Below are 56746 nucleotides of genomic sequence, written 5' to 3'. Positions count from 1 at the left end.
TCCTTCTTTAACTTGAACATTACTTGTCCTACTAATAGTTTCACAATATGCTCAAACATTTCTTTCCGATCAATTAACCCATCCGTAAAAATTCCAATGGCTCCTTGATGATGACGAATATTTTCGGTATTTGTATAGACGTCCATGATAGGACCAAGTTCCATTCCCACTCGAAGTTGCTGTGCAATTACTTCTGGTAATGCAAATTGTGCACCAGAGCTCGAAATGACTGTACCATCTTTTAAAGCGACAGCTCCCCAATTACAGCAATACATTGTTCCATTAATTTCATCAACACCCCCTTCTAACCCAAAAGTTAAGTCGGCATTTGTTTTCACTAATGTATTCCGTGCACGATTAATTGCACCTTGTCGCGTTTCCTCGTTGGAAAATGGCTGCACTGAAACATCTGAAGCAACTTCAATACTTTCGATTTCAGCATTTGGAAAGTAATGCAATACAATTGCTTCAACCGCGCCAACTTTCGCTTTATTCTTTGTGCCAATTGCAATTTTCATATATCCATCTCCATTAGTTTTCTAAAAAAAATACAAGAATGCGGGATTTCCACATCCTTGTATTATATTATAAATTCAATAATCTTTATACGTTTGCTCGAATAGATTCAATCGTTGAACGGTCTGCAGATTGAATTAATTTCACTAATAATTCTTTTGCAGCCGCATAATCATCCACGTGAATAATTGATGCAGATGTATGAATGTAACGTGAACAAATTCCAATAACCGCTGATGGAATACCGTCATTTTGTGTATGTACACGGCCTGCGTCTGTTCCACCTGGTGATACGAAATATTGATAAGGAATGTTATTTGCTTCAGCTGTATCTAATACGAATTCACGCATCCCTCGGTGTGTCACCATTGACCGGTCAAATATACGTAATAATGGACCTTTACCTAACTGACCAAACTCATTTTTGTCACCAGATGTATCATTTGCAGGTGATGCATCTAGCGCGAAGAAAAGATCTGGCTCAATCATATTTGCTGATACTGCAGCACCACGAAGACCTACCTCTTCCATTACGTTAGCACCTGAATAAATATGACTCTTTACTTCTTGCCCTTGTAATTCTTTTAATAATTCGATTGCTAATCCACAACCATAACGGTTGTCCCATGCCTTGGCCATAATCTTCTTTGGATTTGCCATCGGTGTGAATGGGCAAACAGGAATAATCGATTGCCCCGGACGAATTCCTAAGTTTATTGCATCCTCTTTTGAATCTGCACCGATATCAATTAACATGTTTTTAATATCCATTGGTTTTGAACGCTCTGCATCTGTTAATAGATGGGGTGGGATGGATGCAATAACACCCGGAATTTTACCATTTTTTGCATAAACCGTCACCCGTTGGGCAAGCATTACTTGGTTCCACCATCCACCAAGTGTTTGGAAGCGGAGCATACCATTTTCCGTAATGGACGTAACCATAAATGCTACTTCATCCATATGGCCAGCTACTAAAATTTTTGGTGCATTTTCATCTTGTGCTTTACGTACACCAAAAATCCCACCTAAGTTGTCTTGAATAATTTCATCTGCGTATTTTTCTAGTTGCGTGCGCATAAAATTACGTACTGCACGTTCATTACCTGGTGCACCAGGTAACTCTGTTAATGTTTTAAATAGCTCAAGTGTATCTTGATTCATATTTAACACCTCATAAATTTTTAGATTATTTTCATTATAGCATATATATGGGGAAACTATTTCGTAAATCGAATCTTTATTTTTTGTACAGTGAATTCAGAGTATGATAAAGTGATAGTAGTCATTATTTCGAGGAGGTATTTTATAATGAATATGAAAGATTTCGCTTTAGGTGTAGTGACAGGTATTGCAGCAGCGATTGTCGTAAAAGAAATGAGTGATCGCGTTTCACCATACGCTTCTCCAAACGATATTTTAGATAACATTAAAAATGAGTTTAAAAAACAAGCACCAATTGATGGTTCTTGGATTTTCATGAAAACTGAACAATTTAATAACGGTTTTATGGAAACACCGGCGTATCGCGGCGGCATTACACGTACGTTAAATGGCGAAGTAGAAAGCTATGAATTTGTGGCTGATGCTCGTTCGGGATCCATTTTAGATATTAACCAAGTATAAAAAAGATTCGGAATATACGAAACTGCTTATGTAATTAAAAAGAGCTATAAGAAAAGCAAAATGCTTCTCTTATAGCTCTTTTGTCGTTTATCGAATTAACGCCTCGTTTGTGCGCTTTAAGTCGTCAATAATTTCTTTTCCGGAAGCATCCCACTGAATCATACGGTAATAAGCATCATGGTAGAAAATAAAGCGATAATTATTTTCTAACGCCTCTTTTAATAGCTTTTCTTTCGCAAAAACACTTGTCATTGGATAATCGTCATAGGCTAATACCCATAGTGGATTTTGATGAGCATGAGTTGGCATAATATCTGCCATATGCAATGCAACTTCGTCATTTTGTTCTAGACGAATAATAGCATGTCCTTCACTATGACCACCTGTATGAATCATTTTAAGTCCTGGAGCTACTTCTAGCTCACCTTCAAAGGTTTTCACTAAATGCTGTACAGGCTCCCAGTTCTCTTTCCAATACGTATTTTTCGAGCGAATATTAGGCTCCCGCATTTCATTCCATTCAATTTGCGTCGTGTAAATAACTGCATTCGGGAACACAGGTACTAACTCGTTATCTGACCACTTTGTTAAGCCACCTGCGTGGTCAAAATGTAGATGTGTCATTAAAATGGCATCAATGTCATCTGGTTTCATGTCGAGTTCTGCCAGACTTTGCTCAATTGTCGATTGCTCCGATACACCGAAATTTCGAAGTTGCTTGTCATTTAACTTTCCAGCACCAACACCAGAGTCAATTAAATAATTTTTCCCCTCATATTGAATCAAAATAGGTTCGCATGCTAATTCAATTTGGTTGTTCTCATTTACTGGATATTTGCGCGACCATAGTGCTTTTGGCACTACCCCAAACATAGCCCCGCCATCTAGTGCTGTGACACCACCATTTAACCAAGTAAGTGTCATTTCATGAAATACGTAACGATCCATTCATTCTCCCCCTTATCCCAATTACTTTGTCTTAAATTGACATTCTAATCGATAAATCGGTTGACCTAATGACGAGAACTTCTCTTCATATTCCGTCATAATATTATCTTCTGGCATATTTGCATGTAAATCAAGTGATACGTAGTTTAATGCCATACCATACTCATTCATACTTACTAAAGAATATTCAAAAAGACCTCGGTTATCCGTTTTAAAGTGGATTTCACCGTTATCGACTAAAACATTTTCATAGATTTTTAAGAAGCCGCCATGTGTTAATCGACGCTTCGCATGACGAGTTTTCGGCCATGGATCTGAGAAGTTTAAATAGACGCGGTTAACATCGCCTTTTGCGAAATATTCTTCTAATTTCGCACCATTAATTTTTAATAGGCGTAAATTAGATGGCTTATTTGCCGCTTCTACTTTTTCTAATGCACAAACAATCACACTGTCAAACAATTCGATACCAATGTAGTTAATATCAGGATTTTGTAGTGCCATTCCTAAAACGAATTGACCTTTACCTGTACCGACTTCAATATGAATTGGATTGTTGTTACCGAAAACTTCATGCCATTTCCCTTTATAATTTTCTGGGTTTGGAATAATAACATCTGGATGTGCCTCTATATATTCTACTGCCCATGGTTTATGTCTTAATCTCACTTACTTATCCTCTTTTCTATATTGTACATGCCTCATATTATAGCTTAATATGTGATGTTTTGCTTTCATTTTGCTAATTTCCAGGCATTTCTTTGTACCCTGACCTGAATTTCACTAACCTCTTCGTTTAACAGCTGTTTTTCCCCATCAGCATGGGCAAGTAATGGCCCACTAACTTTCAAAATAATAGTACGACAGGAAAATTGATTAACTTCTTTCAACTTTGTATGCTTCGCTACAAAAACACTACCAAACAGAAATAATAGTTTCCATTTTGAAAGATTCGAAACAATCGTCACTTCAAGCTGACCATCTGAGGGATTAGAAGTAGGTGATAAATTCATCCCCCCTCCAAAATATGGCTGATTACTTACTGTTGCAAACCAGACATTGTCAACAATCGTTTCATTTCGATTATGTATAACAGTTATTGTAAAAGGCTTAAATGTAAATAAAGCATGTATGACAAAATAAGGATAGCTTAGTTTTCCGAGTCGCAAACGATTTAACACTTTTTTTAGCTTTGATTCATTCGCAATATTGGCTACTAGCGCATCAAAACCAATCCCAAAGTTATTCATGAAGTATTTCTGTTGATTATTAAACGTAACGATGCCGTAATCATAGGAGTACGCTTTACGATTGTTTAAGAATTGCTCAACTTGCTGCGCATGCTCAAATGTTACATAGCCCCTTGCAAAATCATTACCCGAGCCTGCCGATATAGCACCAATATATACATGTTCAAAATTTCCAGCACCATTTAAAACTTCATGAATCGTTCCATCGCCTCCAATTGCAATAATACATACAGGATTTTCTTTATTTGATTGTGCGCCAATTTGCTGTGCAATTTTTAAAGTGTGCCCTGCATATTGTGTCCAATATGTTTCATAAGGTACCGTTAATTGGTTTTCAAAACTTCGCCAAATCTTTTCCCCACGACCATTCCCTGCTGATGGGTTAATAATAAAATATAGTCGCAAAACTAATCTTCCTTTTGCTCAGTATTCCAAATATCTCGATGGAAGGACGTCGTTTGAACCGAACTTAATACTGCTTGTGCAGCACGAATTTGCATATGCTTCATCGGCGATACGGAATGCTTTAATCCTTGCATCCATTCAGGGAACTTTCGTTTATCTACAAATTGATTCCCATACATATTACCTGGATAATCAATATAGCCATTACGTGTTAATAGCACCTTTCGAATCGGCATTTCGATATTACTTTGTACAAATAGTTGCTCTAGTATTTTCTCCATTCGATTTAATTGAATAAGTGGGCTTAACACTTTCTTATCGGTTTTACCTACTTTTTTAACCCAAAAACGTTCACTGCTTGCTATATAGACGGCTTGATCTTCCTGATCGAGCACTGTAATACATATACAATCTGTTGGTGTCATAATGATAATATCTAATTCAACCGGGGCTTTTTTCACTCGGATTATCGGATAATAAAATATTAAATAATTATCAGGTAATGTTTGAAGGAATGAACGAAGTAGCGTATCACGCATATACTTTGGATCAACATACGATTTTTCACGCAATGTTGAACTCGCCCATTTCATTTGAAAATGAAAAAATTGATCAGTAAACATTTTCTTTAATTCATCTATTGTGTTTGGTGTGTAAACCATGTTCGGTTCAAATAGTAATGTCGTTTCTTCTTCTGGAATGGCATCTTCATCAATTGCCCATTCATCTGAAATTTTTACTTGTTCGATGTCTATATCTGCCTCAACTTCTTTTTCTTTTTTAAATGGGAATATTTTTTGAAGTAAAGATGTCCTTTTTTCTTCAGGCACCTCTTCCTCCAATTGCTCCCATTGCTCAATGACCTCACCTGTTTGCCATTGATGCTTTACTCGTTCCCATTGATTTTGTTTTAATCGAATAAACTGTGTTGGGTAGCGTGCTAAATCTATTTCATAACGCGAAATATAATCTTGAATTTTTACTAATTGAGCCATTTTTATCTACTCTCCAAATCATTCCTAGTTGTCATTAGCTTTTATTTTACAGGTTATTGCCAAAAAAAAATAGAGAAGGAATTCCTAGGTAATTTTCAAGCAACTTTACTTTTAAAAGGCAACAAATTCTTAAAAGTGCAAAAAGAGTGTATCATAGGAAAATAATCCACGATACACTCTTTGCTATTATTTATTAGTTATCCCAAACCATTATGCACGAATGCCTTTTGGGATTTTTGTTTCGAATTGTGCTTGTAATTTACGTGTCCATTCACCTGGTGTACCGCCACCAAAAACAGTACCATCAACTTCAATAATTGGTGTTACTTCAGAAGTTGTAGAAGAAACAATTACTTCGTCCATTGCTAACAATTGCTCTTTTGTCATTGCTTCTTCTTTCACTGGCATACCGATTTCAGCCGCGCATTTTAAAATCACTTGACGTGTAATACCATTTAATATGAAATTATCCGCTGGATGTGTGTACAGTACACCATCTTTTACACCATAAATATTTGAAGATGAGCCTTCTGTAATCGTTTCACCTCGGTGTAAAATCGCCTCATAGCAGCCTTTTTCGTGTGCTTCTTGCTTCGCTAAAACCGCACCTAATAAATTTAATGATTTAATATCACAACGTAACCAACGAACATCTTCTACAAATGTTGCTTTTACACCTTTTTCAAAGTTTTCGACTGGGCGTGGGTTTTCTTTTGTATTCCCTGTTAAAACAGGTTTCACATCATCACCAGGGAAAATATGATTACGAGGTCCAGCGCCACGTGTAATTTGGAAGTAAACATGTCCTGTATCCACATTATTTGCTTCTACTAATTGATGTAATAATTGATGCAATTTATCTTTCGTAAACGGAATTGTAATACGGATTTTTTCGGCACTTGCATAAAAACGGTCAACGTGCTCTTCAGCAGTAAATAGCTCACCATTATATACTTTAATTACTTCATAAACGCCATCTCCAAATTGATAACCACGGTCTTCCTTATCTACTACTACTTCCTCATTTTTTACGATTTGATCATTCCATAAGCTATAGCTCATTTTTTTCACCCTTTATTTATTATTTATTTGCTAATTTGACGATGGCTTCCGCATAAATTGCAGCAGCCTTAACTAAGTTATCTACTACAACAAATTCATCTGCCTGATGCGCTACATCTGCTTCACCAGGAAATAACATACCGAATGCTACACCTTTTTTCATTACACGTGCATACGTGCCGCCACCTGTCGATAATGGTTTTGAATCATCTCCACTATATTTACGATACACCTCAAGTAATGTACGGACAAGTTCATCTTCTTCACTTACATAGTGTGGTTTCGAATTACCTGCTACATTTAAAGTGAATGGCTTATTTTGAAGCAAGCTTTGCGCATGTGTGATTTTTTCCTCAAATGGATATGTAACAGCGTAACGCATACTTACTTCGATGCTAGCTCCATTTTTATCAAATGTTACAACCCCTGGATTTAATGTTGTTTGACCTGACATCGAATCTTCAAATTGAAGCTGTAGTGCCGAACCATAATGATCCTCATCAAATAGTTCCGTCACAAAACGAACAAACTGACTTCCAACACCTGTTGAAATAACTGTTTGTAAGTATTTTGCTAAATAAACTGCTGCATTTCGACCTTTTTCTGGCTCCATTGCATGTGCAGATTTACCTTTAACCGTTATTATAAACCCAGATTCAGACTTAATAAAAGACCCTTCTAGGCTATTTTCTGTTAAAAATTTCTGAAAATTATCAATTATCGTATCATCCACTAATTTTACTACTGCTACAGCTTCATCCGGCACCATATTTGTTCGTTTACCTGATTTAAACGAAATCAGTTGCTCTTCAGCTGTATATTTTTCCTTTGAACTAAATACTAAGTGCCCTATACCTTTTTCTGCGTTAATTAAAGGGAAATCAGCATCTGGTGCAAATCCAATTGTTGGCATTTCTTCTTTTTTAAAATAATGTTTTACACAACGGAAACCACTTTCTTCATCTGTTCCAATAATCATGCGTACACGTTTTTTTAGCTCGATTCCTTCATCTTGAATCATTTTCATGGCAAGCCAAGCAGCGATTGTTGGGCCTTTATCATCAATTGCCCCACGGCCATATAATTTTCCATCTACAATACGTCCTTCAAATGGTGGGTAAGTCCATGTTGATGGATTTCCTGCTGGCACAACGTCTACGTGACAAAGAATACCAATTAGCTCGTCTCCTTGGCCCATTTCGATATGACCGGCTTTATGATCGACGTTTTTCACCGTCATCCCTTGCGCTTCGCCTTGTGCGAGCATAAAATCTAATGCAGCTTTTGGACCATCGCCAAATGGTGTTTCCACCGTTGTTTTTTGCTCATCTAATATACTTTCAATTTGAATTAATTGCTGTAAATCAGTTAGTAATTCTTGCTGTCTTGCTTGAGCAATTTTTAACCAATCCATTAAAAAACACCTCATTTTTATAATATCGTTTATTGTACTCCTTCTAAGCAAAAATACAATATTAAATTCAGCTGTATACTTTTACTATTTCCATCATAAACATTAAGTATATGAATTTTCAGTAAAATTATTAACAATTCGGTTTCAAATATGGAATTATACTTAATTTTCCGCTATAATATATGTGTCAGAACATTCATTCTGACCAAACTTCAGAAAAGGGGATGTCTAAGGCAAACAATTAAAGCCTAAGTGCACTCCGCACATATTTGGTCGTCCGCTAGTCTTATGCCATGAGAATTTAAGATCGAAGGAGTGGTTTTTTATTATGAAACCAACTACTGATAGAATGCTTAATCGTATTAAAGACGTGTACATGTTTATCCTAAATAAAGGAGAAGTGACTACACAGGATTTAGTCGAAGAGTTCAACATCACTCCTCGCACCATTCAAAGAGATTTGAATGTGTTAGCCTTCAATGACTTGGTAATGAGTCCAAGTCGAGGTAAATGGACAACGACGAAGAAAAAAGTAAAAATGACATCTTAGAATTTTTGAAAGCGGCTGGTTCTTATTTTGTAAGAAAGGGCATGTATTTGCCCCAAACATACTATAGGGTGTCAATCAGCTACACAAATGTAATAGAGGAACAATTCATTGTCCGCCTGTTCTATATAAAGAACAAAAAGAGAATGCCCTTTTCGTCGGGGGCATTCTCTTTTATTATGTTTATTAACAATCGATTAACTTCCGTATCAGATTAAATTTTTTAATTCCTCTTCAGTAAGCTCACGGTAATCCCCTAATAGTAATTCTTCATCCAGTTTTAAGCTTCCCATTGATAATCGTTTTAAATACGTCACCTTTTTCCCTACTGCTTCAAACATACGCTTCACCTGATGGAATTTTCCTTCTTGAATCATTAATTCTATTTCAGATTGTTCTCCTGATGATAATATAACTAATTCACCTGGTTTCGTATGGTAGCCATCATCCAATGTTACACCATGCGCGAATGCTTTAACATCATCCTCTGTTACAACCCCCTCAATTCTTGCATAATACCATTTTGGAACGTGCTTTTTCGGAGAAAGTAAGTTGTGGGCTAGATTTCCATCATTCGTAATTAGTAATAGTCCTTCAGTATCTTTATCTAAACGACCTACTGGGAAAGGCTCAAAATGCTGTACATACGGGTCTAATAAATCAATGACTGTTTGATCATATTTATCTTCTGTAGCTGAAATCACTCCAGGTGGTTTATTCATCATAATATAAATGAATTCAATGTATTCGACGCGCTCCCCAAATACCGAAACATTTTGTGTTTCCGGGTTTACATGCATCGAAGCATCCTTAACAGTTTCTCCATCCACTGTTACTGCTTTTTGCTTTAATAATACCTTCACTTCTTTTCGAGAGCCGTAGCCCATGTTTGCCAATAATTTATCTAAACGCATCGTTTTCCTCCATAAATTTTCCTCCATAAATTAAAAAAGGCGCCCAGTAGACGCCTCTATTTATTTAACCAATCGCAATTTACGTGCAATTTTCGTTAGTTTATCCCCTAATAAAATTTGTGCTAATCCAAGTTTATATGATATTAAACCGTAGATGGCTACCCCAATGCCTGCACAAACAACCGCATATAATAATGCTAGAACTTTTGTTTCCGCTGGAGCAATTGCTGTTAAGACAAAATGCGTTAATAAAACGCCTACCGCCATTAATGCCGTTAACATAAAAATTAGTATAATTCGTCGTAGCACAACTTTCGCATTGTAATTAGTCACTTTATTAATAACAAAAATATTAATACCGATCGTTATAATATACCCGATTGCCGTAGCTAAAATGGCACCATCTACTGACAATATTTTAATAAGCGGTGTATTTAATACTGTTTTCACGAATAATCCCATTAATAAGCTAAAAACAACCCATTTTTGATAATCGATTCCTTGAAGGATAGCTGCTGTTACGGTAAATAACGCAAATAAAATGGCAAGTGGCGCATAATGACTTAACACTTGTGTTCCCATTTCACTATAGGAATAGAAGAAATGATATAAATCCTCAGCTAAAATCGAAATACCAATTGCCGCTGGAACCGTAATAAATAATAACACCTGATATGTTTTATCCATTGCTAAATGGACTTGTCGTAAATCCTTTTGTGTAAAATATTTCGTAACCATTGGAATGATTGCCATTGAAAAGCCTGTCGCAAGTACTACTGGAATCATAACAATTTTTTGAGTTAGTAAGTTTAGCATTGTAAAATACGTATCTGTTACTTTTGCAGAAACCCCACCAGCAATCATTGCTCGGTTAAAGGTAAGTAAGTCAACCATTTGAAATAATGAACTTCCCAAGCCTACAAAAACAACTGGAATTGAATACTTGAAAATTTCTTTATACATTGCTGAATACGGGATTTGATATTCTTTTGGCGCAACAACTTGTGTCGCCTTTATCTCTGGACGAAGCTTCTTCCAAAAATAAAATAAAGTAAGCAACCCACCAATTGAACCGATAAATGCCGCAAAAACTGAAAAATTAACAGCTGTAAGTGGATCACCACCAAATATATTTACCACTATAAATGCGCTACCAAGTAAAAATACAATACGTACTATTTGTTCAACAAGCTGTGATACCGAGGTCGGTAAAAAATGACCATACCCTTGTAAGTAACCACGAACTAAGCTCATAAATGGAACGATAATTAATGCATAACTAACCCATTTAATAACCGTCGAAACTTGTTCAACAGTAAATGCCTGCTCATCATCAGCAATAACAATATTGGCAATTGGTGTAGCAAGTAAATACATTACAATAAATGACACGATTCCCGTCAAGGTCATAAATAACGCACCGGTCTTAACTAACCGACGACCAGCATCAAAATCTCCTAATGCATTATATTTCGAAACAAATTTTGAAATGGCAATTGGCAAGCCGGCAATCGCAATCGATAACATAATATTGTATGGGATATAGGCATAGTTATAGAGCCCAATATTTTCTTCACCAACAATCGCATAAAATGGGAAAATATAAATTAACCCTAGTAATTTCGATAAAAACAATCCAATTGTTAATATCGCTGTTCCCTTCATCAATGAAGACATGAAATATCCTTCCGTTCCATTTTTAAATTCATTGTTATTCTATATCACTTTTTAATTGAACGGTCTCCTTTAAAAGGAAGTTCCCGCACATTTCCTTTTACAAGTTTACATGTGAAAGACCATTTACTCAAATAGTTTCTTCATTTCATGTATAATAGGTCATAGAAAATGAACGAATACATGAAAATTTTTGTAAAAGAAAGTGAGAAAGTAACGAATGTTTGATGTTATTGTAATCGGCGGTGGACCGTCTGGCTTAATGGCAGCAATTGCAGCTGCTGAGCAAAAAAAGAAAGTTTTATTATTGGAAAAGGGCTCTAAGCTTGGAAAAAAATTAGCCATTTCGGGTGGAGGGCGTTGTAATGTTACGAACCGCTTATCTGCTGAAGAAATTATTAAGCATATACCTGGCAATGGTCGTTTTTTATATAGCCCATTTACCGTTTATAACAATGAAAATATTATTGAGTTTTTCGAAGGACTTGGTGTCGCATTAAAGGAAGAAGACCATGGACGAATGTTTCCTGTCTCAAATCGCGCCCAAGATGTAGTAGATGCTCTTGAAAAGGAATTAAAACGTCTAAAAGTTGATGTTCGACTTCACACTGCTGTCAATAAATTATTAATGGATGATGAACGTATATATGGCATTCGCCTTGAAAGCGGCGAGGAAATCCGTGCCAATGCTGTCGTAGTAGCTGTTGGAGGTAAAGCTGTTCCTCAAACTGGTTCTACAGGAGACGGCTATCCATGGGCAGAGCGAGCTGGTCATACAGTAACAACTCTTTTCCCAACAGAAGTTCCTGTTACATCAAAAGAGCCTTTTATTCAATCCCGTGAGTTACAAGGCTTAGCATTAAGAGATGTAGCTGTATCCGTACTGAATAAAAAGGGGAAAGTGCTTGTAACCCATCAAATGGATATGTTATTTACACATTTTGGTTTGAGTGGTCCAGCTATTTTACGCTGTAGTCAATATATTGTGAAAGAACAATTAAAAACTGGTAGTGCTCCTGTGCAAGTTCGCATTCAATCTTTAACAGACTACAATGAAGAGACTTGCTTCCAAATGTTAAATAAAACAATTAAGGAAGAGCCAAAAAAAGCAGTTAAAAATTTATGGAAATCATTAGTTCCTGAACGTTGGCTAATATTCTTAATGGAGCGTGCACAAATTGATCCAGCACTAACTGCTATTGATTTATCCCAAGAAAAAATCCGTAATCTTGCCCGTGAGCTCGTCACTTTTACAATGGATGTTCATGGAACACAATCAATTGAAAAAGCCTTTGTTACTGGAGGCGGTGTTTCCGTAAAGGAAATCGAACCAAAAACAATGGCCTCAAAAAAGATGCTCGGTTTATATTTCTGTGGAGAAATTTTAGATATTCACGGTTATACAGGTGGCTATAATATCACATCTGCGTTAGTTACAGGACGCATTGCTGGAATGAGTGCAGGTCAATTTCAAGTATAAAATTTGCGATTGAAAGGCACTAGCACTTCCAATACCTTCCCAGTATCATATGATATATGAAAAATCAGGAGGCTTCCGACACCATGCATCATAATGGAAATAAACAAACTATGCTCTTTTTAGCGTCGGATGAACTTATGCAAACACATCTGTCTTGTACAAAAATAAAAGACAGTAACATTGAAGATATTGTTTTTACGATAAGAGCATTTTGCTACGCTTTAGAGGATGACCTTTTTGCGAAAAGTACAATTTTAAATTTAATTCTTGGTTTAAATAAAGATGGCTTAGGCATGTCACTTGCAATCGATTTAACAAATATTCCAAATGTGAATCCGATACAGTTAAGAAAAATTGTTGAACATCTTCAAAAAAGCCCGGTATTATTACAGGTAGTGTCAAATAAATTAGATGCCATTGCTGCTTCAGGCGATTTTGAAACCGCTACACAGGCGAAACGAGCAAAGCAGTTTTTTGTTGAAAACTCGCCAAAAGGAATTACTGCGTTTTCAACAAATCGACAAGCAAATCAGCTCTACTGGCTTAACCACAATAATCAAATTATCACCAATATAACTCCCTTTACAGTAGATGAAAAAGGCGGACATATTGCTTTTACAATAAGAGTTGGCTTTAAACATGATTTTATAATGCAATGCTACGAAGTGGAATGTTTGATGCACTTGTTCAATGAAGGAGATAAACTAGGTTACTATTTTGAGCTTTACTTAGATCAAGAGGATTATCATCATCAATTGCTTTATGAGGAAATGCCGGATCAATTTATGAGGAATAAAGCATTTTTACGTCAAATTTTAGAGCAAATGAAAAAATGCAATACTGTACATTATGATGAATACTTACAAGAATTAATTGAAAAATTTACAGCAAGCATATAAAAAGAGCGAATTCCACTCCAAAGAGGAATTCGCTCTTTCACTTTAAACATATAAATAAATCGCTAAAAACATTGCCGCGCTTCCTGCCATTACAAATACATGCCAAATTGCATGATTGTATGGAATCCGATCATTTTTATAAAAATAAGTACCAATTGTATAAAATAACCCACCTGATAATAGCGTTAAAAATCCTGCCCAAGTTATACTCACTACTAATGGCTTTGCAACAAAAATAATAATCCAGCCCATACCAATATATACAAGTACCGAAAGCATTTTCGAACCATTAACGTAAAATTGCTTTAATATAATCCCGATCGCTGCTAGAATCCATTGAATAGCAAATATCGTCCATCCTAGCTTTCCACCAATAGATACTAAAACAATAGGCGTATACGTACCAGCAATTAATAAAAAGATAGAGCTATGATCTAATTTTTTTAAAAACTTTTTATGGGTTGGCCAACTATGATACATCGTTGAGGCAAAATAGAGGCAAAACATTGAAATACCAAAGATAATATAGCTGACTAACTCAATCGTCGATCCGTTTTCTTGAGCTTTAGCAACTAACAGGAACGTTGCAGGAATTGTTAATAATGCAGCAACTCCATGGGTTAAACTGTTCCACATTTCTTCTTTTGCGCTATAACTATTTTGTTCCATCATGATTTGTGTCATATACACCCACCTCTTTCTTACACTAATTATAAAATATTAAATGAGTTTCCATATGCGAAGATGTCATGATTTGCCTATGATATTTATCATGTATGAAAGAAAAACCCATTAGAATTATTAGTTCTAATGAGCAACTTAATTATGCTTGGATTGTGCGTCCGATTTTTTCAGTTAAGCGTGTTACGACTTTTGGTAATAATACTTTAATCGCCGGTGTTAATACAGCCCCTGCAATACCACCCGCATTTACTTCTACAGTGCCTGTCATATATGTACCACCATCTTTTGGCTCTGCTATAAATTCGCCAGCACCAGAGAAATTATCAGATAAACCTTTAATTTCAAACTTTATTTGATTTGGCTCGTTCATCTCTACAATTTTAATTTCTAGCTCAACCTTTTTTGTTAAGCCTTTGAAATTCCCCTCAAATGTCCAAATGGATGTTTGCGCATCCACTTCCTTATGTGCTTTATACGCGGGTACTAATACTGCCCACTTTTCGATTTTACTTACGAAGCCCCATACTTTACCTTGGCTTACTGGAATTTGTACTGAATGTGATGCTTGTGCCATCCGTTTTACACTTCTTTCTGCTAATTATCTCGGTTGTTAAATGAATGCATCATTTACTACTCTAGTATTACATACATATAGATACTTTTTAATAGTTAATTATGTCTGTCGTGGCTCGATTTAGATGGAATCTGTGTCAAGTTACTAGAAATACATAATTGGAATAATAAATCGTATCCATTCAATAAGAAATTAATGGTGATGGTCGTGTTGATCATGCCCCTCTACTTTGCATAACAGACTATCTTCATGAGAATGCTTAACTGTTTCTAATTGGATCGTTACATGATGAATACCATGATGTAGCAGTTCATGCTCGATTTTCTTTAACAATCCTTCACTTTCAACAACTGTCATTTTTTCATTAACAACTAAGTGGCATGTAAGAGCATTTAAACCACTTGTTATTGTCCAAATATGTAAATCATGTAACGACAAAACTTGTGGATTTTTTGTCATTGCCTTCACAATTTCATCCACCTGAATATTAACTGGTGCCCCTTCCATTAAAATATGAATCGATGCTTTTGTAATGCTATACCCACTACGCAATACGAGTAATGCCACAATCATACTGGCTAATGGGTCTGCCCATAAAAAACCGAAACCCATTATAAGTAATGCCGCAATAATTGCCCCAATTGAACCTAACATATCACCAATTACATGCATAAAAGCACTGCGCATATTTAAATTTTCTTTCGTATCTGCCCCACGCATCATAATCCATGCGACAATTATGTTCACAATAAGTCCAGTTACACTTATTACTAACATGCCAAGCGTTGCTACTTCTAGTGGCTCCATAAACCGACCTATTGCTTCATAGCAAATAACAACGGCAATAATTATTAATGTAAGACCATTAAATGCTGCAGCCAGAACTTCAAAGCGCTTGTATCCGAAAGTTTTTTGCTTCGTTACAGCTCGCTCACTTAACATAAATGCAATTAATGCAATACATAAGGAAATTGCATCACTTAACATATGACCTGCATCCGAAAGTAGTGCTAAGCTATTTGTCAATAATCCTCCAATCGCTTCAACGATCATGAATGTTGTAATTATTATAAATGAAATGGCCAACACTTTTTTATTATTAGTATGGTGATGGTGATGTTCTGCCATATGAACGTCTCTCCTCTTCTATTTCATTAAATTTCCTGCATTAACCTATTACTAAATACTCACTCTCAAACCCGACAATTTCTAGATTTTAAAATTTTAATATAACTTTTGCAGATTAATACAGGTATTTTTTAGTAATTAATATCGAAAAATCCAAAAAATGTTCCCAATTTTATGTAGAATTAACATATAATATAACAAAATAATAAATATAAACGAGGTGTATTCATTGTCAAAAATAGAACAAATTCTACTCAAAGATGTCTCCCCTGGTGACATTCTTGCTAATGATCTTTTCGTAAATCGACAATTACTTATGAAAAAAGATAGTACGCTCACGGAAAAAGGAATTGAACTTTTAAGAAAAAAAGGTGTTCAATTCGTCACGGTTTACTACCAAGAAAAAATGCATGAATCAAATGACACAACGCAACACTATCTTTTAAGTAACGAGCTTTCTAAAAATGATATCGTTTTTAATTTCTCTAATATCCCGGGTAGTATACATTCAACTGATGATATCGCCTTAAATTTTTACTCTTTACTAGCTGAGCTAGATATGGATATTCGGTATGGACAAATTTTAAAAGATGCATCCGCAATTGATTATTTACAAAATTTATTAGAAGCTATTTTAAGTAATGATGTATATAAAAACTACTTAGATCAATTAAAAGCATGGGATTATACTTCTTATTTACATAGTATTGATGCTTTTATTCTTGGTACATTATTTGCCAGAAAATTAAAACTTGAACAACTTGAACAAATTGCTATTGGCTATCTATTACACGATATCGGAAAACTAAACATCCCTAAAGCAATCCTTCAAAAACCAGGTCGTCTAAATGCAAAAGAATTTGACCTAATGAAGTCTCACACTCTCGAAGGAGAAGCAATTTTCAATGAAATTGGATTGTCACAATGGGCATATTTAGCGAAATCACATCACGAACGTAGAAATGGTGAAGGCTACCCTGGAAATAGCACTACAACCTTTACAATCGAATTGGAGATTTTACAAATTATTGATGTTTATTCAGCTATAACAATGAAACGAACTTATCGAGATGCTATGCGAGCTGCAGACGCCTTTAGTCTTTTATATCGTGACCAGGTTTTATTTAATGAGCTGCTACTAACCCAGTTTGTTGATTTTATTGGGATTTATCCAGAAAATTCAATCGTTTTATTATCAGATAATTTTCATGCAATTGTGGAAAAAGCTAACCCAAAGTTTCCTACTTCCCCACGTGTTAAATGTATAGAAACAGGTATTTCATTCCACATTTCCGTAAATAACGAAATAACGATTACTAAGATGATCTCTCATCAATCAGAAAGTAAAGCGGCGCTACTTAATACATTTTACAATGAGCTTGTTAGTGCAAATGTCGAAAATGCTAAAAAGACATACTTAAAGTTGGTTGATAACTTCAATGTTTCGGAGTACTTTACTAAAATATTCATTCCTGTTTATCAAATCTTAAATTTATTAAAGAGACAGCAAACGATATATGACTCAAAATATGCTCAAGTCGTACAATATATGGAACAATTGATGGAACAAAAAATTGAAGAGCAAATTGATAACGATCACTACGAAAAAAATGTTTTATTTTTAGTAGAATCTAATTTTAAAAACGATTATCTTTTTAAAGCATTTTTAGGGTTAGTTCATAATGAACATATCTTCCCGCACGTGTTAACGATTGATTCGAGCTTAGATTCGATTTTAATGACGATCGACACTGCTCACATTAGTGAAACTTGCGTTATTACTGATACCTCTGCCGATACATTATTGCTCTCTTATTTACCGAATACAGTTGAACTATCAACCAATAGGATAGAACGCTATTTGTTAAGTTTAATCGGTGAAACGCAAGACGTATTCCATTTTGATACATTACTGCAAGAATACGCAACAAATCAAATCCTCTCAATATAAACTGAAAAATGGCTGCCCGGTAGTGGACAGCCATTTTTATTATTTTACAACGATATTAACCAATTTTCCTGGGATAACAATGACTTTCACAATTTGTTTTCCTTCGATAAATTCCTGTACTTTACTATCTTCAAGCGCAACTTTTTCTAATTCTTCTTTTGAAGTATCTTTTGCAACGTTTACTTTTGCACGTACTTTCCCTAATACTTGAACGACAACTTCAATTTCATCATCTACTAATTTTGAGTCATCATATGTTGGCCAAGATACATACGTAATTGTGCCTTCATGACCTAAAATTGACCATAGTTCTTCTGCAATATGCGGCGCCATTGGTGATAATAGCTTTACAAAGCCCTCTGCGTATTCAGTAGGGATTACTTCTGCCTTGTAGCAGTCGTTAATGAATACCATCATTTGTGAAATGGCTGTATTGAAACGGATACCTTCGTAGTCGTCTGTCACTTTTTTCACAGTTTGGTGGTACACTTTTTCTAATGCTTTATCGTTAGATGGTTGGATTTTGCTCGAAAGCTTTCCTTCATCTGTAACGTACAGGCGCCAAATACGATCTAGGAAGCGGCGTGCACCATCAAGACCGTTCGTAGACCATGCTACCGAAGCTTCAAGTGGACCCATGAACATTTCATATAGACGTAATGTATCCGCACCATGTGATTCAATAATATCATCAGGGTTAACAACATTCCCTTTTGACTTCGACATTTTTTCATTACCCTCACCTAAGATCATTCCTTGGTTAAATAGCTTTTGGAATGGTTCCTTTGTATGAACAACGCCTAAATCGTAAAGTACTTTATGCCAGAAGCGCGCGTATAGTAAGTGTAGTACGGCATGCTCAGCACCACCGATATAAATATCAACTGGTAACCAGCGCTTTAATAGCTCTGGATCTGCGATTGCTTCTGTGTTTTTTGGATCAATATAACGTAGGAAGTACCATGAAGAACCAGCCCATTGAGGCATTGTGTTTGTTTCACGTCGCCCTTTCTTACCTGTTATAGGATCTACTACATTTACCCACTCTTCAATGTTCGCAAGTGGTGATTCACCTGTACCTGAAGGACGGATATTGTCTGTTTTCGGTAATACTAATGGTAATTCTTCTGCAGGTACAGTTGTCATTGTGCCATCTTCCCAGTGAATTACTGGAATTGGCTCACCCCAGTAACGTTGACGAGAGAATAGCCAGTCACGTAAACGGTAAGAAATTTTCTTTTCACCTACACCATTTTCCTCTAACCATTCAATTGCCTTTGAGATACCCTCTTCTTTATTTAAACCATTTAAGAAATCAGAATTGATGTGAACACCGTCACCAGTGAACGCTTCCTTCTCAATGTCGCCACCTTCTAATACAGATGTGATTTCTAAACCAAATTCTTTCGCGAATTCATAGTCGCGCTCATCATGGGCAGGAACTGCCATAATAGCACCTGTACCATATGTTGCTAATACATAGTCTGCAATCCAAATTGGCACTTCTTTCCCGTTAATTGGGTTGACAGCATAAGCACCTGTGAACACACCTGTTTTTTCTTTTGCTAAATCTGTACGCTCTAAGTCAGATTTTAATGATACTTTTTCTAAATAGCTTTCTACTGCTTCCTTTTGCTCTGGAGAAGTTATTTCCGCTACTAACTTGTGCTCTGGCGCAAGTACACAGTAAGTTGCACCGAATAATGTATCCGGACGAGTTGTGAATACCTCGAAGCCTTTATCAGTGCCTGCTACTGTAAATTTCACTTGTGCACCTTCAGAACGACCGATCCAGTTACGTTGCATTTCTTTAATTGATTCCGGCCAATCTACTTCTTCTAAATCATCAACTAAACGGTCTGCGTATTGTGTAATACGTAGTACCCATTGCTTCATTGGACGGCGTACTACCGGGTGACCTCCGCGCTCAGAAACGCCATCAATTACTTCTTCATTTGCAAGCACTGTGCCTAATGCTTCACACCAGTTTACTGCGATTTCGTCTACATAAGCTAAATCCATTTCTACAAGCTTTGTGAAAATCCATTGTGTCCATTTGTAGTATTCTGGATCCGTTGTATTAATTTCGCGATCCCAGTCGTATGAGAAGCCAAGCTCTTGAATTTGACGCTTAAATGTAGCAATATTTTTTGCAGTAAATTCAGCTGGGTCATTTCCTGTATCAAGTGCATACTGCTCAGCTGGTAACCCGAATGCATCCCAACCCATTGGATGAAGTACATTGTATCCTTGCATACGTTTAAAGCGAGATAAAATATCTGTCGCTGTATAACCTTCCGGGTGACCTACGTGTAGACCTGCACCTGATGGATAAGGGAACATATCTAATGCGTAGAATTTTGGTTTTTCTACTTCGTTTTCTGTTTTGAATGTTTTGTTAACATCCCAAAATGCCTGCCATTTTTTTTCGATTTGTTGATGATTAAAGCTCATTATTTTTCCTCCTTTTATAAATTGATTCTGTGATTTCTCTTATTGAAACTCGCACTCGAAATAATTAACTGAATATTTGAACAATAAAAAAACTCGCCCCATTCTTAGTAAATAAGAAGGGACGAGAGGTTATATTACTCCCGCGGTACCACCCAAATTAGTGACACAGCACTCAGCTTAAATTCTTAACGCGAATACACGGCTTACAGCTACTAAAAGTTCACCGAAGCTAACTCCGAGGCGAGTTCGATTTGACACATACTAGCTTACACCACCCGCTAGCTCTCTTAAAAGTGCGACCATCTACTATTCCTCATCACAGTTATATATTGTTATTTAGTTAATATTAATGGATTCCGTTCAAAAGCACAAGTGGCTGTTTTATGCTTACTGACAATTTACCCTATTTTTGTTTATTTTATAAGCTCATTATTTTTTAAGTTACGATCAAATAATAAGCACGGTATGATTGCTACTAGTAATATTACAGTTAAAATAAGCATCAATACTTGAATACCGTAAATATCGACCATTAACCCACCAAATAAAGGTCCAAGCATACGCCCAATTGTCGTTGCACTATTGACAAGTCCTTGATAAAATCCTTGTTGACCTTGTGGTGCTAATTTGTTTGCAATCATTGGAATAACTGGCGTAAAGAATACTTCACCCAACGTTAAAATGATCATTGCTGCTGCAAACATTTTAAAATCGCCCGCTAAATAAACAACAAAAAACGAAACTGACATTAATATTAACCCTAGTGCGAGCTGATGTTTAATTTTTTGCTCCCAACGCGTCACAAGGGGTTTAATTAGCGGTTGAACAGCAACGATCATCACTCCATTTATTGTCCAAAGTAGACTATATTCAGATAAGCTCATTCCTAAAGATTGGGTATAAGACGAAATGGTTGCGCTCCATTGAGAATACGCCATCCAACAAAATACTAATGAAATACTTAAAATCGATAGTGCAATAACTGGACCATTCCACCTTTTTACTTCTGCTTCTGTTTGTAATTTTTTTCTTGCAGTAGGCTTCCCATCAAAGCGTTTGTAAGTTAATACAACAAGTAAAAAGAACATTACATATGCGATTAAATTGGCGTAAAATACCCATTCAAAATTCACGTCTGCAACAAGACCTGCCATAGCAGGTCCAATAGCAACCCCTACATTATTCGCTAAAAAAATGGCATTGAAAGCTCTACGCCCACCTTCAGGCCAAACATTGCCCGCAACTGCATAGATAGCCGGATAAACCATTCCACCACTAAAGCCTAGCAACGTTAAAAACACCACATATTGTGGCCAATCGTGCCAAATCGTTAATAAGAGAATGGCACCTAAATTTAAAAGAACGCCAATTAAAATTGCTTTATAACCACCCAGTCGGTCAAACAAATATCCCCCTAATATATTTCCAAATATTCCAGCGAGAGAATTTAACATTAAAACAAAGCCAGCTACCGTCAATGTTTTACCTAGATGATCATGTATATAAATACTATTTAAAGGCCATAAAAATGAATTGCCGATTGTGTTCACAAACGTTCCAACAATTAAAAACCAAACCTGTTTTGGCACAATGAATTTCCTCCTAATATTTCACTCACAATCGACTATTCTAAGCTTCTTTAGGAAATTACTCAAGAAAAATATTTTCTATTAGTACTGACTGTAGCTCCATGATAAAATAAAACGTTAGAGGAGTGAACAGACTAATGACTGAAAATAAATTCCCTTTCCCATCAGATGGAAAGCGTTACTATACATGGAATCGATATTTACGAAATGAATTTGGTAAAAAAGTATATAAAGTAGCTTTAGATGCGGGCTTTGACTGTCCAAATCGTGACGGTACAGTTGCATTTGGTGGATGTACATTTTGTTCAGCTGCTGGTTCAGGCGACTTTGCAGGAAATAAAGTTGACCCGATTTCAGTACAATTTGAACAAATCAAGGCGAAGATGGAGAACAAATGGAAAGATGGCTTAACAATGGCGTACTTCCAAGCATATACAAATACACATGCTCCGCTTGAAGTGCTAAAAGAAAAATTTGAAGCAGCTCTTGCTTGTGAAGGTGTAATGGGCTTATCAATTGCTACTCGTCCAGACTGCTTACCAGATGATGTAGTCGAATATTTAGCAGAATTAAATGAACGCACTTATTTATGGGTAGAGCTTGGCCTACAAACTGTGCATGAAAAGACAGCAAATTTAATTAACCGCGCGCATGATTATGCAACCTATGTTGAAGGTGTCAATAAACTTCGAAAACATGGTATTCGTGTCGTTACACATATTATTAATGGTCTCCCACTAGAAGATTACGATATGATGATGGAGACTGCGCGTGAAGTGGCAAAATTAGACGTGCAAGGCATAAAGATTCATTTACTTCACTTATTAAAAGGGACTCCACTTGTCAAACAATACGAAAAGGGTATGCTAAAATTCATGGAAAAAGACGCATATACGCAACTTGTGGCGGATCAGCTCGAAATTATTCCCCCGGAAATGATTGTTCATCGTATTACAGGTGACGGTCCAATCGACTTAATGATCGGTCCTATGTGGTCAGTTAATAAGTGGGAAGTTTTAAACGGCATTGATGCAGAACTTGAGCGCCGCGACTCGTGGCAAGGGAAGTATTATAATGCGGATGTGACAAGTAAATGAAATTAGAACGAGTTATTCAATATGCACAAACCTTACTAAAAATGTCGATTACTGAAGGCGATATTGCAGTCGACGCAACCGCGGGAAATGGTCATGATACACTATTTTTAGCGAATCTAGTCGGAGATGAGGGGTATGTATACGCTTTTGACGTACAGAAAGAAGCAGTCGATGCAACACTCCACCGTTTACTTGACAATGCATTAGAACACCGTGCAATCGTGTTAAAAGATGGTCACGAAAATGTCTCAAAGTATGTAACCAAGCCTGTTGCAGGTGCTATTTTTAATCTCGGCTATTTGCCAGGTAGTAATCATGACCTTGTGACAAAGCCCAATACGACGATACAGGCAATCGAAAGTTTATTAAAGCTATTAAAAGTTGGAGGCATTATTGTTTTAGTAGTTTATCATGGTCATGAAGGTGGTAAAGAGGAACGCGATGCAATCATTCATTTCGTTAGTGAGTTACCGCAAAAATATGTTCATGTATTACGCTATGAATTTATCAATCAAAAAAACGAACCACCTTTTATAATCGCATTAGAAAAAGTGAAAAACATTCCATTGGAGAGCTAAGAATTCTTAGCTCCCTTTTAGTTAGTAAAGAAAGGATGATAAGATGCGACTTTGGCATGTCGATTTAATTCCATATTTACCGAAAAGTCAATTACTCGCTCAGTGGAGAGAGTTAAATAGTATTTACGTCAAAGAAGACAAACATATTTTAATTAACTACATTTATGAATACCCGAAAGAAGATTTATATTGTTATACGCAGGTCGTTCTTGAGGAAATGATTCATCGTCAAATTAACATCCGTACGAAGGACAAAATGGCCAACTATTTTAAAGACATTAAATGTACCGAGATTTATATACCGTACGAAAATCATCATAATCAGCAGTATTTAACAATTTGTTATTATAATTTATTGGAAAAATTTATTCGTGGTCAAAAGGATTTTCCTGCTGAATTATTCGAAAGGCTTACGAACTTTTATCAATCGAAAAAGGAGCAGCCAAAATAAATTGGCTACTCCTTCCTTATTTATTTTTTATACGTTTCCCAGAAATCTGCATTTTTAATTCCTAACTTTATTGGATCAAATACTGGGTCTTTTCCTTCTTTTTTCTGTTGCTCATAATCCTTTAACGCAATAAGTGCTGGTTTCATAATGAATAGCATCATAATTACGTTAATCCAAACCGTTAACCCTAATCCTACATCACCAAACGCCCATGCCAAGTCTGATGTTTTAACTGTTCCATAGAACGCAGACGCTAATAATACAAACTTCATTATAAAAATACCTATTTTTTCTGTTCTACCTTTTAGCATGTACGAAACATTTGTTTCCGCAATGTAATAGTATGCCATTAACGTAGTGAAAGCGAATAAGAATAATGAAATCGCAACGAACCCTGAACCGAAATTATTTAATGATGGGAATGCATCATTTACCGCTGCTTGTGTAAAGCCTGTGTACGTAATTGTTTCATCCATCTTTGCTTCGATTAATGGACCATCTTGACTACCATCATGTACGTTGTATGTACCCATGAATAAAATCATTAATGCTGTCGCAGAACATACTAATAATGTATCAATATAGATTGATGCGGCTTGTACAAGACCTTGCTTTGCAGGATGGGACACTTCTGCAGCCGCAGCTGGGTGAGCGCCTGTACCTTGACCAGCTTCGTTAGAGTAGATTGCACGTTTAACTCCCCAGAAAATTGCGCTACCAATCATACCACCAAACACTGCATCTTGACTAAATGCGCTTCGGAAAATTAATCCTAATACATCGGGTACAGCTGAAAAATTCATTAAAATAATTATAAATGCTACAAGCAAGTAAGCTAATGCCATAAATGGCACTAAAATTTGTGCTACATTGGCAATACGTTTAATACCACCAAAAATAATAATCCCAAGCAATACAACTGTTACTAAACCTGTAATCCATGGATCAATTCCAAAAGCATTATCCACTGCCCCAGCAATTGCATTAGCTTGTACACCAGGCATTAAAATAGCTACCGATAAAATCATCGCAATCGCAAACACTACACCAAGTGCACGAATACCTGTTGATTTTTCAATGTAGAATGCTGGACCACCACGATACTGGCCATCTTTCTTTTCCTTGTAAATTTGAGCTAATGTTGACTCCATATAAGCAGTTGATGCACCGATGAATGCAGTAACCCACATCCAAAAAACTGCCCCCGGTCCACCAAATGCAATCGCAGAAGCTGTACCAATAATGTTCCCCGTACCAACACGACCTGATAAGGCAATCGACATCGCTTGGAATGAAGATACACCCGCATCTGATTTTTGTCCCTTGAACATAAGTTTAAACATGTCTTTAATTAAACGAACTTGAGCAAATTTTGTCAGAATCGAGAAGAATAATCCAACGATTAAAATTCCGTAAATCATGACTGGACCCCATAATATACCGTTAGCCCAGTTTACAAAATCATTAATAAAATCCATTGAAACACTCCTTTAAATTTAATGTATTAATTTGAAATTTAGTATATTACAAATTTTCTAAAATTTCGATATATTTTTTTCTAGAAATAAAAAAACCTAACAAAAAATAGTATTTGCTAGGTTCGTCGTCATTCAATTATATAGCCTAAATTCCGTAAAACATTATTAATAAAGTCAATAGTATATTGAAAAACATCTTCTCTTTCTAATTCGAAATAGAGACTATGTAGACAGCCATGCCATTCTTTATAGTGAAACTCAGATAATGATTGTTGAAGTAACCATTTTTTTGTAATGGATATATCTGTTAATTTATCATTTTCGCCTGTCATGACTAGCAGCGGGATATTAGGAAATTTATATTCTGGATCACGGAAAGTACGTGTTAGCTGTTGCCACTCCCGGTACCATTTCACCGTTACCATACTATTAAGCGGTAAATTTTCCTTTAGTTCCATTAATACATCTGTATTTCTTGAAAAGTGTTGTAAATTTATTTCATGCTTTAATTTTACGTTTGAAGTTATGGCACTAAAACTTGATAGAGCGTTCGATAATTTACCTGGTGTCAATTTTAAATGGAGCCAAGGTGACGTCAATATGACACCTGCATATTCGGTTTTATTTTTTTGAAGTACTTGCATCGCAATTGTACTCCCTAATCCATTTCCAACAATAAAAAGTGGTAAATTATATTCAAGTGCTACTTTTAATAATATTTTAGTATATGTAAAATATTCCTTAAAGTCTTCTTCGTGGTATCTAGCATATTTCGCTTGATCTCCATGACCGGGTAAATCACCCATAACGACATGAAAACCCGCACTTCGAAACTTCTCAATTAACCATGCGTACCAGCGATGATTTTCATATGCACTATGAAGAATTGCTACTACTGCTTTCGGTTGCCCTTCAGCTTCCCATCTCCACATGGTCAAACCTCCTTCATACGAAACTTCTATCATTATAATGCATCCAACAGAAAAAGAAATATTATTTGAAAATCTATTTTCATTTGATACGATACTAATAGAATGAATTACTATTTTATACAAGAAAAGAGGTACTTAGTATGATTTACCCATATAAAGATAAAACTCCTTCGATTCACCCTTCTGCATTTATTGCAGACTATGCAACAGTTACTGGTGACGTTTCAATTGGTGCAGAAACATCCATTTGGTTCAATACTGTCATACGTGGCGATGTTAACAAGACAATAATTGGCGAGCGTGTTAGTATACAAGATTTATCATGTCTCCACCAAAGCCCTGCATTCCCGTTAATCATAGAAGATGAGGTAACAATTGGCCATCAAGTTACCTTACATAGCTGTACTATTAAGAAACGAGCGTTAATTGGAATGGGTTCCATCATTTTGGATGGTGCAGAAATCGGTGAGGGTGCCTTTATCGGCGCAGGTAGTCTTGTACCACCAGGAAAAAAAATCCCCCCAAATACATTAGCAATGGGGCGTCCAGCAAAGGTGGTCCGTGAAGTAACGGCCGAAGATCGCGCAGACATGGATCGTATTATTCGTGAATACGTAGAAAAAGGACAATACTATAAATCATTACAAAAGTAACAACAAACTAGCGTTACCGGTTGTATTTGACTTTCTTCCTATTATATAGTGTTTCCGCCCATTTTTTAACTTTCCGTTTACAAAAAGGAGCCATATAAACAATTTGTTTACATTGGCTCCTTATATTTTTTATAGTCCCGCTTTAACTTTTAATTCTGCTGCTTTGTCTGTTTTTTCCCAAGGAACATTTAAGTCCGTACGTCCAAAATGACCATATGCTGCAGTTTGTTTGTAAATTGGACGTCGTAAATCCAGCATTTTAATAATGCCTGCAGGACGTAAATCAAATAGCTCACGTACCCATTCTACGATTTGGCTTTCTCCCACTTTCCCTGTGCCGAAAGTATCTACTGCGATCGATACTGGTTGTGCTACACCAATTGCATATGCTAATTGAACTTCTGCACGGTCAGCTAAGCCTGCTGCTACGATATTTTTGGCAACATAACGTGCAGCATAAGCTGCTGAACGGTCAACCTTTGTTGCATCCTTACCAGAGAATGCTCCACCACCGTGACGTGCATAACCACCGTAAGTGTCTACGATAATTTTACGACCTGTTAATCCTGCGTCCCCTTTAGGTCCACCGATTACAAAACGGCCAGTTGGGTTGATAAAGTATTTTGTCGCTTCATCTAAAAGATTAGCTGGTACAACCGGCTTAATAACGAACTCTTTCATATCTGATTGAATTTGTTCTAATGTCGCTTCTTCATCATGTTGAGTTGAAATAACGATTGTATCTACACGTACTGGTTGGTTGTTTTCATCGTACTCAATTGTTACTTGTGTTTTACCATCTGGACGTAAATAATCTAATTCACCTGATTTTCGCACTTCTGCTAAACGACGTGCTAATTTATGTGCTAAAGAAATTGGTAGAGGCATAAGCTCTGGTGTTTCATTACAAGCGTAACCAAACATTAACCCTTGGTCTCCTGCACCAATAGCTTCTAACTCTTCATCTGTCATTGAACCTTCGCGAGCTTCGAGCGCCTGGTCAACACCTTGCGCGATGTCAGGAGATTGCTCTCCAACTGCTACAAGAACAGCTAAGTTTTCAGCATCAAAACCATATTTACCACGTGTGTAGCCAATTTCTGCTACTGTGTCACGGATAATTCCTTTCATATCTACATACGTAGAAGTTGTAATTTCACCAGATACTAATACTAAGCCTGTTGTTACCGTTGTTTCACAAGCTACACGTGCATTTGGATCTGCTGCTAAAATGGCATCTAAAATAGCATCCGAAATTTGGTCACAAATTTTATCCGGATGTCCTTCCGTTACACTTTCTGATGTAAACAGTCGACGATTTGTCATTTTACTTCCTCCTAATTCACTTTTGCGATTGTTTTGTTTGTTATGATACGGTACTCATTACCCATGTCCGTTTATAAAAATAAACGTCAAGCTATACTGCTTTAACACGAGGTTTTGAAAGGCTGCAATTTATCTATTTTATTAAAAATTAAATTCTTTTTTATTATAAAAACAATAAAAAAATCCCTTCACTCATTGCCGCGCTCATCACGCGTGAGGAAAGGATGTTATCTTTCGTTACCTTTCACTCTTATCGTTCAAGGGAGTTTCCCTTGCATCAGGTTGGCACCAACACGTTACGAAAAGTCGTATTGCAGGTTGCCGGGTTTCATAGGGCCTGCCCCTCCACCAGCTCGGGATAAGAGTATCCGTTCAATTAAATATCTTACGAAAAAACGCATTTTATGTCAACAAATTTTGTCGTATTTATTACACTAAAAAAATCAGAAAAAATAATTCATAATTAGTATAGATTATTGGATGCAATGTGTTATACTATTTTTGAATTAACAAACAACTCCCCTATAAAGGGAATACTATAAAAAAGGATGGTACTTAAGCGATGAATTCGGTAGAAATTGCTAACGAGCTGAAAGAACTTTTAAACGGGGATAATATTAACACACAACTATCCGTTCCACAACTAGTTGAAAAAGCAACATCACGTGGAGAAGCAATGTTAACTGTTGACGGTGCAATCGCAGCTGAAACTGGAAAGTATACTGGTCGTTCCCCTAAAGATAAATATATGGTTGAAGAAGATGGATCAAAAGACAAAATCGACTGGGGTAAAGTAAACCGACCGATTTCATCTGAAGTATTCGACAATTTATACATTAAAGTTATTAATTACTTAAAAGAACGCGACGAACTGTTTGTTTTTAATGGTTTTGCAGGTGCCGACAAAGATTCACAATTATCGATAAAAGTCATCAATGAATATGCTTGGCATAACCTATTCTGTCATCAATTATTCATCCGTCCAACAGCAGAAGAATTAGCTTCACATGTTGCAGATTTCACAATTGTATCTGCACCTAACTTCAAAGCAAATCCAGAAGTTGATGGTACCGGTTCTGAAACATTCATCATAACATCTTTAGAAAAGAAAATCATCTTAATTGGTGGTACTGAGTATGCAGGTGAAATGAAAAAATCAATTTTCGGCATCATGAACTACTTATTACCAGAGCAAGGTATCTTCCCGATGCACTGTTCAGCAAACGTAGGTGAAGAAGGCGACGTAGCTTTATTCTTCGGTTTATCAGGTACTGGTAAAACGACTTTATCTGCTGATGCTGACCGTAAATTAATCGGTGATGATGAGCACGGCTGGTCTGACAACGGCGTATTCAATATCGAAGGTGGTTGCTATGCAAAAACAATCAACCTCTCTGCTGAAAAAGAGCCAGAAATTTATAATGCCATTAAATTTGGTTCTGTATTAGAAAACGTAGTAGTAAATCCAGAAACTCGTGTATGTGATTACGATAACGGTTCATTAACTGAAAATACTCGTGTGGCATATCCAATCGATTATATTGATAATATTGTATTACCATCTGTAGCAGGTCACCCAAAAACAATCATCTTCCTAACAGCAGATGCATTTGGGGTATTACCTCCTATTTCAAAATTAACAAAAGAGCAAGCAATGTACCACTTCCTAAGTGGTTTCACATCTAAATTAGCAGGTACTGAACGCGGTGTTACAGAACCAGAGCCAGTATTCTCTACATGCTTCGGTTCTCCATTCTTACCACTACCAGCAACTGTTTACGCTGAGCAATTAGGTAAGAAAATTGATGAGCATGGCTCACAAGTATTTTTAGTAAACACTGGTTGGACTGGTGGCGAATACGGTGTAGGTAACCGTATGAAACTTTCTTACACTCGTACAATGGTACGCGCTGCCATTGATGGCAAGTTAAATGACGTTGAAACGACACAAGATGGCGTATTCGGATTAAATATCCCAGTAGCAGTTGAAGGTGTTCCGACGGAGGTATTGAATCCTCGTGATGCTTGGTCAGACAAAGCAGCTTATGATAAAAAAGCAGCAGAGCTTGCACATTTATTCAAAAACAACTTCACGAAATTTGCTAATGTAGATGAAGCAATCGTGAAAAAAGGTGGTCCATTAGCATAATAGCTAATGACTTTACACGACATAACGTTTATTCGGAGGAAGGTGTCGTTATAAACAATCGTCCTCTCCGCTATAACAGTGGACTTGTGGAATAAACTTCCTATATTTTTATATCATAAAAAGACACGCTATTAGCAACAGCTGATAGCGTGTCTTTCTTTATACATTATTGAAGCTTCATCCACTCACATAGTTTTCGAACCGTTTTGTAATTGAACTTAGGAGGATAATGATGCTTCAATCCAGAAGAAAACCATGTTTCGACGTCTTTTCCTTGATGTTTTAAATAATGCTCCAGTTGATAGGCATGTTCTATATCGACATGCTGATCGTCCGTCCCATGTATAATTAGAACAGGTGCGTCAATTTCATCTATTTCAAATAAAGGGGTACGCTCCTCGTAATTTTCAGGTACTTTATTTGGAGTACCACCAACTATTCGCTTCAAACCTCTACGCATATCAACCCGTTCCCAATAAGTTGCGCTTGCATCCGAAACACCTGCCCACGTAACAATGGATTGAATATCATTTCGTAAAATTGCAGTCCACAAAACCATTAATCCGCCACGTGAGAAGCCGAATAAATGTACTTTTTGCTGACGTATAAATTGTTTTAATACATCAACTGCATAAACTGCATCAAAACGATCCGCGCCAGCAAATTCATCCTTACCTTCTCCACCACGATTTCCACGATAGTACGGGGCAAAGACAACAAAACCTTGTGCAGCAAATTGGGCAATTCTAGCCGGTCTCACCATGCCAATAGATTGTAAACCACCACGCAAATAAAGGAGTCCATCATAATTCCCTGGATCTTTAGGTCTGGCTAGTAATCCTTTTACACGTAAACCTTGTGACCAATAAATTACTTCATCTAAGCGAATATGAGGATTGGGCGATGGATATGGACGCATTGCATAGATTTCACCGTTGTTATCCATGACTTTTCACTTCCTGTAGCATCTTTTTCATTCCCGCATCACGCATATAAAAGCTTAAATTCGGTTGTTGCCATAGTTCTTCCTCTGTTAACCATACCCTACCTTCAGTTTCATGATCCCCTTCAAAGTCCTGGATTTCCTTTACCTTTGCGGTAAAAACTGCTTTACAAAATGGTATTTCATCATGAACTATATAGTAGGCAAACCATTTCACATCATTAATTATTATAGTGGCTTCCTCATATACTTCTCGAATGGCAGCTTCTACTAATGTCTCTCCAACTTCTTGTTTGCCACCAGGAAACTCTACCCCGCGTCGATGATGAATTGTACAAAGCCACTTCCCTTTATACTGTACAAGCACCAACACATGTTTTGGCTCTATTTCAAATGGTCCTTCATCAAATCGTAAATCTACATTTAACCCGTTTTCATCAATAAAAGTAAACATCGCATCGCTCAACTCCTACTATTTAGTGTAGCGAACGACGACATGACAAGCAACTTAGAAATAAGCACGTTTACGGAAAAATGGAAGCTGTTCAACAAACTTTTTTGCTTCCTCATCTCCAAACTCATGTATAAGTGCATACAATTTTTGTAAGCGATTGTCGAGATCGTGATTTAATTGGTCCATATGATAAGGAATGAAGGGCATATGTGCACGAAATGCATTTGAAGCTTCTAACCTATTCATTTGAGAAAACAATTTTGAAAATACACGGGCCTTAATTGGATCCATATGCAAAACAAATTCATAAGAAGGTCCAGGGTAAAAATTACAAGTTAAATTTGCGACCGATACATAAATTTTTTGCTTTTCCAAATCCATTCACCTCCATTCAAAGGATTTGCGAATCAGCTCCAAACTATACGTTAGGAATAGAAGGTAAAATAAAGACGACCCCAATAAAAGGAGTCGTCATCATTCGTTATTAGTTGCCTAAAAATGCATTTAACATCCACGCATGCTTTTCTAAACTTTGATAGTTAGCATTTAATAAATCCTCTGTACGATCATCGCCTTCTTCTGCAGCAGTCTCCATTGCAGTTTTCAGCGCTTTCATTATCGTTTCAAAATCCGAAATAGTTGATTGCACCATTTCCTCCGTTGTTTCTTTACCAGTAGCTTCTTTTATAATCGATAATTCTAGATGCTCTGAAAGTGTCGCGACAGGCTTACCACCTCGTGATAAGATTCGCTCAGCTACCTCATCTAAATTTAGCGTTACTTCATTGTATAGCTCTTCAAATTTTGTGTGTAATGTGAAGAATGATGGTCCATTTACATACCAGTGGAAGTTATGTAACTTTGTGTACAATACAGACCATGTTGCTACTAACTCATTTAACTGTTTGTTTAATTCTTGTTTTGCCATTCCATTCACCTCATAAAATATATTTAAAACTCCAAGTTGAAGTTTCAACCCTAATTGATAAATATTATCAACATAATCATAATACATCCTACATGACTAGGATGTGTCAAATTGCTGAATTTATTATACTAATACTTACTATTTCCTTTCTTGGTTAGATTAAAACCTATTAAATTCAATGTTTAGTCATATTTCGCAATGCTTTTTAATGTAAAATATACTATAAACAATTGAGGTGAAAAACATGAGCTTGCCTATCGTACTAATTATTATCATCACAATCATCGGGATATTTGCATGTGCAATTGTTTTACTTACGAAGAAAAACAACGTAACATTAAAGCAAACGGTGGATGATAAACCAATCCGAGTTTATAAAAATGGAGAGCAAAAGCAACAATGAAGAAAATATTTATTAAGTTCATTCGATTATATCAACAATATTTATCCCCAATGAAACCCCCTTCTTGCCGTTTCCATCCAACTTGTTCTAGTTATGGCATAGAAGCAATTGAAAAACATGGTGCGATTAAAGGTTTTATTATGACCGTTATTCGGATTTTAAAATGCCAACCGCTTCATCCTGGTGGCTTTGATCCAGTACCAGATAAATGGCCTTCGAAAAAAAAATAAATTTCGAAGGTTTTTTTATTGTTTTTTTGCCTATCATCTTGTATGATTAAAAATGTTAAAAAAATTTAAATCGTAACAATTACTATTTAAGGAGTATTAAAATGAAAAAATTACTTTTTTTGATGGGGATGTTGTCATTGCTTTTAGCCGCATGTAATTCCAACAATCCAACTACTGATAAAACAACTGAAGAAGAATCTTCTAATAAATTATCCGTTTATACTACTGTTTATCCTTTACAATACTTTACAGAGCGTATTGGTGGCGATGCTGTAAATGTAGCATCGATTTATCCTGCTGGGGCAAATGAGCATACGTTCGAGCCTACCCAAAAAGATATGATGGCATTGGCAGATGCGGACCTGTTTTTCTACATTGGCTTAGGTCTTGAAGGCTTTGTTGAAAATGCAAAAAAGACATTGGCAAATGAGGACGTAAAATTAGTCGCAACTGCAGAAACAGTAACGGATGAGCAACTTCACATTTCAACTGGTCATACACATGCTGAAGCTACTACAGAAAACCATAATCATGAACATGAGCACGATGAAGAAGAATCCCATGAGGATCATGCCCATACTGAACATGATGCACACGTATGGCTATCTCCAATTATTTCGCAACAGCTTGCCCTATCCATTAAAGAGCAATTGGTTGCGGCTTTACCAGAGCAAGAAACAACTTTCATTGAAAACTACAACGAATTGGTAGCAGACTTAAATACATTACACGCAGATTTTGAAGCAATGGCTAAAGAAACAACTAAAAAAACATTCTTCGTATCTCACGCTGCATTTGGTTATATCGCAGGTCACTATGGCTTTGAGCAAGTGCCTGTAGCTGGATTGAATTCACAAAGTGAGCCTTCTCAAAAGGAATTAACTTCGATTGTCGATTTAGCTAAAAAGGAAGACATTGACTATATATTCTTTGAACAAAATGTATCGTCAAATTTAACAAAAATCATCCAAAATGAACTTGGTGCTAATACGTTAATCTTGCATAATTTAAGTGTTTTAACAAAAGAAGACATTGCTAACAATGAAGATTACTTTACATTAATGCGCAAAAATATGGACGTATTAAAACAGGCATTAGAAAAATAAATGAAAACGTAATGCCCACTGTTTCATTCGAGACAGTGGGCATTGTGCTTACCATTTGATAAGTTTTATGAACTTTTTTGCTAATGAATAGAAATCATCGGTCATCATAAATACTTCATTTGTCATTGTCATTTGAGAATTTATATATATTTCACTCACAGCAGCAGGATACTCGGTTTTTTCCCAATTATGTGTGGTAGCGATTTCCTTATCCGTTAGCATGAAGAAATTATAATGTACTTTATCTGGCTCATTGTTAATCGGATCATTCCACGTTGGATCAACATGGTACCATGCACCATCAACCTTTACTAAAATCCATGCATGCCGTTCATTATTGGAATAGCCCTTGACATATTTTGCATTAAGCTTGAGCTCTTCTAACATTTTCAACATGAGTAAAGCATATGCCTGACATACACCTTGGTTTTCAGTTAATAACGTATACGTAATATATTGGCTACCTTTTGTATTGCTAGCATAGCTACTGTTCAACACAATATAGTCATGTACTGCCTTTACTTTTTCATATTCAGATGCTCCTTCTTGAATAATTTGAGGTAGTATCCTTTTCACCTCAGCAGTTACATACTTTTCTTTTTCCTTATCAGTTAAATAATTTATTTGGAATGTTAGCGTACCGCTATTCCCTCGATATTTTATCGCAATTTGCCACTTTGAAATATTTTCATAAATATATTGGTTGTTTTTGCGAATTTCGTCCATTGCTTTTTGGATAACAGCTTTTACGTTTGTATAATCCCCTTTATACGTAAGTGTAAAGTCGGTATTAAAATTACTTAGATGATACAGAATATCATTTTTTATTGTTTTATCAGTTGTAACACCATTTGCATATACTTCATTTGTTGATTCGGCCAATTGATTTGGTAAAATATTCATTAATAAGATTGTTATACAGAGTGAATATAAAAGTCTTTTCATCAATAATCCCTCCTAAGTAAATTTTAAAAATTCCTCCCCCTCAAACAATTATTTGCGAATGCTACTATTTTCTAACATGTACCAATTTTATAAGAAAAATACCTTTATGAAACATTACAAAAAAACACTATACATTTACATAGTTTATGATTTGTATAGTGCTTTGAACATTAATTTATGAATTTATATGGTTTTATTTTTCCTCTAATAATAGCTCAATTAAATTTCTTCGAAGCAGTTTATTTGCACCATTTCTAGGTAGACAATCCACTTGAACAATTTTTTTGGGAACTTTATAATTCGCCAAATTTTTTTTACAAAAACTAAACAACGCTGTCTCATTTACATCTGTTTTCGTTACAATAAAGGCAATTGGCACTTGCCCCCATTTGTCATCAGCAATACCACATACCCCTGCTTCCTTTATGGCTGGATGTGCTAATAGGACATTTTCAATTTCTGCAGGGTATATATTTTCTCCACCAGAAATTATTAAATCTGAGCGTCGATCTACTACGTATAAATACCCCTCTTCGTCTAAATAACCTAAATCTCCAGTATGAAGCCAGCCGTCAATCATCGTCTCCTTATGTTTAAATTTCCCCACATAACGAGGGGTAACATGAGGACCTCGAATAAGTATTTCTCCTACTTTTTCATCATCAATTTTATTAATTCGTATTTGATTAAAGAATAAGGGCTTACCAGCTGAACCAAGACGTGTTAATGCATCTTCATTAGATAAAGTAGCCGTTTGTGAAGCAGTTTCGGTCATTCCGTATGTTTGTGCAACCGGTAATTTCAACTCTATTGCACGCTTCAAATAATCTACTGGAACTGGGCCCCCACCTGCTAACATCGTTGTAAAGTTTGGATGTGCTATTGTTTTAAGCTGCTCCATTTCGTTTAAAATGGCTTCTAATGTCACCGCTACTACAGACATTTTTGTAACAGTGCCCCTTACAATTTCTTGTGCACAGCGTAGCGCATCGAATTTCTCATATAAGCGTATTTTCATCCCGTATAAAAGTGATCGCACTACGATTGAAAAACCACTTATATGAAAAATCGGAACCGTACATAACCAAACATCCTCCTGAGAAATCCCCAAATTTAATGCAGAACTTAAAGCACTTGAGCTATGATTTCCAACTGTTTGACATACACCTTTAGGAAAGCCAGTTGTTCCTGAAGTGTACATAATTGTTAATGCAAAATTCTCATCCCATTCGGCTGCAATTTCAAATGGTTCCGGTATTTTTTCGTGGAGTTGTGTAAATGAAAGAATACGTTTATCGGCTGTAAGCTTATCTAAATCACTATCTGCAACTAGAATGCCATCCACTTCCGCATCTGCTACTTGATACGCTAGCTCCTGTTTTGATAGTCTTCCATTTAATAGCACCATTTCACATTGCGCTTGCATACAGCCATATAACACTTGAATAAGCTGTGGTGTAGATGGAGCTAATATAGCTATACGTTTCCCATTGGATAAACCACATGCATGTAACTGATAGGCAATCTTTCTTGATAATTCATCTAGTTGTAAAAACGTCCATTGTTCTTCCTGATAGCTTAATGCGATTCGATTTGGTGTTAAATATGCTCGTTGTTGAATCCAATTCGGCTGCATCATTCATTCCCCCTTAACTTGAAACATTGTTGTATCGTTTTAATTAATTGATATTAAAAAAGGTGCCCCGCTTTACGGAACACCCTTTCATTGTCATAGAAACTAGCCGATCAAGGGAAACGTGGGAATTGACCGAAGTCAGGTTGACGTTTCTCTTTAAATGCGTCACGGCCTTCTTTTGCTTCATCTGTTGTGTAGTAAAGAAGTGTTGCATCACCAGCAAGCTGTTGAATACCAGCCAAACCGTCTGTATCTGCGTTCATTGCAGCTTTTAAGAAGCGTAAAGCAGTTGGTGACATTTGAAGCATTTCTTCACACCATTTAACTGTCTCATCTTCTAATTCAGCGTAAGGTACAACAGTATTTACTAAGCCCATTTCAAGTGCTTGTTGCGCATCATACTGACGGCATAAGTACCAGATTTCACGTGCTTTTTTATGACCTACGATACGTGCTAAGTAGCCTGAACCGTAACCAGCATCGAATGAACCAACTTTCGGACCAGTTTGACCGAATCGGGCGTTGTCCGCAGCAATTGTTAAGTCACATACTACGTGTAATACATGTCCACCACCAATTGCATAACCTGCAACCATTGCTACAACTGGTTTTGGAATTTTGCGGATTAATGTTTGTAAGTCTAATACATTTAGACGTGGAATTTGGTCATCGCCTACATAACCACCATGGCCGCGCACTTTTTGGTCGCCACCTGAACAGAATGCATGCTCGCCTTCACCTGTTAAGATGATTACGCCAATTTTTTCGTTATCACGTGCACGTGTAAATGCATCAATTAATTCCGCCGTTGTTTTTGGGCGGAAAGCATTGCGTACTTCTGGACGGTTAATCGTAATTTTCGCGATACCGTTGTAGTACTCATACTTAATATCTTCATACGTATGTAATGAAGTCCATAGACGTTGTTTTGTCATTGGTAGATCCCCCTATTTATAATTATGTCTCGACATATGTAATCTGCCAGACACTTTAACTTCTTTTAGTGGCTTGATTACTACTAAAGAAATTAAATCATTTCCTTTACTATTGTAGCAAACTTTAATGGATTTTCCACATGAATTGCATGACCAACTGCTGGAATTATTACGTGAGTAGCTAAGGGCAAACTCATCTGCATTCGCTTATTTAGCAAGACAAACTTTTCATCAAGAGCCCCAGTTATTAACGTAATTGGCATCGTTAGGTTAGAAAGCCTATGCCATAATGGTGGCATGACACCTGTTCCCATGCTACGTAAACTATTGGCTAATCCTATTTCGCGTTGCGCTAACCGTTCTGATCGGATTTCATCTTGTAACGCTGATGAAAGTTTTTTTTGCGAAGCAAATAGCGGAATATTTTCCCATCTGCCAACAAAAGAAACCATTCCATCTTGTAGAATTGTTTCCGCTAATGCTTCATCTGCTTGCTGTCTAGCAAGACGTTCTTCATCCAGCGCTAACCCTGGTGAAGCACTTTCTAATACTAACTGTGTAACACGTGCAGGATATTGTGCTGCGTAACTTAATGCTACACGCCCGCCCATTGAATAGCCAACTAAAGTAAATCCGTCTAACTGTAATCGTGAAAATAGTTCATCAAGCAGTTCTACTTGCGTATGCATCGTATAGGCGTTCACATCTTCTGGCGCAGCGCTCTGCCCATGCCCCATTAAATCTACCGCAACAATACGGACACTTGTTGGCAGTAGTTCTACTACTTTATGCCATGTTTTAGTACTTCCCGTAAAGCCGTGCAGAAGAACAACTGTCGTATTTGCGTCTTCATTCCATTGCTCTACAAATACATCAAAACCGTTTATATCGAATCGAGCCATTGCTCTAACACCTCGTTAATGTTTTTCCAAAGTGATCGATGCTCTTGTACATTTTCAACACGATCTGTAAACGCTTCTATAATGCGGATGTCCGATTGTTTTTCCGCTAGAAGGGCATCAATAAATTGTGTTGTTGTACGTACGGCTGTGTAATCCGCATCATACATTTTTGCAACTTGCTCAAATGTAAGGGCAGTAGGTGTCCCAAATAAATCTTCATAATGTGCCTCTACAGAAGCCTGTGGTAAATAAGAGAAAATACCACCACCATCATTATTCATAACAATAACCGTTAAATCGCATGTTTGGTAGCGGGCTGCAATAAATGCGTTCGCATCATGTAAAAAGGCAAGATCACCAATTAGTAAATACGTTTTCCGGTGTTTACGCCCTTGACTAAAGCCTAATGCTGTTGAAGTAACGCCATCAATCCCATTCGCGCCACGGTTTGCAAATATTTGTAAATCTTTATTCGCCGTAGTTAAAAACGTATCAATATCTCGAATTGGCATGCTACTACTAACAAAGACATCAGCGCCATCTGGTAAATTTTCAAGCATTGCTTGTACCATTGCTCCTTCATCTTTTGCTGTTGTTGCATATTTTTTGATCGTATTTAACGCCAATAAATCCGCCATCTTCCAAAACTGTGCAAAGGCAACTTCATTTAACGAAATATCTATTTGCATATTTTCTAGCCACGATCCTATTAACGCTTGAATAAAATGGGTCGAAACATGCGTTGAATCACGATACATTGGATCCTCATCAACAATAACATAGTGTTGTGGTTTAGCTTGTGTGATGAATTGCATTAAAAACTTTGAAACAGGCTGTGCGCCAAAACGAATGACCGTTTGTGGTGTAACATTGCGTTTAAAGCGCTCATTTTTCATTAATGCATCATATGTAGAAATCGCGTATATTTGGCAATCCTCTGGTACTTCTGTACGCAAATTAGACAAGCTTTCTATCATGACCGGCCATTGTACTTTTCGAACAAACGCCCATAAATAGTCCGTATTGGTTCCAATAGGTAATTCACCAACAACAATCAGTCCTGTTTTTGTACGTTGAATAATTTGTTGTAACTCTTCAACCGCTTGCTTTGAAGGCGCTAGGTTACTCAAATAGCTATGTGTATAACTAGATGGTTGTAATTGCTCGTTAAAATCAATTAATAAAGGCTCTCGGAACGGAATATTTAAATGTACCGGCCCAAATGGAGCAGCCATTGCAATATTGACTGCGCGTACCGTATGACGCTCAATAAACGGTAATGTTTGCGGTGCTTCATCCGGAATTGGAAATTCTGCTGACCATTTTACCTGTTCTCCATATAATCGAACTTGATTGATTGTTTGAGGTGCACCAACCTCGCGCAATTCATGTGGTCGATCAGCAGTGATGACGATTAATGGCACACGGGCATACTTCGCTTCAACAATGGCTGGGTAGTAGTTGGCTGCAGCCGTGCCAGACGTACAAAGTAATACGACTGGCTGGGCTGTTGATTTTGCTAAGCCTAGAGCATAAAATGCAGCTGCTCGCTCGTCGATCTGACGATGCATGATCAACTCCTTCGTTGAAGCAAAAGCATAGGCAAGCGGAGTTGAACGTGATCCTGGACTCACTACCACATTCTTGACTCCCGAAGTAATAAGAGCTGACACTATTTTATAAACATAACTTGATAAAATTCCACGTTCATTCATGTAATTGTCCCCCTAAAGCTCGTAGCATTGGTCTGAATTTTACAAGCGTTTCTTCATATTCAGATTGGGCTTCAGAATCCGCCACAATGCCCCCACCTGCATATAAATAAGCTTTATCTTGTACAAGTGCTGCTGAACGAATTGCCACTGCAAACTCGCCATTCCCATCCGCGTCTAGCCAACCAATTGGTGCAGCATACAATCCACGATTCATTGGCTCATACGCTCGAATCATTTCCATTGCTTGTTCCCGTGGTACACCACCAAGTGCAGGGGTTGGGTGTAAATGCTTTACTAACTGTAAAATCGTTGCACCTTCATTTAGTTGTCCTTCTACAGGCGTATATAAATGCTGAATGTCACGGATTTTTAAAAGTTTTGGCCCTGTTGGTACAAGTACTTCCGAGCAATTTTTTTCAAATGTATTTGTAATCATTTCAACAACATAATGATGTTCACCACGGTTTTTCGCATCATTTAATAAGCTTTGTCCTAACAAATCATCATCTTCTACAGTTTTACCGCGCTTAATCGAGCCTGCTACGCAAGAAGAATAAGCTCTTCCGTTATTTACTTTTACAAGACGCTCTGGTGATGCTCCGTAAAATAGCATCTCTTTATGCTCTAACCCAAATAAATAGCTTTCAGGCTGTTCATGTACGACATGGGATAAAATTTGAGGCGATGTAATCGCTTCCTCAAATTGCAATGCTAAAGAACGCGCAATTACTACCTTTTGCGCCTCATTTGCTTTAATTAGTCTCGTTACTTGATCAATTGATTGTAAATATTCCTCTTTATGGGGTTCCTCATAGCTAGTCATTGATGGTTTCCCATATGTTTTTACTTCTTTAACTTGCGCCGCATGAATTAACTCGTCCCGTTCTTTACGTAGCTTTTCAAAGGTTTCTGCACTATTCTCTTGATCGGTAATAAAATGAATCGTCACATATGCCTTATCATTACGTATAACTAACTGATGTGTCGCCACTGTAAAGTAGCTTTGAGGGAAGTTTGCCCATTCTCCACTTACGTCATTTTGTGGATCAAACGTAAACCCACCAAATAAAATCGGTTGGATTTGTCTATCTTCCTGTACAAGCTGACTCGTCAGTTTTTTCCACTCTGCCTCTACCGCATCAAAACGGTTTTCATGGTCGTTATTTTCAATTTTATAAGCATGTCCTAAACCAACTAATGTGAACGTTTTCTCACGGTTTTGCCAATAGTTTCGAAGCCCTTTATATTTCGTTTCACCTGCTGCAAAAAAAGCAAGGGCTGATAAGCGGCTTACTTCGATTGTTTCCATATAAAAAATTTGCTTTGAATTTGAGCCTACTTCGATCTCAGTGGCATTGTACCACTTGTGTTGCATGAAAATTCCCTCCGTCATGTTGCAAATTCACTAAGTATATTGCTTTATGCGCGCCTATGACTAAACGCGTTTTTATTTTGAATAATTTGCTTACTTATTTGCGTTCGTTCTTAATTAATACCTCTCCTATCATACCATTTTTCGAGCAAACGTTGTATGTATTCGCAATCGCTCTATTCATTTTGTAAATTTTCGTATAAAATAGTTTAGATATTGATTAAGTTAGGAGCGTATTTTTTATGACAAAAGTCATTGAAGCGGATACAGGCTTTAAAGTTTGGTGGCATTTAACTCGCCCCCATACATTAACAGCTTCTTTCGTACCTGTTTTTTTAGGAACAGCGATTGCCCTTGCAGTCGATCATGAAACGATTCATTTTGGATTGTTTTTTGCCATGCTAGTTGCTAGTATGTTAATTCAAGCGGCAACGAATATGTTTAATGAATATTATGATTTTAAACGCGGGCTTGATAATGAAAATTCAGTTGGTATTGGTGGGACAATCGTACGACATGGTGTTTCACCGAAAACCATTATGACAATTGCCCTTAGCTTCTACGCTATTGCCATGTTACTTGGTTTTTATATTTGTGCGATGTCTTCATGGTGGCTTGTGGCTGTTGGCTTAGTATGTATGCTCATCGGGTTCCTTTATACAGGTGGTCCATATCCTATTGCTTATTCACCATTCGGAGAAATCGTTTCAGGTGCTGTAATGGGCATGGGAATTGTTTTAATCGCCTTTTTCATTCAAACAGGTGAGGTTACACTAGATGCCGTTCTTATTTCTGTACCAAGCATGATTTTAGTAGGTGCAATTATGCTTTCAAATAACATCCGTGATATTGTCGGAGATACAGAGGGTGGCCGTAAAACGATGGCTATTTTAGTAGGGCGTGACAAAGCGATTACGATCTTAGCTGCATTTTTCATCATTTCGTATATATGGATTGTTTCTTTAATTGTTTTAGGTCATTTAACACCATGGGCACTTCTTATTTTATTAAGTGTAAAAAAACCAATTGAAGCAGTAAAATTATTCCGAGCAAAAGAAAAGCCTTTAGAAGTGATGCCTGCAATGAAATTTACTGCACAAACGAATACAATCTTTGGATTTTTATTAGCCATTGGACTGCTTGTTTCTTATTTATTTGTGTAGACAGAGCAAAACGGTACGTATTAAGCGCAATGCTTAACTCGTACCGTTTTTTTCACTTTATTCAACCTCATCAACGTGTTCAATACATGTAAGTGCTGTTGGCACTGCCTCTAATCGTTCAAACGGAATATCCTTCCCACAAACAACACATTTTCCATAAGTCCCTTCATCCATCGCTCTTAATGCAGCTTGAATCTTTTCAATTTCCTCTTCTTTCAATTCATCCAATGCGATTTCTGTTACAACGGTTGTTAAATCTGTTGCTGCGTCTGCTGGATGGTTATCTACTGAAGAGAGCTCTGAATTATCAGCATTTGGTTCATCACGAAAATGTTTTTGTAGCTCATGTAACTCTTGTTCTAATGTTTGACGTAGTTGTAATACTTGTTTTTCATTCATTGGTCATCCCCCTTAATAGCTTATTAGAATATTTCCTTTTTCGGGGTTTTTAAACATCATGACCTTTAAAGTAATTACAACTGGCTATATGCTAAAATTGCATCGTGTAAAAATTGCGTTGCGCCGTCACCTACTCGGCTATCATAATATGTTGTAAATCGCTCATCATACATATACATTTGTGCAATTCCAACATGGGCTTCCGTCGTATACTTCGCCCAGTAAAAGCTTAACCAACGTTTGTGTAATTCTGCTGCTTCCATTGCTACTGTTGAGGAAGTATCTTTTGTAGCCATTGCCTCTTTCAGGCGTGCAAATAACTGTTGCTCTAGTTGCTGTATCGCTTCATATTGTTTCGCTGTCATATCCTTAAGTTTGCCGTAACTCTTTAACACTTCCTCTTCACCATACTTTTCACGGATTTCTTGACCATACTGCTGTTCATTGTCTGCAATTAATTTATTTTTAAAGACTTCAAATTTCTCCTCATTAGGCATTTTCCCTTCTCCTTCCATCATTTCAATCGTCTTTTCGATTGTCTTCATTAATCCTTCTAAATAAGTACGTTTTTTTTCTAATAATTCATACTGCTGTTTTAGCGCATGCTTCCTATCCACGGTCTGATTATCAAGTAAAACTTTTATTTTCTCTAGCTTAAAATCCAGCTCGCGGTAAAACAATATTTGTTGAAGGCGATCAATATCATCCTGACTATAATAGCGATAACCATTTTCCCCGATAGTCGTAGGATGTAATAGCCCTATTTCATCGTAATAACGCAGTGTGCGTGCACTCACACCGGATAGTTGTGCTAATTCATTTATCAGCATGTCATCACCTCTATGTTGTACTATAAAGGATAACGTAACGTGAAGGTCAACAAATATATAATAATAATTTTTAAACTATAATGAACTTTTTGATCGACTATATACTCTTACAGAGGAAGGAGTGAAAGGAATGAATGTAGCTAAACTTGTTAAAAGAGCAAAGCGAGGTGATAAGGACGCCCTTGTTCAGCTGGTCATGCATGAAAAAAACAACTATTACCGGCTCGCTTATACGTATATCAAAAATGAACACGACGCGTTAGATGCACTTGAAAATATGATTGTCATCCTATATGAAAAAATCGACCAACTAAAAAATCCAGACGTCTTTTATAGCTGGAGTAAAACGATTTTAGTTAATGAGTGCAGAGCTTTATTAAAAAGGCGTAACCGTATTTCCTTTCTTGAGGAGGAAGACTTTTTCGAAAAAACAGTGGACCCATTCGATCATGTCCATTCACAACTTGAAATTGAAGACTATTTACAAAGTTTGAGTCATGTTCAACGTGAAGCCGTCCAACTAAAATACTTGCTAGACTATGACTACGAAACAATTGCACTGCTCACAAATGTGTCAATAGGAACAGCAAAAACCCGAGTTTTTCATGCAATGAAAAAACTCCAAAAACACTACGGAAAGGAGCATCCTAATGAATTTCTTTGAAGATAAAAAAAGACAATTAGAAAACCTTGAAGCACCAAATGAATTAGAGGCGAGGTTAACTAATGCTTTAAAAAAACAACCTAAAAAACGAATAAAAATGCCTTCATATTTTATTGCTGCAGCAGCAGTACTACTTTTACTGCTAGTTTCTTTTAACATAAATGGTGTTGCCTATTATGGGAAAAGATTATTTGGCTATGAAAATTTAATGAGTAATACGTTAAAAAAACTTAATACAGAAGGGCTTGGTCAATCTGTTAATAAATCCATGACCTTAAAAAATGGAACTATAATTTCAATTGAGGGAATCGTATCAGATACAAATCAATTGATTGTTTACTACAAAGAAACACACCCTACGCAACCAATAAAAGAAGCTATTTCCTTTAGTCAATTGGAGGGATTTTTAACAGATGCTACTTATACTTCTGGAACGTATGAACCTAGTGAAGACGGCCAACAGCTGACAGGTATCGCTATATTTGAATCGGTTAGCCCGTTTTCTAAAAAACTGACACTCTCTTTTTCTGATGAGTCCAATCAATACACAATGGAAATACCGTATCATGCTGATGACGCTATTCCAGTTACTTTAAAGCGCTCGGTCAATCAAACATTTTCAACAGATATCGGAAAAATTAAGGTTAATAAAATTACTGCTACAGGGGCTTCTACGGTTATCGAAGGAAAGTTCAATAAAAATATCGATCGCTACTTAAATACCACATTGGACATTCACCTTTATGCAGACGGTCAAAAAATTCCATGGCAGCAAAGTGGTATGAGTAGTACATTATTTAGCGGATCTAGCTTTGATATCACATATGAAGCACTCCCACCGAATACAAAAAAATTAGAAATGCGTTTAGAAGAATTTAATGCTTACGATAAAGTTAATGCTATTATCGGAATAGAAAAAGGCGCTTCGTACGATATAGGTAACAAGCAACTTCGTATCATCGATTACAAGGTAGGAGAAAAAGAAACACTTGTTACGATTGCCTCTGAACGTAACATCACCTTTGACAATGTTTCATTAAAAACAGCTTCTGAAAGTGCTGGTTTAAAGACAACGATAAATCAACAAGATGTCGCTGAGGAGTTTGTTCGTACGTTAGTATTTGAAACAACTAGCCAACCTTTAGAGCTATATATAGAAGGCGTATATTCAATAAAAATGTACAACAAATCAATTGAAATACCCTTAAAGTAACATCGGGAGGAGTGAATTGAAATACTTCACTTCTCCATTTTTCTCCTTAAACGCAAAACAAGCTCATTCAAATACTGTGCCGGTAAGCTGGACATATCTTTTAAACTTATATTTTTTGCGTGATTAACTTTCATTAGATGATCATAGTAATAGCCGTGCACTTCAAGCATTTCAAGTTCCTTTTTCGCAAGTCGAATAAAATCCTCTAATTTCGTGTAATAAATACCATCCAACTCATCAATCTGAATTGTAAATGCATCGAGTCCTCCAGATAATTCATATAAAAACACATGAGCAAATTCATAGTCCTTTATTGTATCATTATCGATAACATATGGAATAATTCCAAGTGAAGTTAACTGTGAAAACTCTGCTGTAATGCCAAGCTCTTCTTGCATTTCACGTATCCCATCTTCTACTTTTTCATTAGCCAGTAAATGTCCTGCTGCAGTAATATCAAATTGCCCAGGGTAATCTTTTTTCGTTTGGCTTCGAAGTTGCAAATAAATTCGCCATTCATTTCCTACCTTTTCAATGACCCAGCACTGAAATACTTCGTGCCAGTATCCTTGTTGATGAACTTCATCTCTCAAAGCAACACCTATTGGTTCATACAAATGATTATAGATTTTAAGCTGTTCGCCCATTTTATCATCCCTTACTGAAATTACTTAAGTTATAGTATTGATTCTAATACTTTTATACAAAAGTAGGGAGCATTAACTGTTACCTAATTGCATTCTAGAGAAAACACAAAAACGCTAGATACGATAACTCGTATCTAGCGTTATACTTTTTCTTATGTATGACCCGTACGGGATTCGAACCCGTGTTACCGCCGTGAAAGGGCGGTGTCTTAACCACTTGACCAACGGGCCTCTGGCGGAGAAGGAGGGATTTGAACCCTCGCGCCGGTTACCCGACCTACACCCTTAGCAGGGGCGCCTCTTCAGCCTCTTGAGTACTTCCCCAAAAAAGAAAAAAATGGCTCCGAAGGTAGGACTCGAACCTACGACCAACCGGTTAACAGCCGGTTGCTCTACCACTGAGCTACTTCGGAATAATTGTATGGTGGGCCTAAATGGACTCGAACCATCGACCTCACGCTTATCAGGCGTGCGCTCTAACCAGCTGAGCTATAGGCCCTATAATGGAGCGGGTGATGAGAATCGAACTCACGACATCAGCTTGGAAGGCTGAGGTTTTACCATTAAACTACACCCGCATTTATGGTGGGTTTGGACGGAATCGAACCGCCGACACTTAGAGCTTCAATCTAATGCTCTACCAACTGAGCTACAAACCCACAAATGGCGGTCCCGACCGGGATCGAACCGGCGATCTCCTGCGTGACAGGCAGGCATGTTAACCGCTACACCACGGGACCATTTGGTTGCGGGGACAGGACTTGAACCTGCGACCTTCGGGTTATGAGCCCGACGAGCTACCACTGCTCCACCCCGCGATAATATTACTACTTATTTAATTGAGTCTTCAGACATCCTGTAAATAAAAATGGAGGAGGTAGAGGGATTCGAACCCCCGCGCGGTGTTACCCGCCTGTCGGTTTTCAAGACCGATCCCTTCAGCCAGACTTGGGTATACCTCCGAGATGTAATTAAATTATTTACTGGTGGACCTTACAGGACTCGAACCTGTGACCGGACGGTTATGAGCCGTCTGCTCTAACCAACTGAGCTAAAGGTCCTTTAAGATGGCGGCAGAGGGAGTCGAACCCACGACCTTTCGGGTATGAACCGAGTGCTCTAGCCAACTGAGCTACACCGCCAGGATCTTTATTTTGGTTAATCTAAAATTATGGTGGAGCCTAGCGGGATCGAACCGCTGACCTCCTGCGTGCAAGGCAGGCGCTCTCCCAGCTGAGCTAAGGCCCCTATTAAATGGTCGGAATGACAGGATTCGAACCTACGACCCCTTGGTCCCAAACCAAGTGCTCTACCAAGCTGAGCTACATTCCGTTATATATGGCGCGCCCGGCAGGAGTCGAACCCACAACCTTCTGATCCGTAGTCAGACGCTCTATCCAATTGAGCTACGGGCGCTATAATGTTTGTTTGTTTATAAGTAAATGGTGCCGAGGGCCGGAATCGAACCGGCACGGTGATCACTCACCGCAGGATTTTAAGTCCTGTGCGTCTGCCAGTTCCGCCACCCCGGCATTTTGGAGCGGAAGACGAGGTTCGAACTCGCGACCCCCACCTTGGCAAGGTGGTGTTCTACCACTGAACTACTTCCGCAAAATGCATAAGATATTTTTATTCTGACAGTTATGAAATTAATGGTGCGGGTGAAGGGAGTCGAACCCCCACGCCTTGCGGCGCTAGATCCTAAGTCTAGTGCGTCTGCCAATTCCGCCACACCCGCAGCAGACATATTTTAAAACTGGTGAGCCATGAAGGACTCGAACCTTCGACCCTCTGATTAAAAGTCAGATGCTCTACCGACTGAGCTAATGGCTCTCTAAATGGTGCCGGCGAAAGGAGTCGAACCCTCGACCTACTGATTACAAGTCAGTTGCTCTACCAACTGAGCTACACCGGCAATTTAGAAATGGTGGAGGATGACGGGCTCGAACCGCCGACCCCCTGCTTGTAAGGCAGGTGCTCTCCCAGCTGAGCTAATCCTCCATCAAACAAAGTTAGTTACATACTTGCAACCGGTTGTCCTTTCTGTTAAGGACAAGATTTATATTATCAACTTTTTTTATACAATGCAATACTTTTATACAACTTTTTTAAAAAAATATTATTTTTTTCAATCATTGCCATTAACTTGTTACATTAACAGATGAAAACGATTACTTGGCATAACGAAATTTTAATATGGTTACTACTTTTTTTCAACACTTGATTTTAATTTTTTTATATATTATTAATCATACGACATAATTATACACTTATTTTATACAATTAAAATGTTGATTCAAAAATATTTGTTAACTAAAAAGTAGTGTCTTACGACTGTTAATTAACATTTTTTTCAAATGAAAGACAGCCGTTTTTTAATATAGGTTTAATTAACAATAATATCTCAGCATAATATAAATAACCAATTACTTCTGATAATATTAATGCAGCTTCTTTATCTACACGTTTTCCATAAATTGAGTGCACTAATTTTGTGACTGAATTATTTCCCTCTTCAATCTTTGCAACTAGTCGATCTTTATAATTAATCCGTGAAATATTATTTTCTACTACCTCATGTATAGTAGAATATATTTGATGATGGCCTGGGAAAATATAGTTAGCATTTAATTTTAAACATTTTTCGATAGACGTTTTATGTTGCAATACCGAAGGTATTAAGCTTCCCTTTTCATCATGGTCAATTAATGCATTTGTAGAACCTTGCTTTATAAGGACGTCTCCTACAAATAACCATTTAGCATCTTCGTCATATAACATAATTGAATCAATTGAATGCCCCGGTGCTTCAATTATTTTTAAATCGCCCAATTCTATACCTTCATATAGAGGGAGAACATCCGTATTAACACGATACAACTGGCTATTATCCATCGTTTTTTTAATTTTTTTCAAACGGCTTTCTGCAAGTTCCATACATCCGTATCGCGTATATAATTGCGAAAAAAAATCTATCTTTTGTATTTGGTACTCTGCCTTCAATAATAAACGTGGTATAGCTAAATGGTGTGCATATACAGGAATACTTTTTTGTTTCACAATATAATTTACAAGCCCGATATGATCACTATGGTGATGTGTTAAAATTATTTGATCAATGTCCATAATTTCAAATCCATATGAAGTAAGCTGTTCTTCAAAATAGTCCTGAAATTCTCTTGTATTAATTCCAGCGTCAATTAAAGTTAAAAAATCATTATGCTCGTATAAATAACAATTAATACTTTCAAGCATCCCAAAATTTCCTTTAAAAATAATTGGATAGACGGATTTATTATTCGCTACAAACTTATTTAGCATAATGTTCACATCCTCTTTAATTCCATTACATAGAATTCTATCGTTTATTCAAACTATTTTACTTTATTACTATCTATACTTGCAAATATTCCCTTGTCTTAATAAAGGTTGATTGTTTTATTTGAATACAAAAGGGCGTTAATTCTTTTTGGATCCACGCATCCGTTTGTTTTACTTTTGATTAATAGTGAATATTCCCATATGATTTGGGGCATTTCCATCATATCGGACACCCATAAAATATGTAATTTTTCATCCAGAATAGCGGCCTCTTTTCCACAAACACCCAAAAGAATTACAAGTGTGTATTTTGGATTTTTTCATCCGCTAGTTTGTTGTTGAATTTAAAGTAAATAATGAATCCATTTATGCTTTGGTGCGTGTAACTCAAGTGCCGTTCGTAGGCACTGTCTTTTCTCAATATTAAGGAGGTCCTTTATTTTTAGAAAGTCTTGATGGTCTTTTTGTCTTGTATTTTTTGCCTTATATAAAATTACGACTTCTGGTTTTAGATAGGGGATTCCAGTTTCAGAATAACTAAAAATTAGATCATGTGGGTAAGAAATTCTTGAATCTCTTCTAAATACCCAATTATTACCTTCTATTTCATTTAGAAGAATTTCTATTTTTTCTCCAGTTATACGATTAGTTGCAAGTAATTCGTGAATTGGTAACTCTAAATATTCATTTCCCCAATGATAAAATTCACCTTTAATTACCTTTTTAATATCCCATTCTTTTAAATAAGTTTTTAAATTCATTTGATTTTTTCGAAATATAGCAATTTCTATGTCTTCGTGTTTTCTTGTCTCTTCTCCTATAAAAAGATCAATTGCCCATCCTCCAGCAATAAACCACGCTTTATCAAATCCTGTCATTATTGAAGTAACGTTTCGACATTGTATAAATGACATAAAACCTCCAAGTTATGATTATTTTTTTCTATTATGTTACTAAGTTTTTCTTCTTCATTTAGCACTACTTTACCTATAATTTAAGGTTATTCCTTCTACAATCCAATTCATTTTATCAAACATTATATAAATAATCTTTCACGTTTCAAATTATTATCTTTAGTATATTAAGCTTTTTTCATTGTTCTACTTGTTAATTGTATACTCAAAATCACTGTAAAATACAAATAACGCTAGATACGATAATTCGTATCTAGCGTTATACTTTTTCTTATGTATGACCCGTACGGGATTCGAACCCGTGTTACCGCCGTGAAAGGGCGGTGTCTTAACCACTTGACCAACGGGCCTCTGGCGGAGAAGGAGGGATTTGAACCCTCGCGCCGGTTACCCGACCTACACCCTTAGCAGGGGCGCCTCTTCAGCCTCTTGAGTACTTCCCCAAAAAAGAAAAAAATGGCTCCGAAGGTAGGACTCGAACCTACGACCAACCGGTTAACAGCCGGTTGCTCTACCACTGAGCTACTTCGGAATAATTGTATGGTGGGCCTAAATGGACTCGAACCATCGACCTCACGCTTATCAGGCGTGCGCTCTAACCAGCTGAGCTATAGGCCCTATAATGGAGCGGGTGATGAGAATCGAACTCACGACATCAGCTTGGAAGGCTGAGGTTTTACCATTAAACTACACCCGCATTTATGGTGGGTTTGGACGGAATCGAACCGCCGACACTTAGAGCTTCAATCTAATGCTCTACCAACTGAGCTACAAACCCACAAATGGCGGTCCCGACCGGGATCGAACCGGCGATCTCCTGCGTGACAGGCAGGCATGTTAACCGCTACACCACGGGACCATTTGGTTGCGGGGACAGGACTTGAACCTGCGACCTTCGGGTTATGAGCCCGACGAGCTACCACTGCTCCACCCCGCGATAATATTACTACTTATTTAATTGAGTCTTCAGACATCCTGTAAATAAAAATGGAGGAGGTAGAGGGATTCGAACCCCCGCGCGGTGTTACCCGCCTGTCGGTTTTCAAGACCGATCCCTTCAGCCAGACTTGGGTATACCTCCGAGATGTAATTAAATTATTTACTGGTGGACCTTACAGGACTCGAACCTGTGACCGGACGGTTATGAGCCGTCTGCTCTAACCAACTGAGCTAAAGGTCCTTTAAGATGGCGGCAGAGGGAGTCGAACCCACGACCTTTCGGGTATGAACCGAGTGCTCTAGCCAACTGAGCTACACCGCCAGGATCTTTATTTTGGTTAATCTAAAATTATGGTGGAGCCTAGCGGGATCGAACCGCTGACCTCCTGCGTGCAAGGCAGGCGCTCTCCCAGCTGAGCTAAGGCCCCTATTAAATGGTCGGAATGACAGGATTCGAACCTACGACCCCTTGGTCCCAAACCAAGTGCTCTACCAAGCTGAGCTACATTCCGTTATATATGGCGCGCCCGGCAGGAGTCGAACCCACAACCTTCTGATCCGTAGTCAGACGCTCTATCCAATTGAGCTACGGGCGCTATAATGTTTGTTTGTTTATAAGTAAATGGTGCCGAGGGCCGGAATCGAACCGGCACGGTGATCACTCACCGCAGGATTTTAAGTCCTGTGCGTCTGCCAGTTCCGCCACCCCGGCATTTTGGAGCGGAAGACGAGGTTCGAACTCGCGACCCCCACCTTGGCAAGGTGGTGTTCTACCACTGAACTACTTCCGCAAAATGCATAAGATATTTTTATTCTGACAGTTATGAAATTAATGGTGCGGGTGAAGGGAGTCGAACCCCCACGCCTTGCGGCGCTAGATCCTAAGTCTAGTGCGTCTGCCAATTCCGCCACACCCGCAGCAGACATATTTTAAAACTGGTGAGCCATGAAGGACTCGAACCTTCGACCCTCTGATTAAAAGTCAGATGCTCTACCAACTGAGCTAATGGCTCTCTAAATGGTGCCGGCGAAAGGAGTCGAACCCTCGACCTACTGATTACAAGTCAGTTGCTCTACCAACTGAGCTACACCGGCATTTAGAAATGGTGGAGGATGACGGGCTCGAACCGCCGACCCCCTGCTTGTAAGGCAGGTGCTCTCCCAGCTGAGCTAATCCTCCATTATTCTAGCGAAGCGACGTCCTACTCTCACAGGGGGAAGCCCCCAACTACCATCGGCGCTAAAGAGCTTAACTTCCGTGTTCGGTATGGGAACGGGTGTGACCTCTTTGCCATCATCACTTCACTATTGAAAGTTTGTTCTTTCAAAACTGGATAAACGTTTCATTGAATTTGCAATAAAATGTGGTTAAGTCCTCGACCGATTAGTATTCGTCAGCTCCATACGTCACCGCACTTCCACCTCGAACCTATCTACCTGATCGTCTTTCAGGGGTCTTACTTACTTGCGTAATGGGAAATCTCATCTTGAGGGGGGCTTCATGCTTAGATGCTTTCAGCACTTATCCCGTCCACACATAGCTACCCAGCGATGCCTTTGGCAAGACAACTGGTACACCAGCGGTGTGTCCATCCCGGTCCTCTCGTACTAAGGACAGCTCCTCTCAAATTTCCTACGCCCACGACGGATAGGGACCGAACTGTCTCACGACGTTCTGAACCCAGCTCGCGTACCGCTTTAATGGGCGAACAGCCCAACCCTTGGGACCGACTACAGCCCCAGGATGCGATGAGCCGACATCGAGGTGCCAAACCTCCCCGTCGATGTGGACTCTTGGGGGAGATAAGCCTGTTATCCCCGGGGTAGCTTTTATCCGTTGAGCGATGGCCCTTCCATGCGGAACCACCGGATCACTAAGCCCGTCTTTCGACCCTGCTCGACTTGTAGGTCTCGCAGTCAAGCTCCCTTATGCCTTTACACTCTTCGAATGATTTCCAACCATTCTGAGGGAACCTTTGGGCGCCTCCGTTACCTTTTAGGAGGCGACCGCCCCAGTCAAACTGTCCGCCTGACACTGTCTCCTACCCCGCTAAGGGGCATGGGTTAGAAGTTCAATACAACCAGGGTAGTATCCCACCGACGCCTCCTTCGAAGCTGGCGCTCCGAGATCTCTGGCTCCTACCTATCCTGTACAAGTTGTACCAAAATTCAATATCAGGCTACAGTAAAGCTCCACGGGGTCTTTCCGTCCTGTCGCGGGTAACCTGCATCTTCACAGGTACTATAATTTCACCGAGTCTCTCGTTGAGACAGTGCCCAGATCGTTACGCCTTTCGTGCGGGTCGGAACTTACCCGACAAGGAATTTCGCTACCTTAGGACCGTTATAGTTACGGCCGCCGTTTACTGGGGCTTCAATTCGCAGCTTCGCTTGCGCTAACCACTCCTCTTAACCTTCCAGCACCGGGCAGGCGTCAGCCCCTATACGTCACCTTACGGTTTTGCAGAGACCTGTGTTTTTGCTAAACAGTCGCCTGGGCCTATTCACTGCGGCTCTCATGCGCTTGCACGCTCAAGAGCACCCCTTCTCCCGAAGTTACGGGGTCATTTTGCCGAGTTCCTTAACGAGAGTTCTCTCGCACACCTTAGGATTCTCTCCTCGACTACCTGTGTCGGTTTGCGGTACGGGCACCTCTCACCTCGATAGAGGCTTTTCTTGGCAGTGTGAAATCAGGAACTTCGCTCATACGAGCTCGTCATCACAGCTCAACGTTATAGTGTGCGGATTTGCCTACACACACGCCTTACTGCTTGAACAGAGACAACCAACGCTCTGCTTACCCTATCCTACTGCGTCCCCCCATTTCTCAAACGGTGAGGAGGTGGTACAGGAATATCAACCTGTTGTCCATCGCCTACGCCTATCGGCCTCGGCTTAGGTCCCGACTAACCCTGAGCGGACGAGCCTTCCTCAGGAAACCTTAGTCATACGGTGGACGGGATTCTCACCCGTCTTTCGCTACTCATACCGGCATTCTCACTTCTAAGCGCTCCACCAGTCCTTCCGGTCTGACTTCAACGCACTTAGAACGCTCTCCTACCACGCATACCAACGGTATGCATCCACAGCTTCGGTGAATCGTTTAGCCCCGATACATTTTCGGCGCAGCGTCACTCGACCAGTGAGCTATTACGCACTCTTTAAATGATGGCTGCTTCTAAGCCAACATCCTGGTTGTCTAAGCAACGCCACATCCTTTTCCACTTAACGATTACTTTGGGACCTTAGCTGGTGGTCTGGGCTGTTTCCCTTTTGACTACGGATCTTATCACTCGCAGTCTGACTCCCGTGTATAAATATCCGGCATTCGGAGTTTGTCTGAATTCGGTAAAGCGAGATGCCCCCCTAGTCCAAACAGTGCTCTACCTCCGGTATTCTCAATCACGAGGCTAGCCCTAAAGCTATTTCGGAGAGAACCAGCTATCTCCAGGTTCGATTGGAATTTCTCCGCTACCCACACCTCATCCCCGCACTTTTCAACGTGCGTGGGTTCGGGCCTCCAGTAAGTGTTACCTCACCTTCACCCTGGACATGGGTAGATCACCTGGTTTCGGGTCTACGACCACGTACTAATTCGCCCTATTCAGACTCGCTTTCGCTGCGGCTCCGTCTTCTCAACTTAACCTCGCACGTAATCGTAACTCGCCGGTTCATTCTACAAAAGGCACGCTATCACCCATTAACGGGCTCTAACTACTTGTAGGCACACGGTTTCAGGATCTATTTCACTCCCCTCCCGGGGTGCTTTTCACCTTTCCCTCACGGTACTGGTTCACTATCGGTCACTAGGTAGTATTTAGCCTTGGGAGATGGTCCTCCCGGATTCCGACGGAATTTCACGTGTTCCGCCGTACTCAGGATACACTCAAGAGGGAATGACTTTTTGACTACAGGGCTTTTACCTTGTTTCGCGGACCTTTCCAAGTCGCTTCATCTAAATCATTCTTTTGTAACTCCGTATAGAGTGTCCTACAACCCCAAAGAGCAAGCTCTTTGGTTTGGGCTCTTCCCGTTTCGCTCGCCGCTACTCAGGGAATCGAATTTTCTTTCTGTTCCTGCAGGTACTTAGATGTTTCAGTTCCCTGCGTCTGTCCTCATCACGCTATGTATTCACGTGTAGATACTATCCGATTAAAGATAGTGGGTTCCCCCATTCGGAAATCCCCGGATCAAAGCTTACTTACAGCTCCCCGAGGCATATCGGTGTTAGTGCCGTCCTTCATCGACTCCTAGTGCCAAGGCATCCACCGTGCGCCCTTATTAACTTAACCAAAAGTTAACACTTAAAGCAT

49 protein-coding genes, 40 tRNA genes, 2 rRNA genes, 1 riboswitch and 1 other annotated feature (1 of these 93 running past the window's edge) are annotated in these 56746 nt (G+C 38.1%); of the genes, 16 read left to right on the top strand and 75 right to left on the bottom strand.

The annotated features are described in order from the left end of the window. A protein-coding gene (locus MKZ17_RS05215; RefSeq protein WP_340722701.1) for a DUF84 family protein crosses the window boundary here: on the bottom strand, positions 1 to 518 show its 5' portion. Its footprint begins 16 nt before the window's first position; only the first 518 of its 534 coding nucleotides appear in the window; the start codon lies at positions 516 to 518; its stop codon lies beyond the left edge, outside the window. An 85-nt stretch (positions 519 to 603) separates the two neighbouring features. Next, entirely contained in the window at positions 604 to 1680 is a 1077-nt protein-coding gene (locus MKZ17_RS05210) for a M42 family metallopeptidase (protein ID WP_340722700.1), read from the bottom strand. 147 nt (positions 1681 to 1827) lie between these two features. Here MKZ17_RS05210 and MKZ17_RS05205 point away from each other — a divergent pair, with 147 nt between their 5' ends. After that, entirely contained in the window at positions 1828 to 2142 is a 315-nt protein-coding gene (locus MKZ17_RS05205; protein WP_340722699.1) for a hypothetical protein, read from the top strand. Positions 2143 to 2229: 87 nt separating this feature from the next. Here the strand turns inward: MKZ17_RS05205 and MKZ17_RS05200 are convergent, their stop codons facing one another. The 6 genes from MKZ17_RS05200 to pepV form a co-directional block, all read right to left on the bottom strand. After that, complete coding sequence (locus MKZ17_RS05200) at positions 2230 to 3090, bottom strand: YtnP family quorum-quenching lactonase (protein WP_340722698.1); 861 nt, start codon at positions 3088 to 3090, stop codon at positions 2230 to 2232. Positions 3091 to 3111: 21 nt separating this feature from the next. Further along, on the bottom strand, positions 3112 to 3759 hold the full coding sequence (gene trmB, locus MKZ17_RS05195; protein ID WP_340722697.1) for a tRNA (guanosine(46)-N7)-methyltransferase TrmB: 648 nt from the start codon (positions 3757 to 3759) through the stop codon (positions 3112 to 3114). 65 nt (positions 3760 to 3824) lie between these two features. Beyond that, positions 3825 to 4745 carry a diacylglycerol/lipid kinase family protein gene (locus tag MKZ17_RS05190; RefSeq protein ID WP_340722696.1) on the bottom strand — a complete coding sequence of 307 codons (921 nt, stop codon included), beginning with the start codon at positions 4743 to 4745 and terminating at the stop codon, positions 3825 to 3827. A gap of 2 nt (positions 4746 to 4747) precedes the next feature. Further along, complete coding sequence (locus MKZ17_RS05185; RefSeq protein WP_340722695.1) at positions 4748 to 5740, bottom strand: nuclease-related domain-containing protein; 993 nt, start codon at positions 5738 to 5740, stop codon at positions 4748 to 4750. Between the two features lie 210 nt (positions 5741 to 5950). Continuing rightward, entirely contained in the window at positions 5951 to 6802 is an 852-nt protein-coding gene (dat, locus tag MKZ17_RS05180) for a D-amino-acid transaminase (protein ID WP_340722694.1), read from the bottom strand. Between the two features lie 19 nt (positions 6803 to 6821). Further along, positions 6822 to 8216: a dipeptidase PepV gene (gene pepV / locus MKZ17_RS05175; protein ID WP_340722693.1), complete on the bottom strand. Its 1395-nt coding sequence runs from the start codon at positions 8214 to 8216 to the stop codon at positions 6822 to 6824. Between the two features lie 328 nt (positions 8217 to 8544). Here pepV and MKZ17_RS05170 point away from each other — a divergent pair, with 328 nt between their 5' ends. Further along, positions 8545 to 8766 (top strand): DeoR family transcriptional regulator, encoded by a 222-nt coding sequence (locus MKZ17_RS05170; protein WP_008408196.1) that lies wholly within the window; start codon positions 8545 to 8547, stop codon positions 8764 to 8766. Positions 8767 to 8972: 206 nt separating this feature from the next. Here the strand turns inward: MKZ17_RS05170 and MKZ17_RS05165 are convergent, their stop codons facing one another. Continuing rightward, positions 8973 to 9677, bottom strand: coding sequence for a pseudouridine synthase (locus tag MKZ17_RS05165; RefSeq protein WP_340722692.1), 705 nt, complete (start codon positions 9675 to 9677; stop codon positions 8973 to 8975). Positions 9678 to 9737: 60 nt separating this feature from the next. Continuing rightward, on the bottom strand, positions 9738 to 11354 hold the full coding sequence (locus tag MKZ17_RS05160) for a putative polysaccharide biosynthesis protein (RefSeq protein WP_340722691.1): 1617 nt from the start codon (positions 11352 to 11354) through the stop codon (positions 9738 to 9740). 217 nt (positions 11355 to 11571) lie between these two features. Between MKZ17_RS05160 and MKZ17_RS05155 the strand changes: the two genes are divergently transcribed. Both MKZ17_RS05155 and MKZ17_RS05150 read left to right on the top strand, forming a co-directional pair. After that, entirely contained in the window at positions 11572 to 12831 is a 1260-nt protein-coding gene (locus tag MKZ17_RS05155; RefSeq protein ID WP_340722690.1) for a BaiN/RdsA family NAD(P)/FAD-dependent oxidoreductase, read from the top strand. Positions 12832 to 12914: 83 nt separating this feature from the next. Beyond that, positions 12915 to 13730, top strand: a complete 816-nt coding sequence (locus MKZ17_RS05150) for a cysteine methyltransferase (protein ID WP_340722689.1) — start codon at positions 12915 to 12917, stop codon at positions 13728 to 13730. Between the two features lie 42 nt (positions 13731 to 13772). Here the strand turns inward: MKZ17_RS05150 and trhA are convergent, their stop codons facing one another. The 3 genes from trhA to MKZ17_RS05135 form a co-directional block, all read right to left on the bottom strand. Further along, positions 13773 to 14414, bottom strand: coding sequence for a PAQR family membrane homeostasis protein TrhA (gene trhA, locus MKZ17_RS05145; RefSeq protein WP_340722688.1), 642 nt, complete (start codon positions 14412 to 14414; stop codon positions 13773 to 13775). Positions 14415 to 14553: 139 nt separating this feature from the next. Next, positions 14554 to 14988, bottom strand: coding sequence for a CoxG family protein (locus tag MKZ17_RS05140; protein WP_340722687.1), 435 nt, complete (start codon positions 14986 to 14988; stop codon positions 14554 to 14556). A gap of 192 nt (positions 14989 to 15180) precedes the next feature. After that, on the bottom strand, positions 15181 to 16116 hold the full coding sequence (locus MKZ17_RS05135; RefSeq protein WP_340722686.1) for a cation diffusion facilitator family transporter: 936 nt from the start codon (positions 16114 to 16116) through the stop codon (positions 15181 to 15183). Positions 16117 to 16345: 229 nt separating this feature from the next. Here MKZ17_RS05135 and MKZ17_RS05130 point away from each other — a divergent pair, with 229 nt between their 5' ends. Next, positions 16346 to 18067, top strand: coding sequence for an HD-GYP domain-containing protein (locus MKZ17_RS05130; protein WP_340722685.1), 1722 nt, complete (start codon positions 16346 to 16348; stop codon positions 18065 to 18067). 39 nt (positions 18068 to 18106) lie between these two features. On the opposite strand, the gene leuS is transcribed toward MKZ17_RS05130, so the two are convergent. Both leuS and MKZ17_RS05120 read right to left on the bottom strand, forming a co-directional pair. After that, the gene (leuS, locus tag MKZ17_RS05125; protein WP_340722684.1) at positions 18107 to 20521 is read right to left on the bottom strand and encodes a leucine--tRNA ligase; all 2415 of its coding nucleotides are present in this window, start codon (positions 20519 to 20521) and stop codon (positions 18107 to 18109) included. A 114-nt stretch (positions 20522 to 20635) separates the two neighbouring features. Beyond that, positions 20636 to 20850 (bottom strand) — a binding site (T-box leader). An 84-nt stretch (positions 20851 to 20934) separates the two neighbouring features. Continuing rightward, complete coding sequence (locus MKZ17_RS05120; protein WP_340722683.1) at positions 20935 to 22110, bottom strand: MDR family MFS transporter; 1176 nt, start codon at positions 22108 to 22110, stop codon at positions 20935 to 20937. Positions 22111 to 22247: 137 nt separating this feature from the next. Between MKZ17_RS05120 and MKZ17_RS05115 the strand changes: the two genes are divergently transcribed. Genes MKZ17_RS05115 through MKZ17_RS05105 form a run of 3 tightly spaced genes read left to right on the top strand, consistent with a single transcriptional unit; the run spans position 22248 to position 24236 of the window. Beyond that, positions 22248 to 23207, top strand: coding sequence for a TIGR01212 family radical SAM protein (locus MKZ17_RS05115; protein ID WP_340722682.1), 960 nt, complete (start codon positions 22248 to 22250; stop codon positions 23205 to 23207). Next, positions 23204 to 23785: a class I SAM-dependent methyltransferase gene (locus tag MKZ17_RS05110; RefSeq protein ID WP_340722681.1), complete on the top strand. Its 582-nt coding sequence runs from the start codon at positions 23204 to 23206 to the stop codon at positions 23783 to 23785. Before MKZ17_RS05115 ends, MKZ17_RS05110 begins: the two co-directional genes overlap by 4 nt. 43 nt (positions 23786 to 23828) lie before the next feature. Further along, positions 23829 to 24236, top strand: coding sequence for a pyrimidine dimer DNA glycosylase/endonuclease V (locus MKZ17_RS05105; RefSeq protein WP_340722680.1), 408 nt, complete (start codon positions 23829 to 23831; stop codon positions 24234 to 24236). Between the two features lie 20 nt (positions 24237 to 24256). On the opposite strand, the gene MKZ17_RS05100 is transcribed toward MKZ17_RS05105, so the two are convergent. Both MKZ17_RS05100 and MKZ17_RS05095 read right to left on the bottom strand, forming a co-directional pair. Beyond that, positions 24257 to 25714 carry an alanine/glycine:cation symporter family protein gene (locus MKZ17_RS05100; RefSeq protein ID WP_340722679.1) on the bottom strand — a complete coding sequence of 486 codons (1458 nt, stop codon included), beginning with the start codon at positions 25712 to 25714 and terminating at the stop codon, positions 24257 to 24259. 128 nt (positions 25715 to 25842) lie between these two features. Next, complete coding sequence (locus tag MKZ17_RS05095) at positions 25843 to 26646, bottom strand: alpha/beta hydrolase (protein WP_340722678.1); 804 nt, start codon at positions 26644 to 26646, stop codon at positions 25843 to 25845. A gap of 140 nt (positions 26647 to 26786) precedes the next feature. Here MKZ17_RS05095 and MKZ17_RS05090 point away from each other — a divergent pair, with 140 nt between their 5' ends. Then, on the top strand, positions 26787 to 27299 hold the full coding sequence (locus MKZ17_RS05090) for a gamma carbonic anhydrase (protein WP_340722677.1): 513 nt from the start codon (positions 26787 to 26789) through the stop codon (positions 27297 to 27299). Positions 27300 to 27428: 129 nt separating this feature from the next. Here MKZ17_RS05090 and metK read toward each other — a convergent pair whose 3' ends face one another. After that, positions 27429 to 28625 (bottom strand): methionine adenosyltransferase, encoded by a 1197-nt coding sequence (gene metK, locus MKZ17_RS05085; RefSeq protein ID WP_340722676.1) that lies wholly within the window; start codon positions 28623 to 28625, stop codon positions 27429 to 27431. Between the two features lie 247 nt (positions 28626 to 28872). Next, positions 28873 to 28990: riboswitch (SAM riboswitch) on the bottom strand. Between the two features lie 197 nt (positions 28991 to 29187). Between metK and pckA the strand changes: the two genes are divergently transcribed. Next, complete coding sequence (gene pckA / locus MKZ17_RS05080; RefSeq protein WP_340722675.1) at positions 29188 to 30774, top strand: phosphoenolpyruvate carboxykinase (ATP); 1587 nt, start codon at positions 29188 to 29190, stop codon at positions 30772 to 30774. Between the two features lie 166 nt (positions 30775 to 30940). On the opposite strand, the gene MKZ17_RS05075 is transcribed toward pckA, so the two are convergent. The 4 genes from MKZ17_RS05075 to MKZ17_RS05060 all read right to left on the bottom strand — a co-directional run bounded on the left by MKZ17_RS05075 (position 30941) and on the right by MKZ17_RS05060 (position 33099). Beyond that, a complete protein-coding gene (locus MKZ17_RS05075) occupies positions 30941 to 31720 on the bottom strand; it encodes an alpha/beta hydrolase family protein (protein WP_340722674.1) in 780 nt (259 codons plus the stop codon). Further along, complete coding sequence (locus MKZ17_RS05070) at positions 31713 to 32171, bottom strand: NUDIX domain-containing protein (RefSeq protein ID WP_340722673.1); 459 nt, start codon at positions 32169 to 32171, stop codon at positions 31713 to 31715. Before MKZ17_RS05070 ends, MKZ17_RS05075 begins: the two co-directional genes overlap by 8 nt. 54 nt (positions 32172 to 32225) lie before the next feature. Next, positions 32226 to 32546: a transposase gene (locus tag MKZ17_RS05065; protein WP_445326897.1), complete on the bottom strand. Its 321-nt coding sequence runs from the start codon at positions 32544 to 32546 to the stop codon at positions 32226 to 32228. Between the two features lie 109 nt (positions 32547 to 32655). Continuing rightward, on the bottom strand, positions 32656 to 33099 hold the full coding sequence (locus MKZ17_RS05060) for a Dps family protein (protein ID WP_340722670.1): 444 nt from the start codon (positions 33097 to 33099) through the stop codon (positions 32656 to 32658). A gap of 244 nt (positions 33100 to 33343) precedes the next feature. Here MKZ17_RS05060 and MKZ17_RS05055 point away from each other — a divergent pair, with 244 nt between their 5' ends. The 3 genes from MKZ17_RS05055 (at position 33344) to MKZ17_RS05045 (ending at position 34838) form a co-directional block, all read left to right on the top strand. After that, complete coding sequence (locus MKZ17_RS05055) at positions 33344 to 33502, top strand: hypothetical protein (RefSeq protein WP_340722669.1); 159 nt, start codon at positions 33344 to 33346, stop codon at positions 33500 to 33502. Further along, positions 33499 to 33732 (top strand): membrane protein insertion efficiency factor YidD, encoded by a 234-nt coding sequence (gene yidD, locus MKZ17_RS05050; RefSeq protein ID WP_340722668.1) that lies wholly within the window; start codon positions 33499 to 33501, stop codon positions 33730 to 33732. Before MKZ17_RS05055 ends, yidD begins: the two co-directional genes overlap by 4 nt. Before the next feature lie 101 nt (positions 33733 to 33833). Next, the gene (locus tag MKZ17_RS05045; protein ID WP_340722667.1) at positions 33834 to 34838 is read left to right on the top strand and encodes a metal ABC transporter solute-binding protein, Zn/Mn family; all 1005 of its coding nucleotides are present in this window, start codon (positions 33834 to 33836) and stop codon (positions 34836 to 34838) included. A gap of 48 nt (positions 34839 to 34886) precedes the next feature. Here the strand turns inward: MKZ17_RS05045 and MKZ17_RS05040 are convergent, their stop codons facing one another. From MKZ17_RS05040 to MKZ17_RS05015, 6 genes are all read right to left on the bottom strand, one after another. Further along, complete coding sequence (locus tag MKZ17_RS05040; RefSeq protein WP_340722666.1) at positions 34887 to 35783, bottom strand: transglutaminase domain-containing protein; 897 nt, start codon at positions 35781 to 35783, stop codon at positions 34887 to 34889. Positions 35784 to 35976: 193 nt separating this feature from the next. Beyond that, positions 35977 to 37419: an o-succinylbenzoate--CoA ligase gene (locus MKZ17_RS05035; protein ID WP_340722665.1), complete on the bottom strand. Its 1443-nt coding sequence runs from the start codon at positions 37417 to 37419 to the stop codon at positions 35977 to 35979. Between the two features lie 110 nt (positions 37420 to 37529). Then, complete coding sequence (gene menB / locus MKZ17_RS05030; RefSeq protein WP_340722664.1) at positions 37530 to 38354, bottom strand: 1,4-dihydroxy-2-naphthoyl-CoA synthase; 825 nt, start codon at positions 38352 to 38354, stop codon at positions 37530 to 37532. 92 nt (positions 38355 to 38446) lie between these two features. Beyond that, on the bottom strand, positions 38447 to 39256 hold the full coding sequence (menH, locus tag MKZ17_RS05025) for a 2-succinyl-6-hydroxy-2,4-cyclohexadiene-1-carboxylate synthase (RefSeq protein ID WP_340722663.1): 810 nt from the start codon (positions 39254 to 39256) through the stop codon (positions 38447 to 38449). Next, positions 39238 to 40971 carry a 2-succinyl-5-enolpyruvyl-6-hydroxy-3-cyclohexene-1-carboxylic-acid synthase gene (menD, locus tag MKZ17_RS05020; RefSeq protein ID WP_340722662.1) on the bottom strand — a complete coding sequence of 578 codons (1734 nt, stop codon included), beginning with the start codon at positions 40969 to 40971 and terminating at the stop codon, positions 39238 to 39240. Before menD ends, menH begins: the two co-directional genes overlap by 19 nt. After that, on the bottom strand, positions 40964 to 42346 hold the full coding sequence (locus MKZ17_RS05015) for an isochorismate synthase (protein WP_340722661.1): 1383 nt from the start codon (positions 42344 to 42346) through the stop codon (positions 40964 to 40966). Before MKZ17_RS05015 ends, menD begins: the two co-directional genes overlap by 8 nt. Before the next feature lie 239 nt (positions 42347 to 42585). Between MKZ17_RS05015 and MKZ17_RS05010 the strand changes: the two genes are divergently transcribed. Further along, positions 42586 to 43506 carry a 1,4-dihydroxy-2-naphthoate polyprenyltransferase gene (locus tag MKZ17_RS05010; RefSeq protein WP_340722660.1) on the top strand — a complete coding sequence of 307 codons (921 nt, stop codon included), beginning with the start codon at positions 42586 to 42588 and terminating at the stop codon, positions 43504 to 43506. 57 nt (positions 43507 to 43563) lie between these two features. On the opposite strand, the gene MKZ17_RS05005 is transcribed toward MKZ17_RS05010, so the two are convergent. Both MKZ17_RS05005 and MKZ17_RS05000 read right to left on the bottom strand, forming a co-directional pair. Further along, positions 43564 to 43905 carry a TraR/DksA C4-type zinc finger protein gene (locus MKZ17_RS05005; RefSeq protein WP_340722659.1) on the bottom strand — a complete coding sequence of 114 codons (342 nt, stop codon included), beginning with the start codon at positions 43903 to 43905 and terminating at the stop codon, positions 43564 to 43566. Between the two features lie 74 nt (positions 43906 to 43979). Further along, a complete protein-coding gene (locus MKZ17_RS05000; RefSeq protein WP_340722658.1) occupies positions 43980 to 44735 on the bottom strand; it encodes a MerR family transcriptional regulator in 756 nt (251 codons plus the stop codon). Positions 44736 to 44865: 130 nt separating this feature from the next. On the opposite strand from MKZ17_RS05000, the gene MKZ17_RS04995 reads away from it, so the two are divergent. Then, positions 44866 to 45399 carry a sigma-70 family RNA polymerase sigma factor gene (locus tag MKZ17_RS04995; RefSeq protein ID WP_340722657.1) on the top strand — a complete coding sequence of 178 codons (534 nt, stop codon included), beginning with the start codon at positions 44866 to 44868 and terminating at the stop codon, positions 45397 to 45399. Beyond that, positions 45386 to 46612, top strand: coding sequence for a DUF4179 domain-containing protein (locus tag MKZ17_RS04990; protein WP_340722656.1), 1227 nt, complete (start codon positions 45386 to 45388; stop codon positions 46610 to 46612). The genes MKZ17_RS04995 and MKZ17_RS04990 overlap by 14 nt, the downstream gene beginning before the upstream one ends. 26 nt (positions 46613 to 46638) lie before the next feature. Here MKZ17_RS04990 and MKZ17_RS04985 read toward each other — a convergent pair whose 3' ends face one another. From MKZ17_RS04985 to MKZ17_RS04760, 45 genes are all read right to left on the bottom strand, one after another. Then, the gene (locus tag MKZ17_RS04985; RefSeq protein WP_340722655.1) at positions 46639 to 47259 is read right to left on the bottom strand and encodes an NUDIX hydrolase; all 621 of its coding nucleotides are present in this window, start codon (positions 47257 to 47259) and stop codon (positions 46639 to 46641) included. Between the two features lie 159 nt (positions 47260 to 47418). After that, positions 47419 to 47490, bottom strand: a tRNA-Glu gene (locus MKZ17_RS04980). Between the two features lie 2 nt (positions 47491 to 47492). Next, positions 47493 to 47583: transfer RNA gene (locus MKZ17_RS04975), tRNA-Ser, on the bottom strand. 14 nt (positions 47584 to 47597) lie between these two features. After that, positions 47598 to 47672: transfer RNA gene (locus MKZ17_RS04970), tRNA-Asn, on the bottom strand. Positions 47673 to 47681: 9 nt separating this feature from the next. Continuing rightward, positions 47682 to 47758 (bottom strand) — tRNA-Ile (locus MKZ17_RS04965). A 5-nt stretch (positions 47759 to 47763) separates the two neighbouring features. Next, positions 47764 to 47837: transfer RNA gene (locus MKZ17_RS04960), tRNA-Gly, on the bottom strand. A 5-nt stretch (positions 47838 to 47842) separates the two neighbouring features. Then, positions 47843 to 47918, bottom strand: a tRNA-Phe gene (locus MKZ17_RS04955). Between the two features lie 5 nt (positions 47919 to 47923). Continuing rightward, positions 47924 to 47999 (bottom strand) — tRNA-Asp (locus MKZ17_RS04950). Between the two features lie 3 nt (positions 48000 to 48002). After that, positions 48003 to 48077: transfer RNA gene (locus MKZ17_RS04945), tRNA-Met, on the bottom strand. Between the two features lie 51 nt (positions 48078 to 48128). Continuing rightward, positions 48129 to 48221 (bottom strand) — tRNA-Ser (locus tag MKZ17_RS04940). Between the two features lie 22 nt (positions 48222 to 48243). Further along, positions 48244 to 48320, bottom strand: a tRNA-Ile gene (locus MKZ17_RS04935). A 7-nt stretch (positions 48321 to 48327) separates the two neighbouring features. Then, positions 48328 to 48401: transfer RNA gene (locus MKZ17_RS04930), tRNA-Met, on the bottom strand. Between the two features lie 30 nt (positions 48402 to 48431). Beyond that, positions 48432 to 48507, bottom strand: a tRNA-Ala gene (locus tag MKZ17_RS04925). 7 nt (positions 48508 to 48514) lie between these two features. Then, positions 48515 to 48591 (bottom strand) — tRNA-Pro (locus tag MKZ17_RS04920). Between the two features lie 7 nt (positions 48592 to 48598). Beyond that, positions 48599 to 48675, bottom strand: a tRNA-Arg gene (locus MKZ17_RS04915). Positions 48676 to 48702: 27 nt separating this feature from the next. Further along, positions 48703 to 48791, bottom strand: a tRNA-Leu gene (locus tag MKZ17_RS04910). A gap of 4 nt (positions 48792 to 48795) precedes the next feature. Then, positions 48796 to 48870, bottom strand: a tRNA-Gly gene (locus MKZ17_RS04905). A gap of 42 nt (positions 48871 to 48912) precedes the next feature. Then, positions 48913 to 48997 (bottom strand) — tRNA-Leu (locus MKZ17_RS04900). Positions 48998 to 49016: 19 nt separating this feature from the next. Continuing rightward, positions 49017 to 49092: transfer RNA gene (locus MKZ17_RS04895), tRNA-Lys, on the bottom strand. 6 nt (positions 49093 to 49098) lie between these two features. Next, positions 49099 to 49174: transfer RNA gene (locus MKZ17_RS04890), tRNA-Thr, on the bottom strand. 10 nt (positions 49175 to 49184) lie between these two features. Continuing rightward, positions 49185 to 49260: transfer RNA gene (locus MKZ17_RS04885), tRNA-Val, on the bottom strand. Positions 49261 to 49596: 336 nt separating this feature from the next. Further along, positions 49597 to 50580 carry an MBL fold metallo-hydrolase gene (locus MKZ17_RS04880; protein WP_340722654.1) on the bottom strand — a complete coding sequence of 328 codons (984 nt, stop codon included), beginning with the start codon at positions 50578 to 50580 and terminating at the stop codon, positions 49597 to 49599. Positions 50581 to 50924: 344 nt separating this feature from the next. Next, on the bottom strand, positions 50925 to 51494 hold the full coding sequence (locus MKZ17_RS04870; protein WP_340722653.1) for a nucleotidyltransferase domain-containing protein: 570 nt from the start codon (positions 51492 to 51494) through the stop codon (positions 50925 to 50927). A gap of 278 nt (positions 51495 to 51772) precedes the next feature. Beyond that, positions 51773 to 51844: transfer RNA gene (locus MKZ17_RS04865), tRNA-Glu, on the bottom strand. A gap of 2 nt (positions 51845 to 51846) precedes the next feature. Continuing rightward, positions 51847 to 51937, bottom strand: a tRNA-Ser gene (locus MKZ17_RS04860). A 14-nt stretch (positions 51938 to 51951) separates the two neighbouring features. Beyond that, positions 51952 to 52026 (bottom strand) — tRNA-Asn (locus MKZ17_RS04855). A gap of 9 nt (positions 52027 to 52035) precedes the next feature. Then, positions 52036 to 52112, bottom strand: a tRNA-Ile gene (locus MKZ17_RS04850). Positions 52113 to 52117: 5 nt separating this feature from the next. After that, positions 52118 to 52191: transfer RNA gene (locus MKZ17_RS04845), tRNA-Gly, on the bottom strand. 5 nt (positions 52192 to 52196) lie between these two features. Next, positions 52197 to 52272: transfer RNA gene (locus tag MKZ17_RS04840), tRNA-Phe, on the bottom strand. Positions 52273 to 52277: 5 nt separating this feature from the next. Further along, positions 52278 to 52353: transfer RNA gene (locus tag MKZ17_RS04835), tRNA-Asp, on the bottom strand. A 3-nt stretch (positions 52354 to 52356) separates the two neighbouring features. Next, positions 52357 to 52431, bottom strand: a tRNA-Met gene (locus tag MKZ17_RS04830). Positions 52432 to 52482: 51 nt separating this feature from the next. Further along, positions 52483 to 52575, bottom strand: a tRNA-Ser gene (locus tag MKZ17_RS04825). Positions 52576 to 52597: 22 nt separating this feature from the next. Then, a tRNA-Ile gene (locus MKZ17_RS04820) sits at positions 52598 to 52674 on the bottom strand. Between the two features lie 7 nt (positions 52675 to 52681). Then, a tRNA-Met gene (locus tag MKZ17_RS04815) sits at positions 52682 to 52755 on the bottom strand. 30 nt (positions 52756 to 52785) lie between these two features. Then, a tRNA-Ala gene (locus tag MKZ17_RS04810) sits at positions 52786 to 52861 on the bottom strand. 7 nt (positions 52862 to 52868) lie between these two features. Further along, positions 52869 to 52945 (bottom strand) — tRNA-Pro (locus tag MKZ17_RS04805). A gap of 7 nt (positions 52946 to 52952) precedes the next feature. Next, positions 52953 to 53029, bottom strand: a tRNA-Arg gene (locus tag MKZ17_RS04800). Between the two features lie 27 nt (positions 53030 to 53056). Beyond that, a tRNA-Leu gene (locus tag MKZ17_RS04795) sits at positions 53057 to 53145 on the bottom strand. 4 nt (positions 53146 to 53149) lie between these two features. After that, positions 53150 to 53224 (bottom strand) — tRNA-Gly (locus MKZ17_RS04790). A 42-nt stretch (positions 53225 to 53266) separates the two neighbouring features. Beyond that, a tRNA-Leu gene (locus tag MKZ17_RS04785) sits at positions 53267 to 53351 on the bottom strand. A gap of 19 nt (positions 53352 to 53370) precedes the next feature. Then, positions 53371 to 53446 (bottom strand) — tRNA-Lys (locus tag MKZ17_RS04780). Positions 53447 to 53452: 6 nt separating this feature from the next. Then, positions 53453 to 53528: transfer RNA gene (locus MKZ17_RS04775), tRNA-Thr, on the bottom strand. 9 nt (positions 53529 to 53537) lie between these two features. Further along, positions 53538 to 53613 (bottom strand) — tRNA-Val (locus tag MKZ17_RS04770). Positions 53614 to 53622: 9 nt separating this feature from the next. After that, positions 53623 to 53738 (bottom strand): 5S ribosomal RNA (rrf, locus tag MKZ17_RS04765). A gap of 59 nt (positions 53739 to 53797) precedes the next feature. Next, positions 53798 to 56725: ribosomal RNA gene (locus tag MKZ17_RS04760) — 23S ribosomal RNA — on the bottom strand. Positions 56726 to 56746: the final 21 nt, after the last annotated feature.

The sequence above is a fragment of the Solibacillus sp. FSL R7-0682 genome (assembly GCF_038005985.1).
In the GTDB taxonomy this organism is placed as follows: Bacteria; Bacillota; Bacilli; order Bacillales_A; family Planococcaceae; genus Solibacillus.
Note: the sequence above shows the minus strand (reverse complement) of the source record. Positions and strands in the feature narration are given on the sequence as shown.

What these genes read in the sequence shown, in the direction of transcription:
- dat (WP_340722694.1), bottom strand. Translation starts at nt 6,802, where the DNA reads ATGAGCTATAGCTTATGGAATGATCAAATCGTAAAAAATGAGGAAGTA.
- MKZ17_RS05140 (WP_340722687.1), bottom strand. Translation starts at nt 14,988, where the DNA reads ATGGCACAAGCATCACATTCAGTACAAATTCCAGTAAGCCAAGGTAAA.
- MKZ17_RS05200 (WP_340722698.1), bottom strand. Translation starts at nt 3,090, where the DNA reads ATGGATCGTTACGTATTTCATGAAATGACACTTACTTGGTTAAATGGT.
- MKZ17_RS05035 (WP_340722665.1), bottom strand. Translation starts at nt 37,419, where the DNA reads ATGCAGCCGAATTGGATTCAACAACGAGCATATTTAACACCAAATCGA.
- leuS (WP_340722684.1), bottom strand. Translation starts at nt 20,521, where the DNA reads ATGAGCTTTAATCATCAACAAATCGAAAAAAAATGGCAGGCATTTTGG.
- MKZ17_RS05005 (WP_340722659.1), bottom strand. Translation starts at nt 43,905, where the DNA reads ATGAATGAAAAACAAGTATTACAACTACGTCAAACATTAGAACAAGAG.
- MKZ17_RS05160 (WP_340722691.1), bottom strand. Translation starts at nt 11,354, where the DNA reads ATGTCTTCATTGATGAAGGGAACAGCGATATTAACAATTGGATTGTTT.
- MKZ17_RS05045 (WP_340722667.1), top strand. Translation starts at nt 33,834, where the DNA reads ATGAAAAAATTACTTTTTTTGATGGGGATGTTGTCATTGCTTTTAGCC.
- MKZ17_RS05150 (WP_340722689.1), top strand. Translation starts at nt 12,915, where the DNA reads ATGCATCATAATGGAAATAAACAAACTATGCTCTTTTTAGCGTCGGAT.
- MKZ17_RS05075 (WP_340722674.1), bottom strand. Translation starts at nt 31,720, where the DNA reads ATGGATAACAACGGTGAAATCTATGCAATGCGTCCATATCCATCGCCC.
- MKZ17_RS05205 (WP_340722699.1), top strand. Translation starts at nt 1,828, where the DNA reads ATGAATATGAAAGATTTCGCTTTAGGTGTAGTGACAGGTATTGCAGCA.
- MKZ17_RS04990 (WP_340722656.1), top strand. Translation starts at nt 45,386, where the DNA reads ATGAATTTCTTTGAAGATAAAAAAAGACAATTAGAAAACCTTGAAGCA.
- MKZ17_RS05010 (WP_340722660.1), top strand. Translation starts at nt 42,586, where the DNA reads ATGACAAAAGTCATTGAAGCGGATACAGGCTTTAAAGTTTGGTGGCAT.
- menD (WP_340722662.1), bottom strand. Translation starts at nt 40,971, where the DNA reads ATGAATGAACGTGGAATTTTATCAAGTTATGTTTATAAAATAGTGTCA.
- MKZ17_RS05210 (WP_340722700.1), bottom strand. Translation starts at nt 1,680, where the DNA reads ATGAATCAAGATACACTTGAGCTATTTAAAACATTAACAGAGTTACCT.
- MKZ17_RS05070 (WP_340722673.1), bottom strand. Translation starts at nt 32,171, where the DNA reads ATGTTTACTTTTATTGATGAAAACGGGTTAAATGTAGATTTACGATTT.
- MKZ17_RS05105 (WP_340722680.1), top strand. Translation starts at nt 23,829, where the DNA reads ATGCGACTTTGGCATGTCGATTTAATTCCATATTTACCGAAAAGTCAA.
- MKZ17_RS05055 (WP_340722669.1), top strand. Translation starts at nt 33,344, where the DNA reads ATGAGCTTGCCTATCGTACTAATTATTATCATCACAATCATCGGGATA.
- pepV (WP_340722693.1), bottom strand. Translation starts at nt 8,216, where the DNA reads ATGGATTGGTTAAAAATTGCTCAAGCAAGACAGCAAGAATTACTAACT.
- MKZ17_RS04985 (WP_340722655.1), bottom strand. Translation starts at nt 47,259, where the DNA reads ATGGGCGAACAGCTTAAAATCTATAATCATTTGTATGAACCAATAGGT.
- MKZ17_RS04870 (WP_340722653.1), bottom strand. Translation starts at nt 51,494, where the DNA reads ATGTCATTTATACAATGTCGAAACGTTACTTCAATAATGACAGGATTT.
- MKZ17_RS05095 (WP_340722678.1), bottom strand. Translation starts at nt 26,646, where the DNA reads ATGTGGAGATGGGAAGCTGAAGGGCAACCGAAAGCAGTAGTAGCAATT.
- MKZ17_RS05090 (WP_340722677.1), top strand. Translation starts at nt 26,787, where the DNA reads ATGATTTACCCATATAAAGATAAAACTCCTTCGATTCACCCTTCTGCA.
- trhA (WP_340722688.1), bottom strand. Translation starts at nt 14,414, where the DNA reads ATGACACAAATCATGATGGAACAAAATAGTTATAGCGCAAAAGAAGAA.
- menH (WP_340722663.1), bottom strand. Translation starts at nt 39,256, where the DNA reads ATGGCTCGATTCGATATAAACGGTTTTGATGTATTTGTAGAGCAATGG.
- MKZ17_RS04995 (WP_340722657.1), top strand. Translation starts at nt 44,866, where the DNA reads ATGAATGTAGCTAAACTTGTTAAAAGAGCAAAGCGAGGTGATAAGGAC.
- menB (WP_340722664.1), bottom strand. Translation starts at nt 38,354, where the DNA reads ATGACAAAACAACGTCTATGGACTTCATTACATACGTATGAAGATATT.
- MKZ17_RS05185 (WP_340722695.1), bottom strand. Translation starts at nt 5,740, where the DNA reads ATGGCTCAATTAGTAAAAATTCAAGATTATATTTCGCGTTATGAAATA.
- MKZ17_RS05040 (WP_340722666.1), bottom strand. Translation starts at nt 35,783, where the DNA reads ATGAAAAGACTTTTATATTCACTCTGTATAACAATCTTATTAATGAAT.
- MKZ17_RS05015 (WP_340722661.1), bottom strand. Translation starts at nt 42,346, where the DNA reads ATGCAACACAAGTGGTACAATGCCACTGAGATCGAAGTAGGCTCAAAT.
- MKZ17_RS05165 (WP_340722692.1), bottom strand. Translation starts at nt 9,677, where the DNA reads ATGCGTTTAGATAAATTATTGGCAAACATGGGCTACGGCTCTCGAAAA.
- yidD (WP_340722668.1), top strand. Translation starts at nt 33,499, where the DNA reads ATGAAGAAAATATTTATTAAGTTCATTCGATTATATCAACAATATTTA.
- MKZ17_RS04880 (WP_340722654.1), bottom strand. Translation starts at nt 50,580, where the DNA reads ATGCTAAATAAGTTTGTAGCGAATAATAAATCCGTCTATCCAATTATT.
- MKZ17_RS05135 (WP_340722686.1), bottom strand. Translation starts at nt 16,116, where the DNA reads ATGGCAGAACATCACCATCACCATACTAATAATAAAAAAGTGTTGGCC.
- MKZ17_RS05000 (WP_340722658.1), bottom strand. Translation starts at nt 44,735, where the DNA reads ATGCTGATAAATGAATTAGCACAACTATCCGGTGTGAGTGCACGCACA.
- pckA (WP_340722675.1), top strand. Translation starts at nt 29,188, where the DNA reads ATGAATTCGGTAGAAATTGCTAACGAGCTGAAAGAACTTTTAAACGGG.
- MKZ17_RS05170 (WP_008408196.1), top strand. Translation starts at nt 8,545, where the DNA reads ATGAAACCAACTACTGATAGAATGCTTAATCGTATTAAAGACGTGTAC.
- MKZ17_RS05100 (WP_340722679.1), bottom strand. Translation starts at nt 25,714, where the DNA reads ATGGATTTTATTAATGATTTTGTAAACTGGGCTAACGGTATATTATGG.
- metK (WP_340722676.1), bottom strand. Translation starts at nt 28,625, where the DNA reads ATGACAAATCGTCGACTGTTTACATCAGAAAGTGTAACGGAAGGACAT.
- MKZ17_RS05110 (WP_340722681.1), top strand. Translation starts at nt 23,204, where the DNA reads ATGAAATTAGAACGAGTTATTCAATATGCACAAACCTTACTAAAAATG.
- MKZ17_RS05115 (WP_340722682.1), top strand. Translation starts at nt 22,248, where the DNA reads ATGACTGAAAATAAATTCCCTTTCCCATCAGATGGAAAGCGTTACTAT.
- MKZ17_RS05155 (WP_340722690.1), top strand. Translation starts at nt 11,572, where the DNA reads ATGTTTGATGTTATTGTAATCGGCGGTGGACCGTCTGGCTTAATGGCA.
- MKZ17_RS05060 (WP_340722670.1), bottom strand. Translation starts at nt 33,099, where the DNA reads ATGGCAAAACAAGAATTAAACAAACAGTTAAATGAGTTAGTAGCAACA.